Below are 57,671 nucleotides of genomic sequence, written 5' to 3'. Positions count from 1 at the left end.
CCCTGTCACCTTGGCGATAGGTGTTTTTGTTCTCGGTCTTGTTTGCGGCATCCCCGCCACAATTTTTGGCCTCGATTTTTTCATCGACAATGCAGTCACGCTGTTTGCAGTTCTCTTTGGCCTGTTGTTACTTGCCAGCATTCTCACAGGACTCATCGTCGCGTTCCGACGACCCATTTTGAAGAAAGTCGTTAAACGCGGCGAAGTTGAAATGGAACGACTAGCTGGCCCACTGGCCGACGTCGCAAAGTTTGCAGCCCAACAAAAAGTCGAGCAAGCCACCAGTGCCGCACGCGAAGTCGGCGAACTTATGCTCGCCCGTTATGCTTGGATGGCGACCCGGCGCTGGTTGATTGCCACCATCACCGCGTTCGTTGCCGCGATTGCGGCACTCGCTGGATCAGCACTCCTATTCCAACAGAATCAATTGTTGCGCGAACAGGGGAAATTGCTCGCAGGCCAGTCCGAACGACTCGCGGAGCAAAATAGTTTGCTTGCCCAACAAATTGAACTGGGCGAAGCACAGCGCTCGACGTCAATCGTGCCCGAAATTTTGGCCCTCGGGGCGCAAATTGGAGAAGAAACAAATGCTTTGCTTCAAGATGGACGCCCTGCCCCAGTCTATTTCGATCAAGAATTGTCCCATGCCTTACGCGGCCGCATTATCGCCGCCACGGCCGCCGCCCGTCCCTACCGCTATTTGGCGTTAAACCTGCCCAAAGCCAGCAATGAGATGCTGACCGCGATTTCACTCGCGCGGCGAGAAGATGTGCCCTCAGCCCAAAGCGCTGTACAGAAAGTATTGGACGCCGAACAACAACTCGGATCAGAAACAGCACAGGGCGAACTCATCCAACATCCCGTTAGCCCTGAGCGCGGCCAGATTCTTTCGCTGCTCTACAATGCACGGGTTATGAGCACGGAATGGCTCACATTGAACGGCGCGGATTTCTCATTCGCCGAAATTCGAAATCACACATTTGGTGTTATCTCGCTGCGGCACGCCCTTTTGCGCTTTGCAGATTTCTCTGGTGTGCAAATTCACCAAGGCGAATTCGGCGCTGCTTTTCTAGACAATGCGCGCTTCAACCGTTCATTCATCCACAAAACCCAGTTTTCCGGCATTCCAAACGACAATATTCAAGCACCGCAATCACCAGATCCAAACATTGATGTCTGGCGCACTCAGATGGCTGGCACCGATTTTCGCGGCGCAGTCATCAATGGAACAGGATTTTCGAACGTAAATGCGTTGGCTGCGAATTTCGACTTCACGATCATCGAAAATGCGGAATTCAGCAACGCCTCAATTGTTGGGGCAACATTTAGGAACGCGATATTGGGTGAGTTAGATTTTTCAGGCGCAAATCTAGCAAGCGTCGATTTTGACGGCGCATATGTGTTGCGCGAAGATTTCTTGAGCGAACTTCAATCCCAAGCAATGGCCAATACATTTGTTCAAGACCGGTTTGTGCTCGAACAGGCTGATCCAAGTGACTTGGATACGCATCCAAACGCCATCCAAGTCACTGAAATATTTAAGAACTTCACTGCTGACTCGCCAATTTGGCGTGTCAAACGGGTTGGCGAATTTCGCTAAGCGTTGCCAACCGGTGACACAGGCGCTTTCGCCAATTCATCAAATCGAGCAGAGGAATTCAAGGCAGCTTCCCGTGTCATTCCGACATAGTTCAACACTTCGTTCGTAAGGTACCCGAAACGTGACATTTGCAATGCATGAATTTCGACCAAAGCCCGCGCATAATTGCTGCTTAAGCCAGCTTTCCATGCGGATTTAGGAATGGATCGCCCTTTAATGCCATGCGCTTTTAACGCCGCATCCGCGGCCAATTTGATTTGCTTGTCTTCGACCGGCATTTTCAGATGTTTGGCCACCCGACCCAACTGACCCTCAGGATCCGCAATGACATCTTCAAATCGAATAACCAAGTCACCCTCAACATTTGCGGCCGTCCAGCTCGCAACATTTTGCGACCAAGATCCCCAAGGCTCAAGCGCATGCGTATCAGATGTTGGTTGTCTATATTCACTTGTCGCCAACAGATTGAGTGCCGATGTGATGTCTCTTTTTCCAGCCAGTGCAAATGCCGATGCCAATACAAGCGGGTTGCGGATCAAATAAACAGAACCGATCGAAACCTCAGGGTTGACGCTCGGCACCCCATAAAACTCAGCACGCGGTGCGTGGGTCTTTACAACAGGCAAACCAGGATAGTTTTTTGAAATATGCTCATGAATTTTTGGACGGGCTGCCGCAATCTCCTCTTCGGACATGTCACGAGGATGTTTGCCGACAACAGTTTCGTAGAAATGTGCGTGCACATCCCAAGGCAAATCCCGATCCAACAATTCAAGCGCTGCGCCATCTTGCGGGCGATATCCAAAATTTTTGGAAAGGTGCTGCAAAAACGAACGCACAAGCTGATCGCCGCTGTGGGGATAAGATGCAATCCAATAAAGGGGCGTGGCGGGATTTTGCGACATGATACTTCCTCAAAACTCAATAATGGACCCTATTTAAGGGTGATCCGCCATTCGAGCAACCCGCCAGCCACATTGAAACCTATTTCTTGCCCTCGTCCATTGATTTCATGAACTCACCACGTAGCTGCATCGCCCGCATCGCCGGCCAACCAATTGCTTTGGCACCCAAAGTCGTAATCAAAATCATTGTCGCGGCCGCCAATGCATCAAGCATCCAAGCAAGCGGTAGTCCAATCCACATCAGATTTTCTGACATAAACTCAAGCCGAGGCAAAAACCACATACCCGTTAGTCCGTGCAACACCAGTACAATCCAGAAGCCCGCACAATACGCGCATTTCCAGTCCGCATATAATGTTTGAAGTGGTTTCGGCATGACAGCGATAAATTTGTTAAACAGCGTGCCCCATTCCGGCAGTTTTTCCCAAAACAGAATGTGGATCGCCGCCCCCATCAAAATTATTTCCCAGTTCACATTCTTCTCCATTAGTTAGACTGACTGACCAATCAAATCAAATTCTATTTCAAATCTTCGTAGGCATTTAGTTCATGAAATTGCTCCTATTCACCGCCACATCGAGTGTTCATGGGACTTCCACTCACCCCCAACATTCGCTATCCGCATCAGCTAAATCTGCTGATAGATTCACGCAACTTATCAAAATCTTCTCGCTCAAGCCCCGCTTCCAATTGTTGCGCAATTTGCACGTAAATCTTCTCACCCTTCTCAACCAATTCACGTCCAACGCTTGTCAGCAGAATATGTTGTGCCCGCGCATCCATCAGACAAGGGACCCGATGTACCAACTCACGTTCTTCCAACTTAAGCACCATTGCGCTGGCAGACGCTTTGCTCACACCCATTTCCGCCACGACGTCTTGCAAGTGCTGCCCGTGATCATCTTTATCGGTCTTGTTTCGCTCTTGCCTTTGAACCGCACGCAAATACTCAAATTCACTATAGGTCACCCCAAGCAACGCAGCCTGACTAGCCCACAAGCGCGTCGCCTCTCGGTGCAAATACTCAATCAACGCATGAAGTTGCATCTATGGCCATCCCAGATTTATTGCGAAACGATAGCAAACAACAGATCCCTACCCGCCTCACCGAATATCAAATTGAATATTAAGTTAGTCTTCCTTACTACCTTTAATGACATCATGCAACATATTTGTGTATTTTCGGTCGGGCAAAGAATGGCGACGATGGCCGCCATTCATATTTGTGGCCCAAACGAATGGAGAAACTAGATACACAAATACCGCTGACGGACCTATTAGCCAACCATGCGCTCAAAAAACGCTTCTGGTGAAGGAATTTCGATCAGCAATTTACGTTTCTTGTCGATCTCGAAGTAACGCGTCCCAACTGATCGCACAAATTCTCTATCGTGCGAAACGATAATGGCGGTTGCCCCCTTTTCGACAATCTCGGCTTCCAAACGCTCGCGGCCCGGAATATCCACATGGTTTGTTGGTTCGTCTAACAAATAAAAATTAGGCTCGAGCAACCTTAGGCTCAGCAATGCCAAGCGAGAACGTTGCCCATAGGATAAATGCCCAATGGGCTTTGACTGCTTTTCGAACTCAAAGCCAATATTGGCCAACAACGAGCGACATCTCGCATTCCCAACGCCCGGGTGCTGCAGAATGAAATTCTCAGGCGTTTCATCAACAGGCAATTGCGAAATTTCCTGATCGGCATATCCAAGTACTGTTGAAGGCGTAACCCATAGTCCGGGAACAGCGCCTTCTTTCAGGAATGAACGATGAACACGCTTTATAAGTTGCGTCTTGCCTGCACCGTTCTCTGCCAAAACAACGATCCGATCACCGGCGTAAATCAGTTCTTTTTTGATCTCGAAGAGCTTCCTATCGTCCGGCGCGCTCACCACCACATTTTCAAATGACATCAGAACTTTGGCGTGTGTGCCACTATTGGCCAGGGTGATGTCACCATGCCGTTCTTGGTGAAGATCTCGCATACTGTCTTCAATATCAGTTGCCCGCTGCCGAAGTTGCTTGGCTTTGGTTTGCAAAAGATCAGAACCACTGTTCAGCCCGACATTGTAGAGCTTCGCCGCTTTCTGACGAAGCTGTTTAGCCTGTTTCTGCTCTTTCACCAAAACCTTCTCTGCAGCGACATCTTCCTCTTCAAGCGCTGCTTTGGCTTGTGTGTAAGGCAATGAAAAGTAACGCGAAACACTCGGTCGCAAAAACAAGCTGCGGTTCGTGCAATTGTCCAAAAAGGCCCGATCATGACTGGCGACAATCATCGGCACTTGGCTAGACGTGCGTTTGATCCATTCTTCCAACTGAACAATCTTCGCCAAATCAAGGTGGTTCGTCGGCTCATCTAGCAGCAATATATCTGGTTCGGTCAACCAAACCCGTGCGATCATCACCAACCGGCGCCACCCCCCGCTGAGTTGACGCATTGAGACGTGATATTGCTCTTCAGGTACTTCAAATTCGGCGAGTGCCACGTCGACACGCCAAACTTCATTTTCCAATTGCTCTTTGGTTAGTGCGGTTGAAACGAAATCATAAACTGTCTGCTCAAGTTGATCCGTTTCAACTTCCTGCTCGACATATCCAATTTTTGCCCCCCGAGAAAAGGCAATTTGCCCACTACTGGGCTCATTTTCGCCCGCGAGAAAACTCAGCAATGTGGTTTTTCCACGGCCATTTGCGGCGATCAAACCAACGCTTTCGCCATTGGACACATTGAGGTTGATGTTTTTGAAGAGTTCAGTCTGCGCGATTGCGCTGACGTCTTTTAGCTGAATTGAAGTCATTTTATTGCCCTTAACGACTTTAGAGTCGAAAAAATCTAACAACCGCATGGGGGTGCGGTAATAAACGGGCAAACCGTCAAAGAAACTGAAATTTAGACAGAAGCTTTATCGGCCGGCCCTACACATTTAAGAAATCTGTAGGGCGTCACGCGGGCCGAACCATAATAAGCAAATCTGATGCGCCATATTCATCTTGCTCTCCCCGCGTCTAGAGTTAAGTAAAATCGATTTTCGCCGAAAAAGCTAACCCAGCAACAATCCGCTTGCAAGCGCAAACATTATTGGAAATGAATTTGTGACTTAAACAAAGACAAACAAGCCGACAAATGCCCACAACATAAGTTGGCGAGAGATTGGTAAGTGGGCAAGTCGGTACGCAAAACTACCAAATCCGACTTGCTCCAACCAATGAAACATCGCTTCTGTCTGTTGGCCGAATACGCTGGCCTTCGATTTCACGATCATATACGGGAACTCCAAACTCATCTAACCGTATGGCGAGAGTTTTAGCACGACGTTGTTAAAAAAGTGCTGACAGTGAAGTTAGATTTTATCAATAATTTCCGTCGCTTAACGAGACACTTGATAAGGTTTTGTTTATATTTGAACGGTCGATTTTGCACCTAATTCAGCCCAAATTCATCTCCGGCAACAAGACATAACGCACCAGAAACTCTGGGAAAAACCACAATTTGAAAATTGAATTGATGCCCAACTGGTGATCCAATCGTGCTAAATCAAAACTTAGTAATGATTCGAACTCAAGTAAGGCGCAATATGAATAACGACGACGATCTTTTCGCAAGTTTTGGTGGTGAAGAACCAAAAAGGAAAAGCGAGTCTCAGCCTACGCCACAAAAGAGTTCTGCTACACCCAAATCAGCTCCAACTGCCTCTAAGCCGAAAGTAACGTCTTCTTCGGATGGCAGCACCTATACGGCTGATGACATTGAGGTACTTGAGGGTCTTGAGCCGGTTCGGCGTCGGCCAGGTATGTATATTGGTGGCACGGACATCAATGCGCTGCACCATCTATTTGCCGAAATTATCGATAACTCGATGGATGAAGCAATTGCCGGCCATGCCTCACGCATTGAAGTACATTTGGATGCAGACGGCTATCTGACCGTCATCGATAATGGTCGCGGCATTCCTGTCGAGAAACACCCAAAATTCAAAGACCGTTCAACGCTTGATGTCATTATGACGACATTGCATGCGGGTGGTAAGTTTGATTCAAAAGCCTATGAAACCTCTGGCGGTCTACACGGCGTTGGTGTGTCGGTGGTCAATGCGCTTTCTGACGACATGGTTGTCGAAGTGGCAAGAGATCAACGGCTTTATTCGCAAAGCTTTTCCCGCGGCCATGCAACCACGGATGTGATTGACCATGGGCCCGTGCGCAATCGACGCGGCACCAGCACCAAGTTTCGGCCTGATCCTGAAATATTTGGCGACAAGGCCAAGTTCGTTCCAAAACGCTTACATGATATGGCACAGGCCAAAGCCTATTTGTTCGCTGGCGTGGAAATTCGTTGGTCTTGCGACGAAGTGCTGGTAGAAGGCAAAGACATTCCAGCCAAAACCACTTTCCTTTTCCCTGATGGCCTTAAAGACTATGTGGAACGCCGGATTGAGGGAACGCCCCGCATCGTCGACGAAATCTTTGCTGGACGAAAAGGAAATGCGGGCAAGCACGGCTCTGTTGAATGGGCAATTGCCTTTACGTTGGGCGACAGCTTTATCAATTCCTATTGCAATACAGTGCCCACTCAAGATGGCGGCACCCACGAGTCGGGCCTGCGCAGCGCCCTACTCCGCGCAATCAAAGCCTATGCCGAACTAACCGGTAACAAACGCGCCGCTGTCATTACAGCCGAAGATATTTTGGCAAACTGTAGTGCCGTATTGTCCGTGTTCGTACGCGAACCAGAATTTGTTGGCCAAACAAAAGACAAGTTATCCAGTGGCGAAGCCACCAAGATCGTCGACAACGCCATTCGCGATGCGTTCGACCATTGGCTTGCCGCCTCACCCAATCAATCCGCAAAACTTCTGGATTGGGCCGTAGACCGCGCCGAAGAACGCATTCGTCGACGCAAAGAAAAAGAAATTGACCGAAAATCTGCCACGCGCAGATTGCGGTTGCCGGGCAAACTCGCAGATTGCTCGCAAGGCGCGGCACAAGGGGCCGAAATCTTCATCGTGGAAGGAGATTCCGCTGGCGGAAGCGCCAAACAGGCACGCAACCGTAAAAACCAAGCGATCTTGCCCCTTCGCGGTAAAATCCTCAACGTTGCGGGCGCAACGCGTGACAAGATCTTGGCGAACCAACAAATTGGTGACCTTATCCAGGCGCTGGGTTCGGGCACGCGAGACCGCTATAAGGGCGATGATCTAAGATATGACAAGATCATCATCATGACAGATGCCGACGTCGATGGTGCGCATATTGCTTCGCTATTGATGACTTTCTTTTTCCAGGAAATGCCTGAATTGATCAATGAAGGTCATTTATACCTGGCTATGCCGCCGCTTTATCGCATCACCCAAGGGGCAAAGACAATTTATGCAAATGATGACGAGCATAAAGACCAGCTGATGGAAGCCGAATTTACAGGACGCGGCAAAGTCGAAATCACCCGATTTAAGGGATTGGGCGAAATGCCGTTCCAACACCTTAAGGAAACCACGATGAAGCCGGGTTCTCGACGGTTGGTGCAAATTAGTGTGGCAGACGAACAAATCGAAACTAAGGACTCCATTGACCGCCTAATGGGCAATAAACCAGAGTTGCGTTTTCAGTTTATTCAGGAGAATGCCGAGTTCGCGAACGACCTCGATATTTGATAAAGACCAGCCCAAACTAAGTGATTTCATATAGAAGTTCGTGATTTTTTGTCACACTTCCCGGCAAGTCATTGGCTTTCATTAACAAAAAACGAATATGTGCATTGACTTAAGAGTTGCGCACGCTATTGTCCTGTTCGCGGGGCCACTAATTTTCATAAGTTAGACCGTAATCGGCAAAGTGGACGTATTTACTTGAGTGAAAATTTCGCAAATTTGGGGCTGAGCACAGCTGTTACCAACGCTGTTGTTGACGCAGGCTACACAACCCCAACAGACATTCAGCAAAAAGCTATTCCGCATATTCTCGAAAAACGAGATGTGGTTGGCATTGCACAAACTGGCACCGGCAAAACAGCATCGTTTGTTTTGCCCATGCTTACCTTGCTTGAAAAAGGTCGGGCGCGCGCACGAATGCCGCGAACGCTAATTTTGGAACCGACACGAGAGTTGGCAGCACAGGTTCACGAAAACTTCGAAAAATACGGCAAAAACCACAAGCTAACCGTTGCATTGCTTATCGGTGGCGTATCGTTTGAAGAACAGAATAAAAAGCTAGACCGTGGCGCAGATGTTCTTATCGCGACACCCGGTCGCCTAATCGATCACTTTGAACGCGGACGTCTTTTGATGACCGGCGTTGATATTTTTGTCATTGATGAAGCAGATCGCATGCTTGATATGGGATTCATCCCAGACATTGAGCGCATATCCTCTTTGCTGCCAAAACGCCGCCAAACGTTGTTCTTCTCTGCAACAATGCCTGACGAAGTGGCAAGGCTCACCCATAAGTTCTTGGACAACCCTGTTGCGCTGGAAAGTGCTCGTCAAAACTCCACGGCAGACACAATTACTCAAAGTGTTTTGAAAGTCGGCAGCAAGCCGTTTGAAAAACGTGCTGCCTTGCGCGATCAAATTGATCAAGCAAAAGACCTCAAAAACGCGATCATATTTTGCAATCGAAAACGTGACATTGCGACACTTGAGCGGTCTTTAGTTAAGCACGGATATGACGCGGGCGCGTTGCATGGAGACATGGATCAAAAAGCGCGAACGGATACGCTAGCCAGTTTCAAGGCCAACAAGCTTAAGCTTCTTGTTGCAAGTGATGTTGCTGCCCGCGGCCTAGATATCCCAGATGTCAGCCACGTCTTTAACTTTGATGTGCCAACACATGCTGAAGATTATGTGCATCGCATCGGGCGTACAGGTCGCGCTGGCCGAGATGGCACCGCAATTACGCTTGTTGCAAAAGCTGACGGCAAATATCTCGACGCAATTGAAAAACTTATTCAAAAGAAACTAGATTTGGCCCAAGGCGCGCAAACAGCCGCACCTGTAGAAACTAAAAAACCAAATCAAGAAAAATCAGAACGCAAGAAGTCTGAGCAAAATAGGTCAGCACGCGCAAAATCGAATTCGGATACGAAAACCGAAACAAAAAAACCTCAGAACAACACAAATGTTCAAAAATTTGCGTCATCTGACAACAAACAAGTCAACTCGCGCTCAAACCACAATCAGACACAAAAGAACAAACAGGATGCGGTCCCATTCGGTCAGTCAGATCAAGTACCTGCCTTCCTTCTTCGCCCAGTCAGGCAAGCTAGTTAAACAAAGTCTTAACCTAAAATTTATCGTTTTGGGTGGATAAATAGAGCGTAAATTCGAAAGAATCGACTCGCGTGCCTGAGTCGAATAGTGGGTGGAGCCTAGTCGCAAATGCTTGTATCTGAGCATGATTATCAGCGGACGTTAGAATATTCCTTCTCTGCATTGGGAATGTTAAAACGGGCCAAGATTCCCCCCTATCCTCATTTCTATGAGCTTTGCTACACATATGCGTCCGGAATCAATGAGCAATTGAACGAGCGCTTGAACATGCTGTTGGGTAACGACAGTGTGCTTTCAATGGAAGATGTGTTGCTGGTTTATCGCGAGTTTTTCGATAACCCATCCGATCTAGAATCGCATTTGACATCTGTTAGCCAAGAGATGTCTTCAAAAATTGACGCCGTTAATCGCGCGATGGATGAAGCCATTGGCACCGCCGAAGTATATTCGGGCTCTCTTGACCATGCCAGTGAGCGCCTTTCCGGCGACATGGATGCTGAAAGTCTAAAGCGACTTGCGACCAAGTTGCAGACTGAAACCAAAATCATGCAGGATGCCAATCAGAATCTAGAAGAGAAGCTAAAAGTTTCTCAGCAAGATATTTCTAGCCTGAAGCGCGATTTGGACACGGCACGTCGCGAGACAATGCTTGATCCGCTTACGAAAATCGCCAATCGAAAAAGCTTTGACCAACGCTTGAAGCAAGAGATGGAAACCTTTGAAAAAGAAGGCAAACCATTCAGCCTCCTGATGATGGACATCGACCATTTTAAAGCGTTCAACGACAATTATGGCCACCAGACTGGCGACCAAGTGCTTCGTCTCGTGGCGATGACACTCAAGTCAAACGTCAAGGGCCGCGATCATGCCTCGCGCTATGGCGGTGAAGAGTTTGCAGCGATCTTGCCGGACACAGATGTTCGTGGTGCTCGCCTGATTGCTGAAAAAGTGCGCAAGGCCGTGCACGCAAAAGAATTGCTGAAACGTTCGACGAACGAGAAGCTTGGCAGGATTACAATTTCAATCGGTGCTGCGCAGTCTCACAAAGACGAAAACCTGCATGAGCTCATTGAGCGTGCCGATGCATGCCTTTATACGGCAAAGCGCAACGGCCGAAATCGCGTCATCTGCGAAACAGACGAAGAATTCCGCGACTCAAAAGTTGCCTAAGCAACTTCCTCATTAAATCTGAATTGAATTTAGTCTGAGCGCTTAAGCGTCAGTTGCGGCACGCGCTTTTGCGAGCTCTTTCAAGTCAGCTGGTTCCAACATAACGCTTTCACCACAACCACACGCCCCGGTTTGATTGGGATTTTCGAATGTGAATTCTGACTTCAGGATGTCCTCTTTATAGTCCATCTCAGTGCCCAGAAGAAACAATGTTGCCTTTGGATCGATATAAACATCGACCCCGTGTTCGGCAACATGGTCGTCCCCGGAAACAGGTTCGCTAACATAATCAAGGGTATAAGCCATGCCCGCACAGCCAGCATTCTTCACACCGACCCGAACCGCTTTGACGTCATCATCACCCGATTGTCCAAGGATCTGCTTAACTTGATCTGCAGCTTTTTCCGTAATCGAGAGAATTTTCATCACATTACCACCAGTTTAGAGCAACTTTTGCTTCGTCTGACATGCGGTCTGGACCCCATGGTGGTTCAAACACCATGTTCACGGCCACATCTTGCACGCCTTCAACGGTTCTCACCGCATTTTCTACCCATATTGGCATTTCGCCAGCAACGGGGCACCCAGGTGCGGTCAATGTCATATCCACTGTGACATTGCGATTATCATCAAGGTCAACCTTATAGATAAGACCCAATTCATAAATATCAACCGGGATCTCAGGATCATAGATTGTCTTCAAGGCACCAACGATATTATCAGTAAATCGTGAAATTTCTGCTTCACCAAGCGTACTATCGATAGAGATATCCGCTGCGTTGACCGCAACTTCGCTATCGTCTTCTTGGTTCTGTGTCATATCTTCACTCATCATCGTGTTCCTTTAAGCGAAAAATTTTTGCGCTTTTTCAATTGCTTCAACCAATGTGTCCACATCATCTTTGCCATTATAAACGCCAAATGACGCCCGACAGGTTGAGGTAACACCAAACCGCTTCAACAATGGTTGCGCACAATGGGTACCAGCCCGAACAGCAACCCCGTAACGGTCCAGAATGGTGCTCAAATCATGTGCATGAACACCTTCAATCGCGAAGGAGAATATAGCACCTTTGCCCGGTGCATCGCCAATCAATCGCAAAGAATTGATTTTCATTAGCTGCTCGCGCGCGTAGGCACCGACATCTGCTTCATGGGTTTTGATGTTTTCGCGGCCAATTTCATTGATGTAATCAAGTGCTGCACCCAGACCAATGGCTTGGACAATTGGTGGCGTACCGGCTTCAAACCGATGCGGTGGCTCATTATATGTGACATCATCTAACATCACGTCACTGATCATTTCACCGCCACCCATAAAGGGCTGCATACCGCGCAACAGTTCAGCCTTACCGTACAAAACACCAATGCCGGTTGGCCCATATAGCTTGTGCCCGGTCATAATGTAGAAGTCGGCGTCCAAATCTTGCACATCAACAACTTGATGTACCGCAGCTTGGCTGCCATCAACAATCACAGGAATGCCCCACGCATGGGCAATTTTGCAGACCTCTTTGATCGGAACCACGGTGCCCATCACGTTGGACATATGGGTAATCGCCACAATCTTGGTTTTGTCGCTGAGTTCAGCTTCAAACAGATCCAGGTCAAAACTACCGTCGTCTAATACATCAACCCATTTCAGCACCGCACCTTTGCGTTCGCGATGGAAATGCCACGGCACGATATTTGAGTGATGCTCCATTTTGGTGATGACAATTTCATCGCCCTCACCAATTTGCGGACCGACAAAGCTTTGCGCCACCAAATTGAGCGCTTCTGTTGCAGAGCGCGTAAACACAATCTCATCGACTGATGGTGCGTTGATATAGGAACGACAGGTCTCGCGCGCTGCTTCAAACGCTTCTGTGGCACGGTTGGAGAGCGTATGTAACCCACGATGCACATTGGCATATTCGTGGGTGTAGGCATGCATAAGCCGGTCTAAAACCTGCTGCGGTTTTTGCGCCGATGCACCACTATCCAAATAAACCAGACGGTTGCCGTGAATCTCTTCCTTTAGAATCGGAAAATCGGCACGCACGCGTTCCAAATCAAACATAAGGCGTTAGGCCTCTTCCAGGTCCTGAAGCCACGCATCAATTCGCGTCTCAAGCTGGTCAACAACTGCTTCAACTTCAATGGGTTCAAACATTTCAGCAAGAAACGCGCGAATGAGCATCGCTTTTGCTTCTTTGCGCGGAATGCCCCGGCTCATCAGATAGAACAGCGAATTTTCATCCAACTCACCGCATGTTGCACCATGGGCACAGATCACGTCATCAGCAAAAATTTCAAGCTCTGGCTTCACCAAAACCTGACCGACTTCAGAAAGGATCAAGCCTTGGCTCATCATTTGCGCATCGGTCTTTTGCGCATCCTTGGCCACAACAATCTTGCCTTGGAATACAGCCTTGGCGCGGTCATGCACAACATGTTTGAACATCTCTGTGCTCGTGGTGTTGGGCACAACGTGATTGACGTTCAAGGTGATGTCAGCGTGCTGATTGCCAGCCAACAGGTTTAGGCCCGCAAAGTCCGCGTGTGCGCCGCCACCAGCAAAGTCTGCCGTCACAACTGTTCGGCTAAGCTGCGCTTCAGAATGCTGAACAAATGTGCGCAACAATGCATCCGTTTCCAAACGGTAGCGGTTTTGCGCGAAATGCCGCGTTTCAGCCGAATTGCCGTCCAACTGCAAGTGGGTAAATGTAGCGCCCTCGCCCAGTTCAACTTCGGTCGTTGCCAGGCGCATGTGCGCACCGTTTGAAGCATTAAAGCTTTCAACCAATGTCGCCTTCACACCGTCCGCTATGCGCACAACAACCTTATCTGCATTGATTGCGGCATCACCATCGATGATGCGGTCAATATGCAAGACCTGATCAATATCGCTATCAATTTGAACTACAACCACATCACCGGCCAGAGCTTCGCTCATCAAAACAACAGCATCATCACCCGACGCTTCATTGTCGCTGATGGCGACTTCAACCCCTTCGACATCGAAATCACCGGCCAAGCGGCCATTGACGATCTCAATGCGTGACGTGCCATCAAGTGAGGAACGATTTGCTTCTTCACCATCATTATCACCCGCAAGTGCACTCGGCACTTCGCGCAAAAGCGATTTCAGGTCTGTGTAATGATAGGCTTCGATACGGCGCGTTGGCAGGCCAAGCGCTTCGAAACTAGATGCAGCCTCTTCTTGCCCGCGGGCCAGAAGATGCGCCTTAAGCGTTTCTTCCGCACCACTTAGTGTTTTTGTTTGATCACTCATGAGATTAAACCCGCCTTATGCCGCTTCGCCGTCAAAACCAGCATAACCTTTGCTCTCAAGCTCAAGTGCCAATTCACGATCGCCACTTTCAACAATGCGGCCGTCAGAGAACACATGAACACGATCAGGTACAATGTGGTTCAGCAAACGTTGATAGTGCGTAATCACCAGCATTGAGCGGTTTTCAGAACGCAAATGATTGACGCCTTCTGAAACGATTTTCAGCGCATCGATATCAAGACCAGAGTCCGTTTCGTCCAAAACGCAAAGCGACGGCTGCATAAGCGCCATTTGCAAAATCTCAGCGCGTTTCTTTTCGCCACCAGAAAAGCCGACATTTAGCGGGCGTCGTAGCATGTCTTGTTTGATTTCAAGCTTGGCAGAGGCTTCTTTCACCATCTTCATGAAATCAGGGATTTTCATCTCTTCTTCGTCGCGTGATTTACGCTGGGCATTCAACGCCGCTTTCAAAAATGTCATTGTTGCAACGCCAGGAATTTCAATCGGATATTGAAACGCCAAAAACAGGCCAGCAGCGGCGCGTTCATCCGCGCCCATTTCAAGCAAGTCTTCGCCATGGAACAAGATTTGACCTTGCGTCACTTCGTAGCCGTCTTTGCCCGCAAGCACATAAGAAAGCGTCGATTTGCCTGAACCGTTGCGGCCCATGATCGCGTGCACTTCGCCCGCTGGCAAAGTCAGGTTCACGCCTTTGAGGATCTCTTTGTCTTCTTCCTCAACCTTTACGTGCAAATCTTTGATTTCAAGAATTGGCGTTGTCATTTCATCGTCCTTCAATTTAGGTCGCATCCCATCGACCAAACTCTGTTGCCCATCGGGCATTGTTCATCTCGCAGCATTTGCTGCACTAAATTTTTGTTTCACCAAACGAAATAAGCAACGGCCCAAACGAGACCTGTTGCAATTACGCCGGCGATTAAACCAATTTGCCTGTACATTTCGGGTTCGTCTTTTTTCACACGCCCAGCCACCAGCCAGCCCATGCCCACACCTACTGCCAATGCAAAAAGAAACTCTGCCATTTACCCAACGCTGCCTTCTAGGCTAATGCCGATCAGCTTTTGACTTTCCGCCATAAACTCCATTGGCAAGTGCTGCAGCACATCGCGCACAAAACCGTTCACGATCAAAGCAACTGCTTCTTCCTCGTTTAGGCCACGCTGCTGACAATAAAACATTTGATCGTCAGAAATTTTCGACGTTGTCGCTTCATGCTCAAACACAGCTGTTGGATTTTTGCTTTCAATATAGGGCACCGTGTGGGCTCCGCATTTATCGCCAATCAGCAAACTATCGCACTGGGTAAAGTTTCGCGCGCCAGTCGCTTTCGCATGCGCTGAAACTTGACCGCGATAGGTGTTCTGTGACACCCCAGCAGAAATACCTTTGGAAATGATCCGGCTAGATGTGTTCTTGCCCAAATGGATCATCTTTGTGCCACTATCCACTTGCTGATGACCGTTGGAAACAGCAATTGAGTAAAACTCACCAACTGAATTGTCACCGCGAAGGATGCAGCTTGGATATTTCCACGTTACAGCGGAACCGGTTTCAACCTGTGTCCAAGAAATTTTTGAGTTCTTCCCGCGGCAATCGCCGCGCTTTGTCACAAAGTTGTAAATACCGCCCTTGCCGTCCTTGTCGCCGGGGTACCAGTTTTGAACGGTGGAATATTTGATTTCCGCGTCATCCAACGCAACCAGCTCTACCACTGCAGCGTGCAATTGGTTTTCGTCACGCATTGGTGCGGTACAGCCCTCAAGATAGCTCACATAGGAGCCCTCTTCAGCGATGATCAATGTCCGCTCAAATTGGCCAGTATTCTCTTGGTTGATCCGAAAATAAGTCGACAATTCCATCGGGCAACGAACGCCTTTTGGAATATAAACAAATGATCCGTCAGAAAACACCGCCGCGTTAAGCGTGGCGTAGAAATTGTCGGTGGCTGGAACAACGGTACCAAGATATTTACGTACGAGTTCCGGATGTTCTTTTAGCGCTTCTGAGATAGAGCAGAAAATTACGCCGTGCTTTTCTAGTTCCTCACGGAATGTCGTTACAACAGAAACACTGTCAAAAACAGCGTCAACAGCAATCCGTGCACCTTCAACGCCAGCCAATGCTGCGTGTTCTTGCAGTGGAATGCCAAGTTTTTTATACGTTTCAAGCAATTCAGGATCGACTTCATCCAGGCTTTTCGGCCCTGGTGTCGATTTTGGAGCGGCGTAATAATATAGATCTTGGAAGTCGATCTCTGGGTAATTCACCCGTGCCCAATCAGGCTCTTCCATTTTCTGCCAACGACGAAACGCATCAAGACGCATTTCAAGCATCCATTCTGGCTCGTCCTTTTTGGCTGAAATAAAGCGTACAATATCTTCGTTCAGGCCCTTTGGCGCCATGTCCATTTCGATATCGGTTTTGAACCCATATTTATATTTATCGACGTCAATCTCTTTGACGTGATCGATTGTTTCTTGAACCGCTACCATTTTATGCTCCTAAACGCTTCCCAATCTCTTACGCAGCTGCGCCGCGATCCGATTGGTGGCGGGAAACTATTTTTTTAGTTACCGCCAAAAATCTCTCAATATCATCCCTTGTGGAGTTCCACCCCACGCTCAACCGCAACGCACAATCCGCAAGGGCATCATCAACTCCCATTGCGCTCAATACATGTGATCGAGAAACCTTACCTGACGAGCAAGCTGAACCTGCCGAAAGAGAAACATTTTCAAGATCATAATTGATCATGCTAATGTTGTTCTTTAATGTTGGCACAGCAAAACAAAGTGCAGTACCTGTCCTGTTTACGTCCGCACCAAAGATGGTTGCTTCCGGCGCTATTTTCAACAGTTCAGCCTGCGCCAAGTCGACTAATTTTAATTCGCGCAAATCGTCAAATCTCTTGTGTACATCGACACATGCGGCGCCAAACCCGGCAATAAGCGATGCGCTTTCTGTTCCGCCGCGACGGCCCTGCTCTTGCCCGCCACCGGGGATCAATTTCGCGCCATCCATCGCCGGCTTCACAATCAGTGCACCAACGCCGACCGGGCCGCCAATCTTATGGGCAGAAACCGCCATCGCGTCGACCCTTGATGGATCGAAGAAAAACTGAACTTTGCCAAATCCCTGCGCCGCATCCAAAATCAACAAGTGATTGGTATCCAGCACAAGCGACTCAATATCCGCAATTGGCTGTATGACTGCGGTTTCGTTATTCACTTGCTGAACAACGATCATCAAACGTTGATCCGCTTCGCCAGCCTCTGCCACTAAACGGGCCAACTCTTCCAAATCATATTGGCCATTGGGCAGCATTGAGATTGACTGGGTGTCAACGTCACAAGATTGCACCGCGCGTATCACCGCCATATGTTCTCCCGCACCGTAAAGGATGCGCGACACATCCCCAGACTTTACACCGCCAACAATCGCTTGCGTCAGTGCTTCTGTTGCAGAGCCGGTGAAAATCACCCGCCCGCGGGCCGTTCCTGCAGCTAATGCTACTTTATCGCGTGCATCTTCAATTGCAGCGCGTAGTTTGCGCCCGCTGGCATGAACAGACGATGGATTGCCAACAATATCCAACATATCAAGCATGGCTTCGCGCGCTGCGGGAAGCAGCGGTGCGGACGCATGATGGTCAAGATATGTGGTTTTATTGGTCATTTATCGAATTTCATTCACTCAGTTTGCCAATTTATCCAATCAGTTCTTGAAATTTGAGCACCTAAATAGGTAAAAGGATCGCTCAAGTTCGCAAGAATGGGACGAAAAACTAGTTTTGAATAATTCTAAACTGGTTTTTTGCCCTCACGTTTTAGGAAGCACGCAACCATTCGTCAACCTTTTTCGCCGCCACTCACATGTTCGTTTGATCGATCTGGCAGCAACAAGGCATTGAAGAGTTAAAAGCGCGAGAAAAGGTCAAGTTTATGCCTGAAGTCTTTTTCAATGGCCCATCCGGTCGTCTAGAAGGTCGTTACCAGCCGTCCAAGGAGCCCAACGCGCCCGTTGCCATTCTGTTGCACCCGCACCCAGAGTTCGGCGGCACAATGAACAACCAGATCATTTATCACATGTTCTATATGTTCGTGGAGCGCGGTTTTTCTGTACTTCGCTTTAACTCACGTGGTGTTGGTCGCTCACAAGGCGCATTCGACCATGGCTTGGGCGAATTGTCAGACGCAGCGGCGGCCTTGGATTGGCTACAAACACTGAACAAAGAAAGCCCGGGCGTTTGGATCGCTGGTTTCTCATTTGGTGCTTGGATTGGCATGCAGCTTTTGATGCGCCGTCCTGAGGTTGAAGGCTTCATTTCAGTTGCGCCACCAGAAAATCTATATGACTTCTCGTTCTTGGCCCCTTGCCCTTCATCTGGCTTGATCATCCATGGTGAGAACGACCGTGTTGCACCACCAGAATCAGTTCAAAAGCTGGTCGATAAGTTGCAAACACAAAAAGGCATCACCATCGAACAGCAGATCGTTGAAGGCGCGAACCACTTCTTTGAAGACAAAATCGAAGATCTCGTAGAACGCACCGCTGAATACCTAGATCGCCGACGCGCAGATATCGCATCCGGCGGCGGCCGTTAGTTAAATACACAAAGAAAAATAATTGGGGTAAATCCCAAAGGAAAAGCCTATGACTTACAAATCCGACTTCTTGAACACGCTCGAGAGCCGTGGTTTTTTGTATCAGCTTTCTGATGCACAAGGCCTGGACGCAAAATTGTGTGAAGGTCCGGTAACAGGTTATATTGGCTTTGACGCAACGGCGAAAAGTTTGCACGTGGGCAACCTCGTGCAGATCATGTGCCTATATTGGCTTCAAAAAACCGGCAACAAACCAATCGTCCTTATGGGCGGTGGCACATCCATGGTGGGCGACCCTTCTGGCAAAGAAGAAACCCGTCAAATCATGACGCCGCAAATTATTGAAGAAAATAAAGCCAGCATTCGCGGCATTTACGACAACATCCTAGAGTTTGGCGACGGCCCAACCGATGCGCAAATGCTCGACAATGCCGAATGGCTGATGAAACTCAACTATGTTGAATTTTTGCGCGAAGTCGGCAGCAAGATTTCTGTCAATCAAATGCTTGCCCGCGACTCAGTCAAGCAACGTTTGGAACGCGAACAATCACTTAGCTTCCTCGAATTCAACTATATGATTCTTCAGGGCTATGATTTCGCTGAAATCAATAAGCGCTACGGCTGCACCCTGCAAATGGGTGGCTCCGACCAGTGGGGCAACATTCTCTCTGGTGTTGAACTCACTCGTCGTCTTAACGGCAATGAGGCATTCGCTGTCACCACGCCACTGATCACCAAGTCGGATGGCTCGAAGATGGGTAAATCCGTTTCTGGCGCGGTTTGGCTGCGTGCAGACATGTACTCGGTCTATGACTATTGGCAGTTTTGGCGCAATACAGGCGACGCAGACGTCACGAAATTCGCGCGCATGTTCACCACCATGCCGCTTGATGAAATTGCCAAATGGGAAGGCCTAGAGGGCGGCGAAATGAACGAGGTCAAAAAAATCTTGGCCACCGCCGCCACAGCATTGGTTCACGGACAGGATGCCGCCAACGCTGCTGCTGAAACTGCCCGCCAAACCTTTGAAGAAGGCGCAATCGACCTTTCTTTGCCAAGTGTTGTGATTTCAAAATCTGATTTGAACGTGGGTATCGGCATTCTTAATGCAGCAGTCCTTTCAGGGCTGGCAGGCTCGAATGGCGAAGCACGTCGGATGATTAAATCTGGTGCCCTAAAGCTGAATGACAAAAAGGTTGAAGACGAGCGCTCAACCATTTCTGATGCTGATCTTCTACCCGAAGGCGTCATCAAAATATCTTCAGGTAAAAAACGTCACATTTTGCTGCAGCCTGAATAGAGCAAAAAGAACTCGGTAGCTGAACAATTTCTTACGGGGCCACAGGCCCCGTATTAGTTGCTGCCCTCGTCAACTGCCTCAAGTGCCTTCTTGGCCTGCAAGTCGCCGCCCTGGGCGCGGAACTCGAATATTTGGCGGAATACGCCGGGCGCCAGAATGGAAGCGGGGTTGATGGAGAATTTGGGATTATCCAATTCACCGCGCACTGCGAAAGTTACACCCAATAGACCCTCGCCATCTCGACCGCCCAAAATCCTGCCGAGTAATGGTAGTTTTTGGAAAATGTTATTGAGACCAAACAGTGGAATATAAGTTCCTACCAAGTCATAGCGCCTTTGATCAGTGTATATCGCGCCCCGCATAGTGCCGCCAATCGATCCACCATCTAGCGATGCTTCATTTACAGTGATGACTTCGCCGGAACGTTCAAATCGCACTTGACCCCGTTTAAAATTCACACGGTTTTCTCGCTGAATTAAACTACGACTATCTCGGTGATTGCCCATCACTTGCGCAACTTTGTCCTCATCAACCAAGGAAAAATCGTTCAGAACGAACTCGCCCGAATTCTCATATTTATCTGAAGCCACCCGAAGGACTAAACTGCCATCACCATTCAATAGACGCGAATACATGCCAATGAAGCGAAGCAAGGTGCCTAGATCATTTGAAGCGGCTGACATTAATCGCCCATCGGGTACTGGATTGGTGGCGATGGAAACAACTTTTGCGTTCCCTAACGACGCTTGCAGGTCGACGCGGATAAAATCAGCGCCTTTAAAGACCAAGTGCGCATCAACGCTATAGGCCGTGGTTTTATAGAACCCAAGTGCCCGGTCCAATTTAACTTCAATATCAATAATTTGCTGTTCGGCGTTCGATGTCGCTTGCGTGCTCGCATCTTCGCCCAAACCAAGAAAACGTTTCAGCATTGGCTTGAGATCTAGTTGCTCGCCCACAACCTTAACCGCGAAGCCACCCTTAATCGGCTCCATCGAAACACTGGCTTTATCGCCTTCGTTCAACACCAGATCAACAATGTTGGCCGATTGCAGGCCATCAACCATATCGTAGATGAGACTGCCCGCGACACGCACGTTGCCGAATCGCAAGTCAACAGTTTGCGCATCAATAAGCGTTTGATCCAACAGCAATGTCGCGTTCAACTGTCCTTTGACGCCTTTGTTCTTTTTCAACCCCAACTCAGCAAATTGCAATTGCGCGTCAGTAAGGTCTACAGCGACCTGAATGGTTTCGCCCGATGGTCTGCCAACAAACCGCAGCGGACCCTTTACGAACTGGCTTAAGTCGATGCCAAGTTCCTTGCGATCTTCCTCAGTTAAAGTCGCACTTGCCGTAATAGTCGGGTTGGCGCCATCGCTTGAAACCACCAATAGGTCTGCACCAATTCCATCAACTGTGGCACTGCCGGCAACACGATATCCGGCTTGTGATGCGGTAAATTTGACCTGCCCACCGCTGACTGTTCGCCCTTCAATTGGGAATTTGGATGCAAAGTCGCTGACCGAACCATTTAGCGTATAATCAAGGCCCTTAGGCTTGCCGCCTTCATCCTGCGAGATCGTCGCAATAACTTGCACATCTGCGGTACCTGTTAGATCTTGTGGGCGATATTCGACTTCAAAATCTTCCAACAGGTTGAGCGGCTCTTTATTGGCAATCGAAACAAGTGTGGAAATTGCGCCCTTCAGCTGTCCAGAAATTTCAAACAGCTGTTCTTTTGCTCCGCTATCGCGGTTGAGATATGCAGCGTTTTCTATAACGACTTCACCGCTTTCATTCCGAACCAATGCTTTGTCAAACCCCATCACCAAATGATGATCTTTGACCGAAATGTTTGTGGTGCCGTCAATTTCAATGGTCGGAAAACCGGGCAACGGCACTAACTTCACGCCTTTGGCCGTGCCTTCAATGGATACCCCGCCGTCAGGGATGCGGCGGTCTTCGCCAGGCTTACCAACGGTGCCCACCGGAAAATTGAACCGCATTTTGGCTTCTTCAATTCGCCCGCCGAAGACGTTCTCCACAAACCACTCTCTAGCTTCGGTCGCCAAAAAGTATGGCCAAATTCTTTTTAGGTCATCCGCCGTCGCGCCTTTGCCAAACAGCGAGATATCAAACCCAAGGCCTTTTTGAAGGACGTCAATGCGTCCCTGTCCAGCTAACTCGATCTGGTCGTCAGTGAACAAAAGACGATCAATGCCCGTGGCGCCATACAAGGGTGCCGACCAACCCGAAATTGTTATTTCGTCGATAACGTTTTCAGGCACATCTAAATCGTTGGGCTGTAAATATGTGTCACGAAACCGAAGGGCGTAACTAACGGTTGGGCCAAACTGATCATCCCGACCAAGCAAAAACTCACCGTCCAGTAATGTTGATGATTGACCAATTTTGATGGCATATGGCGCAAGTACATATTTGGCATCCTGCGGGAACCATTCCACGCTCGCCGCCTTGGCTTCAATATCAAAGAAGTCTTGTTCGATTGCCGCCTGCGCCTTGGAAATATCCATCTCAAAGGCCCCATGCACCACGCCGACCTCGGTGAATTGGAGATCAAATGTCATGTCAGTGCCGCCTTTGAGCGCGAACACCCCATCCTGATCATCCAAGAACGGTAGGATCAGTGCCAGATCCAAATTCTCATATTGGCCTTTGATGCTGCGTTTGTCGTCTTCACGGGCCGACCAAACCAATTCGCCAAATGTCCGCCGGCCACTTGTCGAAAAGGCGATATCCATTTGAACGTCCTGCCCGAACGGCTCCATTCGCATATCAACATCGTCAAGACGACGGTAAAGTTGGTAGATCCGATCAACCAGCTCAACATTCGCGCCCTCAATCTTGACGGCGCGAAAAGAAACCGATTGGGATTTGGAGGCAAATGCCGAAAATGCTTGCTCAAGCGACTCAATGCCTTCAATCGCCCACGCATTGTCAGACCTAATTTTGGCTTGCTTTTGTTGCCCATCAGCCGCCGAAATCACACCATCATTCGTTACGCGAATTTTTTGTGTATCTTCACCGTCCGTCTGCAGCCGGATCAGGGGTTGCTCAGATTGGGCATCATCATCCATTTCAATATGGGCGAGGCGAATTCCGTTATAGTCTTGCACCAACTGAATATTTGGCTTTTCGACTAAAACCTCCAAAGTTGGACTGCCCACAAACATTGCCGGCGTAAACCAGCTAAACTTGACTGAAGAACTGTTGAACTTAGCACCGCTGCCAATGTTAAGCACGGAAACGTCATTTAGCTGGAGCGTCGGCATCCAGCCATCCCTCAGACGTATGCCACTCTTCTTGTAGGAGAGCTGAAACTCCTTGGCAGGAAATTGCGCGGCAAACTGATCCTGAATGACACGATCAACAAATGGCATGCTCATTGGCGCGACAATCAACCGAACAATAAATGCGGCCAGCAGAAGCAACACAAGAGCAGGCCACATATATCGATGTCGACGCCAAAATGGCCTATATTTGCTGTTATCCGTTTGTGTCATTTAGCCCGCAATGAACGCGTTTCCCCAACCCATTGATAATCAATTGCCAACCTTGATCACAAGCGCCAACTCTAGCTTGAAAAAGAGACGGTTCTAAGGCACTGATAACAAACATTAATATTTCCACACTCTCACTGCGCAAAGGCCGCTTAATTATGGATGAACTACGCACAGGCAACCCTGCCCCGCAATTCGAACTACCTACCGATTCGCACGGCACGTTCTCACTCGCCGATTACCGCGGCAAAAATGTGGTTTTGTTCTTTTATCCCAAAGACGATACCAGCGGGTGCACGATCGAGAACATAGACTTCTCGGGTCTTCTTTCAGAATTTGAAGCCCTCAACACAGTGGTGATCGGCGTTTCAGCAGATAGCATCAAGCGGCATGAAAACTTCCGCAAGAAACATGAACTCAGCGTAATCTTGGGTTCGGATCCAGAAAAAACTGTCATTGAGCAATATGGCGTGTGGGTGGAGAAAAAGATGTATGGCAAAACCCATTTCGGTATTGAGCGGGCTACATTCCTGATTGACGAGAACGGAAATCTTTCAAACATTTGGCGAAAAGTCCGAGCAAAAGAACATGCCAATGCTGTGCTGGACTTCGTGAAGGCCGCGCAGAACTAATGCCTAATTTTAACTTGTTCGATGGTGCTGTGGCCGTTGTCGCAGAGCCTAACTTGGACAAAAAAACCGGGCTTGCCTTAAAGCTTGGAAAGGACTGGTTCCACCGGCGTATTTCGAAGGGGCGAATGAACGCCGCGGCTTTGCCGGATACGCCCGGAAGGCCCGAAAAGCCAATCCTTCTTTCGCCCCACAAAATGCCCAAACGCAATCTAAGCACGCCCGAAGGACGTCGCGCGCATATTCATGCGTTGGCGCATATTGAATTAAGTGCCATTGATTTAACTTGGGATTTGATCGCCCGATCATGTGGCACAAATCTACCGCTTTCCTATTTCGACAACTGGGTGCAGGTGGGCATGGAAGAAGCAAAGCACTTCCGTCTCCTTGACAACCGCCTAACTGAAATCGGTATTAACTATGGCGACTTGCCCGCCCATGATGGCCTTTGGCAATCTTGTGCTGAAACCGCCCATGATCTACTGGCCCGATTGGCAATAATCCCATTGGTGCTTGAAGCGCGTGGGTTAGACATCACCCCGCCAATGATTGAACGAACAATTGGCCATGGCGACATGGCAACCGCAAAAATCCTAGAGACAATCTACAATGACGAAAAGCGGCATGTGGCGTTCGGGTCAAAATGGTTCCGCTATATGTGTGACAAAGAACATAAGAAACCCGTTGAGACATTTCAAAATCTCGTTCGAAACCATTTCCGTGGCGCTTTGAAACCGCCATTCAACGACAAGGCACGCAGTGCTGCAGGCCTCACGCCTCAGTTCTATAAGCCTCTATCGTCCATAATCGGCTGACTTTTCTCCATTTGTTAACCATGCTCGTTCATGATCAGCAAAATCTAAGTTGATCGAAACAATGAGTAGTCTGTGCGTAGCTTTGGAACCCAGAATGGGGCAAAAACATCCACTTCTCTAACGAAGACCTTTTTGAACGGCAGGTTCAAAAATGCTTGGATTTACGGACTTGTTACGATCCTGTTCTCGTCCAATATCTTCCTTGGGATTGCGCTATATAAGTCGCCCAAAATTGCAGATGCCCTCTCCGCTAAATCGACCCTACAAATTGCGGCCTATGAAAATAGAATCGCTCATTTGCGCACCGAACTCGACCGATTGCATTCCCGCCAATTCGCGAAATCTGGCGACATCAATCTCCAATTGCAGGATTTGGCAGCACAGCAAGAACTACTTTTGGAACAGCATGACTACGTTAAGTCTTTGGCTGAAAAAGCAAAATCGATGGGCATTGACGTTGCATCCGCACCAAGCAGTGCCATTCGAACGTCAAAGCGAGGAGCAACGAACACAACTTCCGCTTCAGATATCGCCAGCGTTTCGCAGAACATTATTGATATGCAGAATGAGAGTTTGGCAGCCCTTAGCGCCATCGCAATATCTGCTGATGAACGCACGAACTTGATCACCAAAGAACTGAAGCGCGCGGGCCTCTCTATCGCGTCAAAAAGCGCGACAGGTGGCCCCTTCATCCCCGCTCGGCCCGGTTTTGAACCATCGGACCATATCCACGCGGCCAACTCCGCGATGTCAGCCCTGTCACGTCTTCAAAATGCAAAAGACGTAATCAAGTCTGCCCCAATATTCCGACCACTTCCCTATGCGAACAAATATAGTTCGCGTTTTGGGAATCGACGGGACCCGTTTACCGGCAAATCAGCATTTCATTCCGGACTAGATTTTCGTGCTTCAAGTGGCACAAAAATTCGCGCGATTGGTGTCGGCAATGTCACATTTGCCGGACGTAAGGGCGGATATGGCAATGTGGTAGAAGTTACCCATCCAAATGGTCTGGTGTCGCGATATGCGCATATGTCGAAGATCAAAGTGAGTGTGGGTAAGAAAGTTAGCGCCAACACAACATTGGGACTGGTCGGCTCTACTGGCCGCAGCACAGGCCCTCACCTCCATTTGGAGGTGCGACGCAACGACAAACCGATCAATCCAGAACGGTTCATCGTTGCAGGCAATAAATTATCCAAATTTTTGAACTAGGGCCTCGTCCAAAACTCTATTCGTCGTCCGACTTGCCAACACGCAGCGCCAACGCCGCTTCCATAAATTGGTCTAGATCGCCATCAAGCACATCGGAAGGCTGGGTGCTTTCAACATTCGTGCGCAAGTCTTTGACCATCTGGTAGGGCTGCAATACGTACGAACGAATTTGATGCCCCCAACCAATTTCAGACTTTTGTGCACTTTCAGCGTTGGCAGCTTCTTCGCGCTTTTGCAATTCGGCCTCATACAGGCGGGCACGCAACATCTGCCAGGCCGTTGCTTTGTTCTTGTGCTGCGAGCGGTCATTTTGACATTGCACCACAATCCCAGTTTCTAAGTGGGTGATGCGCACGGCACTATCCGTTGTGTTGACGTGCTGGCCACCTGCGCCCGATGCGCGATAGGTGTCGATCCGTACTTCACTCTCGGCGACTTCGATGTCGATCGTGTCGTCAATAACCGGATAGACCCAAATTGAGGAGAAACTCGTGTGGCGACGTGCTTGGGAATCATAGGGCGAAATACGCACTAACCTGTGCACACCGCTTTCTGTTTTCAGCCAACCATAGGAGTTGAGGCCCTTAACCAGCAAAGTTGCAGACTTAATGCCTGCTTCTTCACCGTCATGCATTTCCATGACTTCAACTTTACGACCACTGCGTTCAGACCATCTTGTGTACATGCGCAAAAGCATGTTGGCCCAGTCTTGGCTTTCTGTTCCGCCAGCGCCTGCGTGCACTTCGATATAGCAATCATTCGCATCCGCTTCGCCCGACAGCAATGTTTCAACCTGCATACGATCAGTTTGGACTTTCAATGAAATCAGCGCTTTCTCAGCCTCTGTGACGACCTCTTGATCGTCTTCCATTTCGCCCAATTCAATCAGATCGATATTGTCCGTCAGCGTCGCCTGTAGCTCAGCAATTGCATTAATCTGGCCTTCTAGGGCCGTCCGGTCGCGCATGACCGCCTGTGCCTTTTCAGTATTGTTCCAAAGATCAGGATCTTCTGCCTGTTGATTTAGTTCATCCAGGCGAGATTGGGCTGTATCCCAGTCAAAGATGCCTCCTTAGCAAGCCCATGGCCTGCTCGATCTCATCGACGACTGTTTGAATTTCTGCGCGCATACGTACTTCTAAACTCTTGCTAAAATTGGTAATTTAGGTTTAGCGGGTTCATGCGTTTGCCGCAAGGCTCACACCATCACCCCAAATTTGTTACAAACAGCTTAGATCAGAACAGTCCGCCGCGTCCCGCGTTGAAGTCTTGGCTGGTGCCGCCTTCAAGCTCTTCGAACACTTCAGAATCAATGCCGATAACCGACGTGATAAGGTTTGGCCCTGTGCCCGGCTTAAACGCTTCAACAATCGCGCCTTCGCCACCCGAGACTTTAACGCCTGTTTTCGGATCAATCCAAATTGGGGTCATTCCACCCGGAATATTGAAAGGTGTTGGTGGCTTGCCAGCAAGCGCTTCTTTCATAAAGGCCGTAAAGATTGGGGCAGCTAATTCGCCGCCTGTTGCTGCACGTCCCATGTTCTTGGGCGTGTCATAACCGACATAAACGCCAACAGCCATTTCTGGGGTAAAGCCAACAAACCACGCGTCTTTATAATCGTTTGAGGTGCCTGTTTTACCCGCAACAGGGCGACCAACTGCGCGCACCCGTGCGCCTGTGCCGCGCTTAATCACACCTTCCATCATCGACGTGATTTGATAGGCGGTCATCGGATCCAGCACTTGCTCACGCGTATCAATGACCAAAGGCTCTGCCTGATTTTGCCACTCGCCGGCCTCACAGCCATCACAAATCCGCTCATCATGCTTGAATACAGTCTTGCCATATCGGTCCTGCACGCGGTCAATCAGTGTTGGGTTGATCTTGCGGCCACCATTGGCGATTGTGGCATATGCAGCAGTCATCCGCAGCACACTCGTTTCCCCGGCACCAAGCGCCATGGCCAAATATGGTGGCAGATTATCGTGAATGCCGAACAGACGAGAATATTCAGAAACAAGGGGCATGCCGATATCTTGCGCCAAGCGAACAGTCATAACATTACGTGAACGTTCAATGCCGCGCCGCAACGTTTGCGGTCCGTAATACTGAACGGAGTAGTTTTCCGGACGATAAGTTGAACCGTCTGTATTCTTGATCTCTAACGGTGCGTCGAGCACCACAGATGCTGGCGTGTAACCATTGTCCAACGCGGCCGCATATACGAACGGTTTGAACGACGAACCCGGCTGACGTTGCGCCTGCGTTGCGCGGTTAAATTCAGAACTCGCAAATGAGAACCCACCAACAAGCGCCAACACGCGCCCGGTACGTGGATCCATTGCAACTAACCCGCCTTCGACCTCAGGCGGTTGGCGCATTTGGAATATGCCTTCTTCGCCTGGCACAGGCTCAACATAGATCACGTCGCCGATATTGAGAACTTGCGAAAGCGGCTTTGAAATCCATTTTTGTTGCTTACCCGGCAATTGACCAGTTTCGCGCTCTGGATTTGCACGATTTTGCAGATCTTTGCCTGGATGTAGACCAACAACCGCAGAATTTTGCCCCAGTTCAATCACAACACCTAGCCGCCATTCAGGTACGTCAGCTAATGGGCTTATTTTTGCAAGGTCATCACCCCAATCTTCGTCAATCTCGATGGAAGCAACGGGACCGCGATATCCTTTTTTCTGGTCGAAACTAACAAGACCGTCCATCAAGGCTTTACGCGCATATTTTTGCAATTGCGGTTCCATGGTCGTTCGAACAGAAAGACCGCCACCATAGAGTTGATCATCACCATAAATGCGCGACAAGCGACGGCGAACTTCTTCCGCGAAATATTCAGCGGAGAAAATTTGCGAGCCAGATGTGCGTGGGAAAACGTTCAACGGCTCTTTTTTCGCCGCCTCACCTTCAGCTGCCTTAATATATCCTTCTTCCACCATGCGATCAATCACATAGTTTCGACGTGCAATCGCAGCTTCTGGTTTGCGAATTGGATGATAGTTGGCAGGACCTTTGGGAAGCGCCGCAATGTATGCGGCCTCTGCAATGGTCAATTCATATAAGGCTTTATCGAAATAGTTCAGAGCCGCCGCCGAGATACCGTAGGAATTGAAGCCAAGGAAAATCTCATTGAGGTACAACTCCATAATCTTATCTTTGGAAAATGTCTGCTCAATGCGGATCGCGAGCAACATCTCCTTGATTTTACGGTCCCAAGTTTGATCAAGCGTCAGCAAAAAGTTTCGCGCAACCTGTTGCGTGATGGTCGATGCACCTACCAAAGGTCCAGATGTCCCATCAATCTTTTTCTGCACATTATCGCGCAATGCCCGCACGATACCGTCAAGCGCAAGGCCGCCGTGAGAATAGAAATTCTTATCTTCGACGGAGATAAACGCTTGCACTACAAGTGGTGGCACCGTCTCGATGGGTTGGAACAGACGCCGCTCACGGGCATACTCGCCCAGCAATGTACCGTCAGCCGCGTGTACCCGCGTGGTCACCGGAGGCTGATAGTCTTTTAGAACGGTATAATCTGGCAAATCTTGCGATAGGTTCCATAGAAAAATGCCGACGCCGCCAAGCACCACAAAGCCCATGAAAACGCCAAACCCAAATAGCCAACCTAAAAATCGTAGCATCTTGCTGTTATTTCCCGATCACAAACCCCAATCTGCAGTTCTAACCGGCTAACCCGATTTTTCGGGCATTCCCGACTGATCCACAAATGGCAATTTGTTTAGTGCAAATTTCAAACTCATCCGATAGTCGCTTCATGAGACCAGAATATGGCAAAAACGACATGTTTTATTCAAGTGGAGCGCTTTAATCACGGTTGGACGCTAACGTCAAAATATTTGGCAATGCCGCGCGCCAGCGTCACCGCAGCTTTTTGCTGCCATTCAGCTTGCGAAAGATTGGTCAAATCTTCCCGATTTGACAAAAATCCCAATTCAATCAAAACGGAAGGCACTTCTGGTGCCTGCAACACGAAAAAATCCGCTTGTCGCAAGGGGTGCGGACGCATTGGTATCGCGGCATTCATTTGTCCAACAAGTTGCTGTGCTGCAACATAAGATTGCCGCCGGGTCTCACGGCGCATGAGATCCACCAAAATATCAACAACGCGTTCATTGTCCGATGGGGGGTTGAAGCCGGCCACCAGATCAACTTGGTTTTCTGTATCCGCCAGCACCTTATCCAGCACGTCCGTTGCAGTTTCGTCTCTTGTATAGACACTCCCACCGCGAACGAATGGTTGATCAAATGAATCGGCATGGAGCGAAACAAATAGGTTCGCCTGATTGTCCCGTGCCAATTGCACGCGCTCATTAAGCGTCAGGAAAGTGTCGCCATCCCGGGTCAAAGCGACATCAAATCGATTGAGAGCCGACAGTTCTGACTGCAGGCGCTTGGCCACTTGCAAAACAATGTCTTTTTCGAACTGACCCGTTTCACCTTTTGCCCCCATATCGATGCCACCGTGCCCCGGATCGATTAGGATGAGCGGTCTAATTGCGGCGTCCAGTGCCTCAACCGGCGCAGCAGGTCCGTCCACTGGTGAAGCTGACGCTTCTTCTATGGCCTTTGCATTTGCTTGCGCCTGTGCCTCTTCTGCTTTTATGGCGGCAACAGCTTGATCAAAAATTTCGCGTGTACCCGGCGCCAATTCAACAACCAACCTTGCGGGCTGTCCACCATCGGCCGGTGTGAGCTTGATGTCGCCTACCTGAACTGGTTGATTTAGAAAGATCACCGCACGGGCAATGTTGTCGTCCAACATGCCCAAACTCATTTTTTGAACGAGACCTGTCGCATCCAGTGAGTTCGGCGCAGCGGTGGCAAGCCCTTGCACTTCAAACTCGATGATGAGGCGGTCTGGCTGATCGATTGGAAACGTCGAATAGGCGACCTCGCCTGTCAAATCGAAGACAATTCTGTTGCGTTCAGGCGCCGAAGCGATCCGCGCGTCCAGAATTTGGATGTCATTTGTTAGTGCTGCTGGCGTCTCTTCTTGCGCCAACCCAACAAAGCCAAACAAAATACTGAATATCAGCGTCAAAATTGCGCTGACATATCCCCAATGCCGCATAGGCACCTCGCTAACTGTTTCTCACTGTATAAATGATTCTCTATTTGGGGCGTATGGTTCCTCAAATTGAATGCGACGCGGATGTGTATAATTTTGAAAAGTGCCAAATTCCGGGCAAACGCCGATTTCTCGCGCTGGCTCACAAACATATTTGTTGCTTATTTTGCATTTCGAACGTACACCAAAATTGTGGACTGGCGTGTTTTGCCCAACCAATTGTCGCTTTTAAGCCCCAATTGTTGATGTAGGCGCCGATCAACCCAACATAGCAGCGACGAAATTAGGCGCTGACGGGAAGAAAGTTCACTTGAGAATGATGAATTCGGCCGAATGGCCCGCTCTTAATTTTGGACATTGTTTCAAAAACATAGGGCAAAGTGAAAGAAATTGTGATGAGGCATCTCAATCAAACAGGTGAACGCACGCTCAGCGCGCGATGGCCCATGTTTGCGTGCCACTCAATTTCCCCAAACAATCGCCCCGCCGCTAACTCCGGCCGTGGCTTCAAAATGGAATACATCCCGGTGCGCACTGGCAGTCAGACACTTTTTGGTGATTTGAGACGCAGAAGCGCGCGGCGATGTGGAGTAATAATACATGGCAACAAGAAAAATGCTGGTGGATGCAATCCACCCGGAAGAAACACGAGTAGTAGTAACTAGCGGATCTCGTCTAGACGAATTTGATTTTGAAAGCGCCGCAAGACGGCAATTACGAGGCAACATTTACCTCGCTAAAGTGACCAGAGTAGAGCCTTCACTACAGGCTGCCTTTGTCGATTATGGCGGAAATCGCCACGGTTTTCTTGCGTTCTCTGAAATTCACCCAGACTATTATCAAATCCCACAAGCTGATCGCGACGCGCTTTTGGCTGAAGAGGAAGCGGAAGAAGCCGAAAGTGCTCAGTCCGATGCAGAAGACCTTTCCGCTGCCGATCAACCAAGTATCTTGGATGTTGAAGAGCCAGCGCCAGAACCTGATACGCCAGCTGCAGATGATGAGGAAACCACTCAAGCAGCTGTTGTGGAAACAGAAACTGTTGCTAGTGAGCCGGTAGTAGAAGAGACACCTGCACAAGAAGCCGAACCTGCCGACGAAAAATCACAAGACGACGCTGAAAATAACGCCAGCGACAGTAATGAAGACGAAAGCAGTGCCTCAAGCGAAGATGACGGCGTTGACGAAGTTGGCGCTGAAGACGCAATGGAAGAAGTTCCCCAGCGTCGTCGCAAGAAAAAGGCCAAGGTCTACAAAATTCAAGAAGTCATCAAGCGCCGTCAGGTCTTGTTGGTTCAAGTTGTAAAAGAAGAGCGCGGCAATAAAGGCGCAGCACTAACGACATATCTATCGCTTGCAGGTCGCTATTCGGTTCTTATGCCGAACACAGCCCGCGGTGGCGGTATTTCGCGCAAAATCACCAACGCTGCTGACCGCAAGCGGCTTAAGCAGGTTGCCAGTGAATTGGACGTGCAAAAAGGCATGGGCGTTATTCTGCGCACAGCCGGTGCAAGCCGCACAAAGGCAGAAGTCAAACGCGACTTTGAATATCTTTTGCGCCTTTGGGAAAATGTACGCAGCCTGACTTTAGAGTCCACGGCCCCTTGCTTGGTCTATGAAGAAGGCAGCTTGATCAAGCGCTCCATTCGTGACCTCTACAATAAAGAGATTTCTGAAGTTCAAGTGTCGGGCGAAGACGCATATCGTGAAGCAAAAGACTTCATGCGTATGATTATGCCGTCCCACGCAAAGAACGTTCAGCCTTACCGCGAAGAACAGCCGATTTTCTCCCGTCACGGTGTAGAAGAGCAACTCGATTCGATGTTCTCCCCTCAAGTGACCCTGCCCTCAGGCGGTTACTTGGTGATCAACCCGACCGAAGCGCTTGTTTCAGTTGATGTTAACTCGGGCAAAGCAACCAAAGAACACAACATTGAAGACACAGCCCTTCAAACTAACCTTGAAGCGGCCGCAGAATTGGCCCGCCAATTGCGCTTGCGTGATATGGCTGGGCTAGTCGTTATCGATTTCATCGATATGGAAGAGAAACGCAACATTCGTGCGGTTGAACGCAAGCTTAAGGATAGTTTGAAATCTGATCGCGCCCGCATTCAAGTGGGTCGCATCTCGCATTTCGGTCTATTGGAAATGTCACGCCAACGCATCCGTTTTGGCGTGCTGGAAAGTTCAACCATCACCTGCCCCGTTTGCACAGGTACTGGTCTTGTGCGTTCAGTCGACAGCTTGGCCTTGATGGTTATGCGCGCGATTGAAAATCAGGTTATGCGCAAGCAAGGCCAATCGATCAACGTCAAAGTTCCAAGCGAAGTTGCACTATATCTGCTGAACGCAAAACGCAGCCAATTGCTGAACCTCGAGCACCGCTTCGGGTTGGCGATTGCAATCACCGCAGACAATCATTTGCTTGGCGATCAATTTACGATCGAAAAAGGCGACCCATACGATACGAGCGAAATCCGCCAGTCAAATCACGTCAAAGTAGATTCAGCACCGATTGCAGCGCCAATCGTTGAAGAAAACGATGCTGACGTTGAAAAAGACGAAGATGAGAACGAAGAGCGTCAAGAAGAGAAGTCCAGCCGACGTCGCGGTAAGCGCAGACGTCGTGGGGGCCGAGATCGCGACAACAATAATTCAGAAAACAAAACGGACGAAGCCAAGGCTGAGAATGCTGAAACCAAGTCTGAAGACAATAATGATGAAGATGGTGACGACGATCAGCCGAAGAAGCGCCGTCGTCGCGGTCGCCGTGGCGGCCGTCGCAATCGTCGCGTTCAAGACGGTGACGTTCAAGCAAACGAGAACGAAACTTCTGATCAAAGCAAATCTCAAGATGCGGCATCCGGCGATGCACCATCTGGTGACGCACCGTCTCAGGATGCGCCCATGGATGTGCAAGCCGCTGCTGCAATTGAAGCATCAAGCGTAGCTTCGGATGCAACGGGTTCAGAAACTGATGGCGAAACGCCATCAGAAGATAAGCCTAAAAAACGCGCTCGACGCCCACGTAAAAAGAAATCTGATGACGCGCAAAGCACAGAGGTAAGCGCAAGCGCTGAAGACGCCCAAACTGAAGCTGACAAACCAGCAGAAGAAAAACCGAAGCGTCGTCGTGGCCGCAAACCTAAATCAGAAAGCACTGCTCAGGATAAAGCAGCTACCGATACGCCTAGCGCTGAAAGCGCAGCGCCTAAAGTTGAAACAGCCAAGGCTGCTAAGACCGAACCAGCTCCTGCAGAAGCAGAAAGCAATCCACGTCCAGAACGCGCTGAAAAGAAACTGCCCGAAGAAGGCATAATTGTTACGTCTTCATCGCCAACCGCAGATGACAAAAAAGCAGAAGAACCTACCAAGAAAGTCAAAAAAGGCTGGTGGCAGCGTAATTTCTTAGGCTCTGATTGAGCGGAGTAGCGTTTAGAAATCTAATAGAGTTTATAGTGGTCGGCTCAAAAAGCCGGCCATTTTTTCTATGGCGCTTTCAATGGTCTCACGCGAACCTGCATAGGAAAAGCGCACAAAATTGTGCCCGTTCACGCGATCAAAATCGACACCCGGTGTCGCCGCCACATCACCGCGTTCGAGCAATTGCTGGCAAAAATGCACACTGTCATTCGAAAATTCGGAAATATCCGCGTAGGCGTAAAATGCGCCGTCTGACTGACAAACATCACGAAAGCCCATCTCGTTCAGGGCGCGGGTCAAAATCATCCCATTGGCGACATAATGCTGTTTTTGTGCGTCATAATATGGACGGCAATTTAGGGCCACCTCACCTGCCAGTTGGGACATGCTCGGCGCGGAAATGAACATGTTCTGCGCCATAATTTCGGTTCGTCGCACAAGGTCTTTTGGCAAAACCATCCAGCCCAAACGCCAGCCGGTCATACAATAGTATTTCGAAAAACTATTGATGATGATGGCATCGTCGCCAAATTCAAGCGCCGACGTCTCTTTCATACCGTGGCTTAGACCGTGGTAAATCTCGTCAGAAATAAATCGTACGTTTAACGAACGACACGTATTCATGATTTGCTCTAGCGCCTCAGGTTCAATCATCGCGCCTGTTGGATTGGCGGGAGACGCCAAAAGCAAACCATCAAAACCCTCGCGCTCGTGCGCCTCTTGTACCATTTCAGCATTCAGCCGCCAGTTCGAGCTGGCTTCCAATGCAATTTCGACAGGCTGAATCCCAAGACTTGTAAGAATGTTCAAATAGGCAGGGTATCCGGGTCGCGTGACTGCAATTTTAGAGCCCGGATGAAACCCCGCCAAAAAGGCTAAGATAAAGCCAGCCGACGACCCATTGGTCACCAGAATGTTTTCGACATCTACAATGGCTTTGTGCCGTTGCCTGTAATAGTGCACCAACCCCTCCCGAAGGGACAGGTTTCCTTTGGCATGTGTATAGCCCTGTCGTTCCTCTAAAATGGTTTGAGCGACAGCCTCACGAACTTCTGGCGCTGCCGGAACGCCGGGTTCGCCAACCTCCAGATGCGAAATCTCAATTCCCTGCGCTTCTTTTTCCTTTGCCATGGCCAAAATTTCCATCGCATAAAAAGGTCGCAACGCTTCAAACTCTTGTGATATCGCCATTAAAGTGCCCAACTTTCCTGCATTTGGTGCCATATATAGTTTCAGGGGTCGATCAGGTCCCCATCAAGGCCATAAATTTCTTGGGGCGCAAAGGTCAATTTAGCAATGGGTAGAATTCTCTCCACAATTCTTTTGAGTATTACGCTTTCACTAGCGCCCATTGGCGTCTCCCACGCCGCTATTTTGAAACTGATCACAGACGCTGAAACCGAAGCAATGCTGCGTGAGTTCACAACGCCGTTTCTACGAGCCGCCGGTATTCAAAAGAAAAACTTGCCCATCTATATCGTGAATGATCGCCGGTTCAATGCCTTCGTAATCGAAAGCGGCGCGATGTTTGTGAACTATGGCACCATATTAGACAGCCAAACACCAAATGCCCTAAAGGCCGTTATTGCACACGAAGTGGGCCATTTGGCTGGCGGGCACCTGCAACGGCTAAAAGAACAGGCCGAAGTGCAAGGTCAACTCACTGCGATCTCAACCGTTTTGGGCATCGGGGTCCTTGCTGCGGCTGCCGGACGCGACACCAATGGTGATGTTGGCCGACTTGTTTCCGCGTTCATTATCGGCACCGCGTCAGCGGGGCAAAACGCATTTCTTGCCTATCGACGATCCGAAGAAAGCGCCGCTGACGCTGCAGCGCTAAAACTCTTGGAGCGCACAAAACAGTCCCCTCAAGGTATGGTTGATGTGCTGGACACATTGCAGCGCAACCAAAGCATACGCGCAGCGGCAAGCGCATATTTGCGTACGCACCCGTTGGCCGAGGACCGTCTATCTCAAGTTCAGAACAAAGCTGCCACCAGCCCATTCCGCAATAAACGCGACAATCCAAGCGACGTTCGTAAATTGGAATTTGTCAAAGCCAAACTGATGGGCTTTTTGGAACGCTCCAATTCCGTGTTGAATAGATATCCAAACAGCGACAAATCGCTGGCCGCTCGATATGCCCGCACTATTGCCGGTTATCGTGCCGGGGCGGGAAATGCTGCAATCAAGCAGATGGCCGCATTGGTAAAAGCCGCGCCAAAAAACCAATATTTCCATGAAATGCTGGGGCAAATGTATTTTGAGACGGGCAACCCAGCCAAAGCCGTCAAATCACTAAAGCGGGCTGTTGCCCTTTCCCCAAATGAACCTGAGTTACGTTTGATTTATGCGGTGGCGCTCGCGGATACGGGCGTCCGTTCAAATATCGAAGAGGCTATTGGACAACTAAGACGCATTTCAGCAACTTCGCGCACTTCTCCGCGCCCATTCTCAATCTTGGCCCGAGCCTATGCAAAACTAGGAGATAAAGGCCAAGCAGACCTTGCGGCGGCGGAAGCAGCACTGTTAAATGGCGAAAAAAAGCTTGCAAGGGGACTTGCAAAGAAGGCTCAACAAAATTTAGTCAAGGGAACACCCGCCTGGTTACGCTCTGATGACATATTGTCACTAACTTGATCACCACCCATCCTTGATTCGAAAGTTCAACACCATGCAAGCTCGCACAATTTTCTTCTTCTCTGGTTTGTTCGCAGTTGTCATCATTGCAATCGCAATGTTGCAACAACAACCAAATGCGCTGACGAAAGCCGAAATCGAAAGCCTTATTGAGCAGACCGTTGAGCAAAAATTTGCGGCTTTGCAAGAAGCGACAATGAAAGAAAGTGCAGCCGCGGATGTTGCTTCTGGTTCCGTCATCGAAACTTCCGATCTTGGTCCGGTTATTGAAAACTATCTGATGAGCAATCCTTCCCTATTGCAACGCATGTCGGTCGCATTGCAGGCGGAAACCGAGCGCGAGCAAAATGCCCGAGCTCAAGCCGCACTAGTGGCAATGAAAGGCCCAATTTACGACGATCCGGACCATGTCGTATTGGGAAATCCTGACGGCGACGTAACGCTTGTTGAGTTCTTCGACTACAATTGTGGCTTCTGTCGCCAAGCTTTGGCCGACGTGTTGCAACTTCTGGACGAAGACAAAAATGTTCGCCTGATCCTAAAAGAATTTCCAATACTTAGTCAGGGCTCTGTAGATGCTGCACGGATCGCTGTTTTGGTAGCGCGCGACAAGAATGTGAACTATTTGGACTTCCACACCCAATTGTTCGCTTCGCGCGGACAAATTGATAAGGACGCCGCCCTTGCCGCTGCTGCAGCACTCGGCATGAACCCAATTGATCTTGAGCTACAGATGGGCGATGAGTCTGTATCAGATGCGATTAGCCGCACATATCAAGTGGCCGACGCGTTGGGTGTTTCTTCAACACCAAACTTCATCCTCGGCGACGAACTTTTGCGTGGCGCTGTTGGAATTGAAGAGATGCGCAAAAAGGTCAAAAACATGCGTGATTGCGGCAAAGCAACTTGCAACCTTTAATCTGAGGCTGAATTCACTACAAAACCGACACAAAAGGCAAGGGAATGAAATTCTCCCCTTTGCCTTTTGGTACAAATTCGTATAGTCACATCACACTTTTTTGATGAATGTCATAAATAGGCGGCAACTAATGGCCAAAAAAATCGCAATTCTAAACGGTCCCAACCTAAACTTACTTGGTAACCGTGAAGGCGAAATCTATGGAAATATTGGTTTGGCTGAAATCGAAGCCGCTTGTCTTGATGAGTGCGCACAGTTCGACTTTGAATTGTCGTTTTCACAAACCAATTCGGAAGGCGAACTTGTCACCCAAGTGCAAGAGGCCGGGGCAAATTGCGACGGATTGATCATCAACCCAGCTGCCTATAGCCACACTTCAATTGCCATTCACGACGCAATACGCGCCATCAATATACCGACAATTGAAGTCCATTTATCAAACATTTATGCGCGGGAAGAGTTCCGCCATCATTCATACATATCCCCAGTTGCCACCGGAACCATTTGCGGTTTGGGGCCAACTGGATATATCCTTGCAATCGGGGCACTGGCGACACAGATCCCAGAGTAATGAAAAAATCGGAGATTCTACCTAAATGACAAAAGATTCAAAAATTGACCGCGATCTTATCCGGACAATTGCAGAATTGTTGAATGAACAAGATCTTGCAGAAGTAGAAATCGAAAAAGATGATTTTCGGGTTCGCGTTACGCGTTCTTACCCGCAAGAAGCTGTTCAGGTATCTGCTCCGATGGCATATGCGCCCCAAGCAGCAGCACCCGCGCCGGCACCAAGTGCGGCACCTGCTGGGCCAACGTCAGTTGCAGCACCTGCAGCAGAAGATCTTTCTTCCAACCCAGGCACGTTGAATTCACCCATGGTAGGCACAGCCTATATGGCGCCAGAGCCAAGCGCTGCGAACTTTGTTGAAGTTGGCGCCAAGGTTACTGAAGGCCAAACGGTTCTGATCATCGAGGCGATGAAAACCATGAACCAAATTCCGGCCCACAAAGCTGGCACAGTCACACGTATTTTGGTTGATGATGCTCAGCCAGTCGAATTCGGCGAACCCCTTGTTGTGATCGAATAGGAGAAACAAACATGTTCTCCAAACTTCTCATTGCAAACCGCGGCGAAATCGCCCTGCGCATTTTGCGCGCGTGTAAAGAGCTTGGCATTCAAACTGTCGCTGTTCATTCAACAGCCGACGCTGACGCCATGCATGTGCGCTTGGCAGACGAAAGCGTGTGCATTGGCCCCGCCCCTGCAACAGACAGTTATCTCAACATTCCGTCCATTCTAGCGGCCTGCGAAATCACAGGCGCCGATGCTGTACATCCGGGTTATGGTTTCCTTTCGGAAAACGCCCGCTTCGCGCAGATTCTAGAAGAGCACAACATCACCTTTATCGGCCCGTCTTCGCACCACATCGATATTATGGGTGATAAGATTGAAGCCAAACGGACAGCCAAGAAACTCGGTATTCCGGTTGTGCCCGGTTCTGAAGGTGGCGTAACCGAAGACAAGGAAGCACTTCGGATCGCAGACGAAATTGGTTATCCCGTTATCATCAAAGCTGCCTCCGGCGGCGGCGGTCGCGGTATGAAAGTTGCCAAAACCAAAGAAGAAATCGGCGTTGCCCTTTCAACAGCGAGAACTGAAGCCAAAGCGGCCTTTGGGGATGATGCTGTTTACATCGAGAAATATCTGGGCAAACCACGTCACATCGAAGTGCAAGTTTTGGGCGACGGCAAAGGCCGCGCTGTCCATCTGGGCGAACGCGATTGCTCGTTGCAACGACGTCACCAAAAAGTCTGGGAAGAAGCAAACGGCCCAACCATTACCCCTGAGCAGCGTGAAGAAATTGGCATGATCTGCGCCAACGCTGTTGCGGAGATGAAATATTCCGGTGCTGGTACGGTTGAGTTTCTTTATGAAGATGGCGAGTTCTATTTTATTGAAATGAACACCCGTTTGCAGGTGGAACACCCGGTTACTGAGCGTATTACAATGGTCGACATTGTTTACGAGCAAATCCGAATTGCTGCTGGCTTAGAAATGACGGTTAAGCAAGAGGATGTGAAGTTTTGGGGCCACGCAATTGAAGTTCGGATCAATGCTGAAGACCCAGACACATTTGCGCCCTCACCCGGCACCATTTCGTTCTATCACCCAGCGGGTGGCGTTGGTGTGCGAGTTGATTCAGGTGTCTATCAGGGATATAAAATTCCCCCCTATTATGACAGCTTGATCGGCAAACTCATTGTGCATGGCCGCACCCGTGAGGAATGCTTGCAACGTCTCAATCGCGCACTCGATGAGTTTGTTATTGATGGTGTGAAAACCACATTGCCGCTGTTTAGAAGGTTGATAAAGGAGCCAGATGTCATTTCCGGTAATTATGACATTCACTGGCTGGAAAAATATCTAGGGATGTAAAAACTGCAGGGCACCATTTGGTGCCCTGTTTTTGATTATGGCTGTTCAAACCGACCCACACGCCCTCAAATTGACACCCGAGATGCTGCTGAGCGCCTATACCCACGGCATATTCCCAATGGCGGAAAGCGCTGATTCTAGCGACTTGTTTTGGGTGGATCCGGAGGAGCGCGGCATTATCCCGCTTGACGGGTTTTACATTTCAAAAAGCCTGAAAAAGTTGATGCGACGCGATCATTTTGAAATTCGCGTCAACACGAACTTCCTAGCCGTCATTTCCAATTGCGCCGCTAAACGCGCTGACAGTGACGAAACCTGGATCAACAACGAAATCATCGAGCTTTACCACAAGCTATTTCGCATGGGTCATTGCCATACGGTTGAAGTTTGGCGACAGGGCAATTTGGTCGGCGGCCTTTATGGTATTGCAGTTGGTGGCGCATTCTTTGGCGAAAGCATGTTCCACAAAGAGCGTGATGCGTCAAAAGTTGCCCTCGCGCACCTCGTCGATCGAATGAATGTGGGCGGGTTTCAACTGTTGGACACCCAATTTATCACCAACCATCTACGCTCGCTTGGCGGGATTGAAATACCACGCGAACAATATCACGAGAGGTTGCATAACGCGCTGAAGGTCAATGGTGATTTTTATCGACTTGATGGCGGCGGAACGTCAGAGGACTGTTTGCAGTCCACGAGCCAAATGTCATAAACGGCATGGTCGATGGCGTTTAGCGCAGGACTATCGGCAAACATCCATCCAGTAAAAATTCTCGAAACGCTTTGCTTAAGAGAAACCTGATCAACCTCAACAAAAACCGTCGTGCGCTGGGTTTCGTTTGCTGGTCTTGTGTAGCAAGCTCGCGGCGTTATCTGAAGCGCACCAAACTGCACCGTTTCATCGATATATACGTCAAAATTGATGATGCGCCCGGTTATCTTGTCCAACCCGGCAAACACAACAACCGGGTTTGCAATTGTCTCCGCCCGCGCTGCGGGCAACCACAGCAAAATCGTCGCCAAAAATAAGACGGCAACGACAATCTGGCGATTGAGACGTTTCAAAAGGGCAAACATAGATTTATCGATTATTCTGGTGACCACGCGTCATAATCGCTGGAAACCTCTGGACGTTTGCCATTGGCAAGCAAGCTGCCCTGTGGACGATACGCAGCGCTCGTACCTGTCAGGTTTTGGTGATGAGGCTTTTCCCAATCTTTGGGCTTGTAGTCTTGTTCAGTTGGTAACACGTCAGTGCGGCGATGCATCCAGCCATGCCAACCAGATTGAATTGCAGACGCTTCTGCTGGACCGTTGTAAATCACCCAACGGCGCTTGCTGTCTTTCTTGGAAATATAATATTTGTTGCCAGCATCATCTTCACCGACCAATTTGCCATTAAGCGCTGTGAATACGCGCGTACCCAAAGTTTGGCCATGCCACCAGATGAATAGTTCTGCTAATAGCTGTTTCATTTCAGCTCCAAAATACCAACAAGATCAAATCGAACGCCAACGGGCATCAAGTGCCCACATTCTCTACCCGAAGCGTTTATCATCTCTTAGTGTTAAGAGCTAGCAATTTCACCGATATTTCAGCCCAGAAACCAACGAATTCTGGCAAATTGAGAACCGTGAGCCGACTAATAGAAGGAAGATTTCAAAATTCGGTCGACATCTGATTGCAGCGATTCGACCTGCGCCATCTGCTCGCCTTGTGCGAAATGCTCGGCTTTAAGTGAGGAGTGTTTGTTTTTCATTTCACTTAGCCGCTCAACAAGTGGGCGAACAACATATTTGTCTTCCAACAATTGCATACGTTGCCTTTCCAGCAAGACCCACGAAATGTACTCGAACAACCTTGTTGTTGAAACTGGTTTCGCTAATACAGCACTGGCCCCTAGCCTCACCGCTTGCTCAAATGTGCGCTGCCGCACCTCAGACATCACCATGATGACGGGCAATAAACAAACGGGATAAAGTTGGCGAGATCGGAACTGTTTTAAGAATCGATTCCCGGGAAGCTTTTCCGTATCCCAATCAACAAGCAAAACGTCAGGTGGTTCGGCAATAATTGCGGCGATCGCATCTTGCGGGTCACTATAGACCCGCAATGCCCGCGTGCCTGTTCCAGAAAGCATTGATCGATAAAGGACTTGCATGTGCCGGGCGTGTTCAATCACGACGACCGAAGGTCCGTCATATCCGTCAGCATCGTGTGGAGTATGACCACCCATTTAAAACAACCTAAACGCAATACAAATATCCACTTAAATAATGCGCTTGACAGCAATTCAAATAAAGTTGGCATGGTCACCAATGGCAGTTTTCCGGACCCCGATTTGACTTCGAAAAAATTGATCGAATATTCAATTTTGGGACTAAATTACAGATCTTTCGGGGAAATTTAGACCGCTCACACCACTTTCGCGGGTAATTCAAACAGGGCACATTTTGCCGATTCTGGCGCAATTTGCATCCGAATCATCGCAATTGCGTTATCCCCATTGTTCACACCTCATATACCAGATATGGTCATTTCCGCCCTAAAACACACTAGGGATTGTAGAAAGTGCAAATCAAAGCAGTTGACGATAATTTTGAAACCAGTAATCTCGTTTCTTGCAAATTGAATATGAACATGCGCAAAACACAACGAGCAAACTTGCTGAACGATTGAATGTTCGGTTTCGTTATACTTTTGCACTTGAGTGAACGCCGAAATGGCTTTGTTACGTGAATATACGTACGGGCGAAACGGAGGTTTGGACCAAGATGTTGATATTTAACGCGCAAATGTCAGTGCGGGCAAAACCGAGCAAGAAATGCTGGGCCGCAAGGCAAATATTGGGGCTAATAGGCCATGTAGGAAAGGCTCATTTCCTACGCCTAACAGGCAGTGTTGAACAGAATTTCGGGAACCATATTGGTTCAACGGACATGATTTTTATGTCCAATCTAGACGGGGGTCACCATAAATGCGCATAGAGCGGCGTTACACGAAGCCAAATCAATCACCATATGCAGACATTAAGTTTCGCAAGGCGACAAGCGAGATTAAGAACCCCGATGGTTCGGTTGTATTTAGGCTTGAAAATATTGATGTGCCCGAAAGTTGGTCACAAGTTGCCGCTGATATTATCGCGCAAAAATACTTCCGCAAGGCAGGTGTTGCAGCACATCTAAAGAAACAAGAAGAGAACACTGTTCCATCTTGGCTTTGGCGTTCAGTCCCTGATGAAAAAGCGTTGGCGAAATTGCCTGAAGATGAGCGCTATGGCTCTGAAATTGACAGCCGTCAGGTTTTTGACCGGTTGGCCGGCACCTGGACCTATTGGGGCTGGAAAGGCGGCTACTTCAATAAAGAAGAAGACGCACGCGCTTTCTTTGACGAGCTTTGCTATATGCTCGCGACGCAAAAATGTGCGCCAAACTCCCCACAATGGTTCAATACTGGTCTTCACTGGGCTTATGGCATTGATGGACCTGGCCAAGGCCACCATTATGTAGACCCCTTCTCCCACGAACTCGTGCGCTCTAACTCAGCCTATGAGCACCCTCAGCCCCACGCTTGTTTCATCCAGTCCGTCGAAGATGATCTGGTTGGCGACAATGGCATTATGGACCTATGGGTGCGCGAAGCACGTCTGTTTAAATATGGTTCAGGCACCGGTTCAAATTTCTCGTCCCTTCGTGGCTCAGGCGAAAGCCTTTCAGGTGGCGGCAAATCATCTGGTTTGATGTCATTCCTAAAAATTGGTGACCGTGCTGCTGGCGCCATCAAGTCCGGCGGCACAACCCGTCGCGCCGCGAAAATGGTTGTGGTGGATATCGATCACCCAGATATCGAAGAATATATCAATTGGAAGGTGAAAGAGGAGCAAAAGGTTGCCGCTCTTGTCACCGGGTCCAAAACAGTTTCCAAACATATGAAAGCCATCATGAAGGCCTGCGTGAATTGCGAAGGCCAAGGCAATGATTGCTTTGATGTTCAAAAGAACCCTGCCCTTAAGCGCGAAGTTCGCGCGGCGAAAAAGGCACTAGTGCCTGAAAATTATATTCAGCGCGTGATCCAGTTCGCAGAGCAAGGTTATACAGATCTTGAATTCCCTGTTTACGACACGGATTGGGATAGCGAAGCTTACCTGACCGTTGCTGGCCAAAACTCAAACAACTCCATTCGTGTAACCGATGGTTTCCTTGAAGCTGTTGAGCAAGATGGTGATTGGGACCTTAAAGGCCGTATTACTGGCGAATCGACAAAAACCCTGAAGGCCCGCGAATTGTGGGACAGCGTTGGCTATGCCGCTTGGGCATGTGCTGATCCGGGCATACAATATCACACCACCATCAACGATTGGCACACATGCAAAGCCTCTGGCGATATCCGTGCGTCCAACCCCTGTTCAGAATATATGTTCTTGGACGATACAGCCTGTAACCTCGCCTCATTGAACTTGCTTCAATATCGCGACAAAAATGGCGAATTCCTGATTGAGGATTTCGAGCATTCTGTTCGTTTGTGGACGATGGTGCTGGAAGTTTCAGTGATGATGGCTCAATTCCCATCAAAAGCCATTGCGGAACGTTCATATAAGTACCGCACGCTTGGTCTTGGCTATGCCAATATTGGCGGCCTGTTGATGACATCTGGCATTGGCTATGATTCTGATGAAGGTCGGGCCATTGGTGGCGCAATCTCAGCGATCTTGACTGGTGTGTCTTACGCAACCTCTGCTGAAATGGCGAAAGAACTGGGTCCATTCCCAGGCTACAAGCCAAACGAAAAAGACATGTTGCGCGTAATCCGCAATCACCGCACAGCAGCCCACGGCAAGTCCGAAGGCTATGAGAAGCTGGCCATCAACCCAGTGCCACTCGATCATGCAAACTGCAATGACAAACGCTTGGTCAAACATGCTGAAAAAGCATGGGACAATGCGCTGAAATTGGGCGAAAAGCACGGCTTCCGTAATGCTCAGGTCTCTGTGATTGCACCAACCGGCACCATTGGTTTGGTGATGGATTGTGACACCACAGGCATTGAGCCAGATTTCGCGCTCGTAAAATTCAAAAAGCTTGCCGGTGGTGGATATTTCAAAATCATCAACCGCGCCGTACCTGAAGCACTTCGCACCCTCGGCTATGCTGAAGACCAAATCGCTGAGATCGAAGTTTACGCAGTTGGCCATGGCAATCTAAACCAAGCACCCGGCATCAACCCAACCACGTTGAAAGCCAAAGGCTTTACCGACGAGAAAGTTGTTGCGATCAATGCTGGGCTTGAAAGCGCGTTTGACATCAAATTCGCTTTCAACAAATGGAGCCTTGGCGAAGAGTTCTGTAAAAACGATCTCGGCCTGACCGACGAGCAGCTCGACGACATGAATTTTGACATGTTGGGCGCTCTTGGCTTCACCAAAGAGGAAATAGACGCGGCAAACATCCACATTTGTGGTGCGATGACGCTAGAAAAAGCCCCTCACCTTAAAGAAGAACATTATGTGGTGTTTGATTGCGCCAACCCTTGCGGTCGGATCGGCAAACGCTTCTTAAGCGTTGAAAGCCACATCCGCATGATGGCCGCGGCGCAGCCATTCATCTCTGGTGCGATTTCTAAAACCATCAACATGCCAAACAATGCAACGGTTGAAGAGTGTAAAGAAAGCTACATGCTGTCTTGGAAACTCGCACTTAAAGCCAACGCGCTTTATCGTGACGGCTCAAAACTCAGCCAGCCGCTAAATGCACAATTGTTGGCAGATGACGATGATGATGCAATCGATGCGGCAGAAGATTTGGTGGCAAAAGCGCCAGTGGATCGCACGGCCCAAGTTTCTGAACGCATTGTCGAGCGGATCGTTGAACGGGTTCGCGACCGCGAAAAAATGCCTGACCGCCGCAAAGGCTACACGCAAAAATCTCGTGTTGGTGGCCATACGATCTTCTTGCGCACAGGCGAATATGATGATGGCTCACTGGGCGAAATCTTCATCGATATGCATAAAGAAGGCGCCGCCTTCCGCGCCATGATGAACAACTTCGCCATCGCCATCTCCCTTGGTCTACAATATGGTGTGCCACTAGAAGAATATGTGGATGCGTTCACCTTCACCAAGTTCGAACCTGCGGGCATGGTGCAAGGCAATGAGGCAATCAAGTCAGCAACTTCGATCTTGGATTATGTGTTCCGCGAATTGGCGATCTCCTATCTTGATCGTGATGATTTGGCCCACGTGACGCCTGACAATATGAGCACAACCTCACTGTCGTCCAATGCCGGGCAAGACCAAACATCTGGCAATGGACCAAAACCAGTTGGTGCGGCCCAGTTTGTTTCTAAAGGCCTTACCCGCGGTCGGGTGAAAGACAAGAACCTAATGCTTGTTTCTTCTGAACCAACTGCCGCCGCTGGCAACGCTGTGCAGGCCATGCAGACCAGTGCCGCAACCATGTTGCACACTTCCGGCCAAACAGCCGTACAAGCCGAACCAACCTTGGCCCCTGCTACTGCACCACCAGTTGCCGACATAAACACCCAACGCGCCCAAGCGCAGATGAAAGGCTATGTCGGGGAAAGCTGCCCCGAATGCGCCAACTTCACACTGGTCCGCAACGGCACATGTTTGAAGTGTGATACATGTGGCTCAACGACGGGCTGTAGCTAAACACTTCGTGTTGTTATGTTTTAAAACGAATACCCACCCCGGTCGGCGCAAGCTGGTCGGGGTTTTGATTTTTTGAAGGGATACTGAAGGTGGATGAACGAATCGAGATTCTTGAGACATCAATCAATGAACTTTTGAAGTTTGATACCCAAGCCTTGAATAAGAGCGAAGTCTTTGGCGTGGAAGGGTACGAATTTCTAGAATCGCGTCACGCAGTCGAATTCTCTAAGGGGTTGATCAAAACGATCGACATGCAGAAGCTCAAGTACATGCAACCGCAAAACCTCAGTGTACTCCATCAAAAAGTTGAAACATTGCTTGGTCGTACCAAGGTAATTGTGGCTATGAATGTTGGCGAACGAGGAACTGAAAAAGTAGAACTTCCGGCAATTGAAAAAACAGTATTAGTCGCTACAACAGAACTTGCTGAACAGATCAACAAAGTTGCGTTCGCATTTTCAGTCTATACTCTGGACGGCCGAATGAAACCCAAACTGCTTGCCGAAATCGACGAGATCAAAAAATCCCATTTACGCTTCAACAAGTCCATCGACTCATCAACTGAAAAACTCAATTTGGCGATGTTTGGTGCCGTACAACGTGCGGACCAAAAAGAATCGGAATTCGGCAAATTAATTGCAAATGCCAACAAGGAACTCGCTGAGGCAAGCAAACGCATCAAAGCGTTTGAAACACAGACGTTGGAGCGCCTAAAACTTTCGTCGCTATCTGACTTATGGGCAAAAAAGGTAACATCGCATCGTGTCCAACACCGGTCGATGATTTTTGTCTTACTATTTGTGACAGGCACATTCTTGTGGTTGCTCAACCAAGCAGTCTCGACTGATTGGCTATCGCGTGCAGAGAATTTGCTCGTCGGCCAAACAAGTCTAGTCGGTTGGGAAAACTTAGTTGCATTTCTGGCACCAAAATTCATAGTTGTAGGATTGCCTATCGCGGGGTTGATCTGGTTTTTGCGAATATTCGTACGGCTATTCTTGTCAAACAAATTGTTGCTAGACGATGCTCTACAGAGAAAAGCGATATCTGATACCTATTTTAGCCTTCTAGAAGATGATCAAGATGTCGAAAAAGAACGGCACCTCATGCTCAATGCAATGTTCAGGCCCTTACCGGGCGAACCAAATGATATAGACCCACCAAACCTGGCTGAACTTATGAAACTCGGAAAATAACCACCTCGTCACCCTCGGGCTTGGCCCGAGGGTCCATGATGAATTCGCAAATACATAAAGCGAGAGCAACTAAAAAAGGTTACTTCTCTTTCACCTCGTCGTTGCTCAACTTCCGCTCCTGCTCTGCAGCAAGCAGTGATGAACAGTCCTCATCGACTATCCCCAACGCATCAAACTGGGAAACAATGTTGGTGAGATATTCCATGCTGGTGCCCAGAAATCCATTACCCTCGTGCTTGACCTGAGGTTCCATGATTTAGGGCTACAGGTACAATCAGCTGTGTAGTCCCCCACCCGTCATCCCCGCGAAGGCGGGGATCCAGGTCTGACTACCCGCAAATAGAAGCGTAAAGATCATTCCAGTTTGGATTGGTTCTTTCAATCAAATGAACCTTCCACGCACGGTTCCATTTCTTCAATTGCTTCTCCCGCGCAATTGCTAATCGAAAATCGTCGAATACCTGATAATGAACGAGCATCTTGACGGCGTGTTCTGAAGTGAAACCTTCAACGACACCTTGCTTGTGCTCCCAAACACGGCGCACAAGATCGTTGGTCACCCCGACATAAGTGGTGCCATTTTTCTGGTTGGCCATAATATAGACGAAACTCATCATAATTTGATTTGTTCAGCCCTGGATCCCCGGGTCAAGCCCGAGGATGACGAAGAAAAATTAGAGAACCTATCCACCAAAACGCCTCCCCAATATACGTAGAATCAACTACATTAGCGCATGTTTCGGCAGTGTGTGGGATAAAGGCAAATGGAGCATTTGTGTAATGCACCAATCAGCGGGGGTGCCGGGGTAGCGAACATAGTTCGCGACGGCGGCGAGCAAAAAACTTCGGAGGGGGCGGAGTAATGAGCGCAGCGAATGACGGCGGCTCAAAAAAATGCCAGAGAAGCGCGCAGCACTACAGCGGCACACAAAAAAAAGCCCCGATGAAAACCGGGGCAATTTAAGGAGGTTAGAAAACTCTACTCAAACAATCTTAACGAATTACGACTTGGACTTTTTCTTCTTTTTTTTCTTCTGGCTGGGCTCTTCCCCATCAGAAGATGCGGCATCGACATCGCGGACGACTTCGATTTTCACTTTGGCCAAAACACCGGCCAAACCGCCAAGAATGGCAAGCCAAGGTGCGGCAAGCATTACGACGCCGCCGACCACAACACTGCCGGTTAGAGGCACTTCGATGACCATATCGTCATTCGCAGAACGTATCCGCAATTTGCGTACATTGCCTTCAGAAACCAACTTTGTGATTTCTTCAACCAATTTGCTGCCAGCGACTTCAATTTCTTCGGTGAAGCTTTCCCAGCCGCCTTTGGGTTCTTCCGATTTCTTGCGCTTTTCATCAACCATGATTTGGTCTCCTTTGCTGCATTGTTACCCGAAATGTGGGCGTTAATGGGCAAAGAACAAGTCAAAAACATCAAATTAATGGCAAAAAACCGCCTTGAAACAAGACGGTTCAATACCTAGCGGATACAAAATTCGTTGAATTTGCTTACTTTTCGTCGCCAGGACGAACATCTGTATAGTCTTTTGTTGCCGGTTTTCCCCGGAACGTCACCCAGAAGAAGTTCAAAACATAAACCCCAGCTGTCTGGAAAACGCCCTCTTCCGTCAAGCGACGGCCCGACGTGCGCATAGGCAGCTTGAATGTCCATTTCACCGGACCAACTTTTGAAAGCCGAACCGCAATGTCAGTATCTTCGCCATAAAAGGAAATCGAGGTGTCGTAACCACCTGCCTTGTTCCAAGCGGAACGGCGGATCACAAAGTTTCCGCCTTGGATCATCGAACCAACTTTGAGAACAAAGCGATTGAGCAAATAAACCAAGAAGGACAAATAATAGAACATGCGCACGAGGATTTGGTTCCACAGCGACAGGTCGTAATAAATGTAGGGACCACTTAGGCCAACAAGTTCAGGCCGTTTTTCAAAAGTGGTGAGAACGGTTTCAATCCAACCATCCGGCAATTCGGTGTCCGCATCAATATTGGCCACAAGTTCAGCCGTTGACGCGTTAAATCCTGCGCGACGAGCATAAACCAAACCCTTGTCGAACTCGTCAACTACGGTCACGCCTTCAAAACTCTGGGCAATTTCCTTGGTGCGATCAGTTGAGGCATTGTTCACCACAATGATCTCACATTCAGCGCCAGACTCTTTAACCCGCTTCACCACAGATTCAAGACAACGACCGATAAGACCCTCTTCATTAAAGGCCGGAATGACAAATGCCAGTTGCATGTGAGCTCCTTGTGTTCAGCACTTCCACATCAAGAAGCGCCCGTGCCGCCGCGCTCAAACTTGTCCCCGCAAACCGATTACAACATATAACCATAGGACAAAGCGATGCTGCGCGCGGGTTATGCTCACAAATTGGCAGATTATTCAACCCCGAAATGTCTGAAAACCCTTAGGGCGAACAGCGTAACCCAACGGCTAGGTTGCCCCGCACGTTCCATATGGAAGTGAGTTTGTCCCGGATGTTTCGCGTTCAAATTCCATCGACCGTCCGCGCGTCGCTTCTTATGTAGCACATCCATACTCGCATTTAGCCGATCGTCCCATTGCTGATTGGCTGCTTGAAGATAATCCAAAGCGCGCAAAATACTGTATCGCCAACGATAGGGATGAGAGAGTTTGACAAAGTTTTTGTCGATTACGTGCCCTGTCCGGTCAGAAAGAAAAAGTTGATGAACCAGCATAAATTCTTTCGCGGCCGCCATCGCTGCCCGAACTTCTGAGATACGATAGGAATATCCGTTTTTGCAGTAGCTCAAAAAACCCTCCAACACAGAACAAGTGCTATGAAGGGATGAATGGTGTGGTTTTCCGCGATTGGAACGGCAATTAAAGCCACCATCTTCCATGTGCTCGCTGAGCAGAAAGTCAATAATGGACGTCAAAACGGATTGATCGGCCCCGAAATAACAAGCAAAGTTGAGGACCATGCCATTCACACAAACGTCGCTCTTGCCCTCATTGCCAATCGGCAAAATCCCGCCATCTGTATTGGACTTAACAGATGTTGCGTAATGCGCGATATCTGCACAAATCTCGGGTTGGTCGGGGGCAATTTCGATATTGCGTAAATCAAGCAATGTATAGTGACTGGAGCGCCATTTTGGCTGATAATATTTCTCGCCCCAGCCCCCACCAGGATTGCGCGCATCAAGGAAAGACTTCCCCCAACCTTCAGTGGAAATCCTCTCTTGCAGATCAGGCCTCAATTCACCCAACAGATCGCGGCGTGTTTGAAACTGAACAGCAACGTCACCTTCGAGCAACCAGTCTATGATTTCAGATTTTTCCAACAAGGGATTCTCCTAACCACTCCCAACATAGCGCGAGCAGCAACACCGGCATTGAGGGAAATCAAAGTCGATAGATCAGCAACAATCCGGCCAATTGCAGAAATTGCCAGGGCAATATGTTCGTCTGTCACGCGCTAGGACGAAACAGCATCAAGGAACTTCTTGACCAAAAATCAAACATTGGCATGATTGCAATTATGAGTGACCAAACAACACCTGAAGATTTCTTGTCTTCCATAGAAGACGAGACCCGCCAAGCTGACTGTCGCAAAATCCACCAGATGATGACCTCCATTTCTGGGTGGGAAGGCAAGATGTGGGGACCGTGTGTCGTTGGCTACTCGAGCTACAAATACAAATATCCGAGCGGCAGAACTGGGGAAACATTCCGCATTGCATTTGCCAACCGCAAAGCCCAAATTACACTCTATGTTCTTTGGTATCCAGATAAGGACGACAAGCTTCTCGCGCAACTGGGAAAGCACAAGATCGGCAAAGGTTGCCTTTATGTCAAACGTTTAAGCGATGTAGATGAATCAGTTCTTGAAGCGATTATCAGCCGTGCGGTAACGGACCCGGGCAATCGATATGAGATCGAGGACTAGCCCCTAGCCAAGCACATATCAGATGTGATTTCATATAGTTGGAGGGGAAACATGGCAAAAAATCAAAATAAAACACAAGAGACTGAGGCCAGCGTCGACGAATTTTTGATGCAAATTGAAGATGACGTTAAACGGGCAGATTGCATCAAAATCAAAGAGATGATGGAGCGAGTTGTTGGCCATCCTGCTAAATTGTGGGGAACGTCGATCGTTGGGTTTGGCAACTACCACTATAAGTATGATAGCGGCCGCGAAGGCGACTTCATGCGGTCCGGCTTTGCGGCGCGTAAAGCAAACATCGTCCTATATATCATGAGTGGATTTTCAGAATATGAAACACTGCTTGAAAAGATGGGCAAACACAAACACGGCAAAGGTTGTTTATATATCAAACGCTTAAGCGATATTGATGAATCAATATTGGAAGAAATCGTAACAAGATCGGTCAACTTCATGGCCGAAAAATACCCCGAATAGGATGACCAAGTGCCCAGCATAAATGTATCGCAACAGTTCAATTCAGATCAGCAAACTGCATATGAAGTGATTTCCGATTTCCCCAATGCAGCCGAATTCATTGACGGCATTATCAAAGTCGAAATGTTGACACAAGGCCCCGTTTCAGTGGGATCAAAAGTGCGGGAAACGCGCATCATGATGGGCCGCGAAGCAACCGAAGAGATGGAAGTGACGCAAATGGATGCGCCGGACATTTTCGTGGTCGAGGCGTTTAGCCGCGGAACAGAATATGTGACCAAATACACGTTAGAACCGAGTGCAGAAGGGACAAACGTCACCTTACATTTCAAAGCGACGCCCAAGACCTTTATGTCGAAAATTATGGCAGCCGTTTTTTCCAAAATGCTGCCAACCGTCGCCGACCTAATGCAAAAAGATCTTGTTCAAGCCAGTGAAGAGGCTCAACGCAGGGCGTCCGCTTAACGAACAAAGTGCAGCCATAAAGACGCAAAAAAGGCCAGTGCGTATCGTTGCACCGGCCATTGCTGGGAGGTCAATATTTGGGTCGCCACTGGACATGGTTGAGGGCTGCAAAGGGGGACATATCCAGCGGCGACCATCATGATCTGCAAAGGGCGTTGCCGATCACTTGAATTAAATATGGGTCGCCAAAATCATCTTTAAAGAGGCGTCACATTCTTGTGATCAAAAAACTAATGGCCAGGAATAAAGACAAGTTAGCATTCTATCGCTATGATTTTTAAAAGCGGATATCGCACCGTTCAGATGCAGGAAAGAATTAGAGCAATAATGGAGATCAAATGGACATAGTTCGCCCCACCCCCTTAGACAAGAAATCATTCACCGATCCCGTCAAGGCGCGAGACTATGTGGCAAAGATTTACGACCGAAATACGCAGTTTATTCGCGACGCGGTGCGCGAACTATCCAACGGCAACCCGCCAATCGGTCGAATTCGCGCCACATACCCGCAAGTGAGCGTTCGTTCAAACAGCTTTCAGAAAATTGATTCCCATTTGCCATACGGCTTTTTGCATTCGCCCGGCATTTACCAAACCACAATCACAGAGCCGGAACTTTTCAAATATTATTTGACCGAGCAGTTCGCCCAATTGCTCAAAAATCACGATTGCGAAATACAAGTCAGCGAATCGGACACGCCAATTCCTGTTCACTTCGCACTTGATCCAACAACAACATTGGACGGCGATGCCATCCACGCATTGGGCATTCCGTTACGTGATATATTCGATGTACCGGATTTGGCGTTCACAGATGATGAAATTGCCAATGGCACCTTTATCCCACCAAAGGGTGGCCCCTACCCTCTGGCAGCGTTTACGGCGCCGCGTGTGGACTATTCTTTGCATCGGCTTGCCCATTATACGGCGACCAAGCCCGAGCACTTCCAGAATTTCGTGCTGTTCACCAACTATGGCTTCTATATCGACGAGTTTTGCCGCCTCGCCCACAAGTGGATGGAAGATGGTCACCCCGATTATCATGCATTTGTCGAACCTGGGAACGTGATCACCCACAACAAGAATTCTGATGGAACATTGACGGGAGAAAGCCCGCCGCGCGAGCCTCAAATGCCCGCCTATCACCTTAAAGCCAAACATGGCTCCGGCATTACGATGGTCAATATTGGCGTTGGGCCATCTAACGCGAAAACCATCACCGACCATATTGCCGTGCTACGCCCTCATGCGTGGATGATGTTGGGACATTGTGCCGGGCTTAGAAACTCGCAAAATCTTGGCGACTATGTGCTTGCCCATGCCTATGTGCGCGAAGATCATGTGCTAGACGATGATTTGCCAATTTCGGTGCCAATCCCAGCCCTTGCAGAGGTTCAGGTTGCGCTAGAACAAGCTGTAGGTGAAGTCACCGAGCTCACTGGCGTCAACAAAAAGCGCATCATGCGAACGGGCACTGTGGCGACATTTGACAACCGAAATTGGGAATTGCGTGACCAAGCGGAAATTGCTCAGCGCCTTTCTCAATCACGCGCCGTCGCGCTCGACATGGAAAGCGCAACCATTGCCGCCAACGGGTTTCGGTTCCGGGTGCCATATGGCACCCTGCTCTGCGTCTCCGACAAGCCACTGCATGGCGAACTGAAATTACCGGGCATGGCCAGCGATTTCTACCGCACTCAAGTCAGTAAGCACCTTGAGATTGGCATTCGCGCAATGGAGATTTTGCGCCAGCAACCGGTACACTCAATCCATTCCCGCAAACTTAGATCGTTTGCGGAAACGGCGTTTCAATAAATTTGGAAAAGGCGGGCGTTATTCAGCGTCCGCCGCTACAGCTTCTGAAACTGCAACAGCTGTCATATTGACGATGCCACGGCTTGTAACAGATGGGGATAGAATGTGCGCTGGCTTTGCGGTTCCCATCAAAATTGGGCCAACTGACAATGCGTCATTTAGCTCTTTGATAAGGGTCATCGAAAGGTTAGCAGCGTCCAAATTCGGGAACAACAACAGATTGGCTTCGCCCTGCAATTCGCTATTGCCAATATAACGTTCACGCAGCATTTGATTTAGGGCCAAATCCCCCTGCATCTCGCCTTCAACAATCATTTCTGGCGCTGCATTTTTAAGCTTCTGGTATGTCTCGCGCATTTTATGCGACGAATCCCCATCACGTGAACCAAAGTTCGAATAGCTCAACAACGCCGCCTTCGCTTCGATATTGAAACGCTTCAAGTGATCTTGCGCCTGCAACGCAATCTCGACCAGTTCTTCAGGGCTTGGGTCCATCGTTACATATGTATCGGCGAAGAAGAACACGCCACGTCGCATAATAAGCATTGAGAGGGCCGACACATCGGTGGTGCCTTCAACCATGCCAATAATCGACTTAATGTCCCGTACGTGCTTGATGTAACGACCCTGTAAGCCACACACCAACGCGTCAGCGTCGCCGCGTTTCACTGCTAGCGCACCAATCACCGTGGTGTTGGTCCGCACGATTGTACGTGCAGTATCTGGCGTTACACCTGACCGACCAACAAGCGAGTGGAAAAGATCAACATAGTCGCGATAACGCGGATCATCTTCCGGGTTGATGACCTCAAAATCTTTGCCGATCTCTAGGTTCAATCCAAATTTCTCGATCCGGCTTTCAATAACACTAGGACGACCAATTAGGATTGGTTTGGCAATGCCGTCTTCCAACGTAACTTGCGCCGCACGCAGCACCCGCTCATCTTCGCCATCTGCATATACAACCCGTTTTGGATTTGAACGTGCCAAGTCGATAATGGGCTTCATCACCATGCCGGAACGGAACACGAAGCGGTTTAGAACGTCGTGATATTGATCGAAATCCTTGATTGGTCGTGTTGCAACGCCGCTTTCCATCGCCGCTTTTGCAACAGCAGGTGCAATGCGCAAAATCAAACGCTGATCAAATGGATTTGGAATGAGATATTCCGGCCCAAAAGTTGATCCGGCATCCGCTGTTGATGCCTCAAGAGCTGGCTCATGTGCCAGCTTAGCAATCGCGTGCACCGCAGCCATTTTCATTTCTTCATTGATCGCTGTTGCACCAACATCAAGCGCACCGCGGAACATGAACGGGAAGCAAAGAACGTTGTTCACCTGATTTGGATAATCAGATCGTCCGGTGCAAACCATGGCATCAGGACGGGCCTCTTTGGCCAATTCAGGCATAATTTCAGGCGTTGGGTTGGCCAACGCCATCACAAGTGGGTTCGGCGCCATTTTGTTCAACAGTTCAGGCTTCAACACGCCCGCCGCGCTTAATCCGACAAACACATCCGCATCATCCATAACCTCGGCCATGGTGGTTTTGTCAGTGTCTTGCGCAAAGGCCGCACGCCAGCGATCCATTGAATTCAAACGCCGCTTGGTGACCAGACCATCCCGGTCCGCAACCCAAATATTCTCGCGCTTAGCGCCAAGGCTGATCAACAAGTTGAGGCAAGCAATCGCTGCAGCGCCTGCGCCCGAGGTGACAATTTTGACGTCCTCGATGCTCTTCTTGGCCAAACGCAAGCCGTTGATCACCGCTGCGGCAACAATAATGGCTGTGCCATGCTGATCATCGTGGAACACGGGAATTTGCATACGCTCGCGCAACGCTTCTTCGACCTCAAAACATTCTGGCGCTTTGATGTCTTCAAGATTGATCCCGCCAAAAGTTGGCTCTAGCGGCGCAATCACCTCCACAAGTTTTTGCGGATCATTTTCGTCAATCTCGATATCGAACACGTCAATGCCAGCGAACTTTTTGAAAAGAACTGCCTTGCCTTCCATCACCGGTTTAGATGCCAACGCGCCGATCGCGCCCAGACCAAGTACGGCTGTGCCGTTCGAAATCACACCTACCAAGTTGCCGCGAGACGTATAATCAGAAGCTAGATTTGGATTTTCAGCAATTTCCTCACAAGGTGCAGCAACACCTGGAGAATAGGCGAGCGCCAAATCACGTTGGTTACCCAGCGGTTTTGTTGGCCTAATTTCAAGTTTGCCGGGCTTTGGGTATTTGTGAAAATGTAGCGCCGCTTCG

The 57,671-nt window shown here is 49.1% G+C and carries 48 protein-coding genes (2 of these 48 only partly in view); 22 read left to right on the top strand and 26 right to left on the bottom strand.

Annotated elements, in window-relative coordinates; all coding sequences use genetic code 11:
* A protein-coding gene (locus AC2D8L_RS04230; RefSeq protein ID WP_484684198.1) for a pentapeptide repeat-containing protein crosses the window boundary here: on the top strand, positions 1-1,600 show its 3' portion. Its footprint begins 59 nt before the window's first position; only the last 1,600 of its 1,659 coding nucleotides appear in the window; its start codon lies off the left edge, out of view; it ends in the stop codon at positions 1,598-1,600.
* Here the strand turns inward: AC2D8L_RS04230 and AC2D8L_RS04225 are convergent.
* From AC2D8L_RS04225 to AC2D8L_RS04210, 4 genes are all read right to left on the bottom strand, one after another.
* Complete coding sequence (locus AC2D8L_RS04225) at positions 1,597-2,505, bottom strand: sulfotransferase domain-containing protein (RefSeq protein ID WP_484684197.1); 909 nt, start codon at positions 2,503-2,505, stop codon at positions 1,597-1,599. The genes AC2D8L_RS04230 and AC2D8L_RS04225 overlap by 4 nt on opposite strands.
* Before the next feature lie 79 nt (positions 2,506-2,584).
* Positions 2,585-2,980 carry a hypothetical protein gene (locus AC2D8L_RS04220; protein WP_484684196.1) on the bottom strand — a complete coding sequence of 132 codons (396 nt, stop codon included), beginning with the start codon at positions 2,978-2,980 and terminating at the stop codon, positions 2,585-2,587.
* 149 nt (positions 2,981-3,129) lie between these two features.
* The gene (locus AC2D8L_RS04215) at positions 3,130-3,552 is read right to left on the bottom strand and encodes a MarR family winged helix-turn-helix transcriptional regulator (protein WP_484684195.1); all 423 of its coding nucleotides are present in this window, start codon (positions 3,550-3,552) and stop codon (positions 3,130-3,132) included.
* 230 nt (positions 3,553-3,782) lie between these two features.
* Positions 3,783-5,303: an ATP-binding cassette domain-containing protein gene (locus tag AC2D8L_RS04210; protein ID WP_484684194.1), complete on the bottom strand. Its 1,521-nt coding sequence runs from the start codon at positions 5,301-5,303 to the stop codon at positions 3,783-3,785.
* Between the two features lie 777 nt (positions 5,304-6,080).
* Between AC2D8L_RS04210 and parE the strand changes: the two genes are divergently transcribed.
* The 3 genes from parE to AC2D8L_RS04195 all read left to right on the top strand — a co-directional run bounded on the left by parE (position 6,081) and on the right by AC2D8L_RS04195 (position 10,937).
* Positions 6,081-8,153, top strand: a complete 2,073-nt coding sequence (parE, locus tag AC2D8L_RS04205) for a DNA topoisomerase IV subunit B (protein WP_484684193.1) — start codon at positions 6,081-6,083, stop codon at positions 8,151-8,153.
* A gap of 195 nt (positions 8,154-8,348) precedes the next feature.
* A complete protein-coding gene (locus tag AC2D8L_RS04200) occupies positions 8,349-9,767 on the top strand; it encodes a DEAD/DEAH box helicase (protein ID WP_484684192.1) in 1,419 nt (472 codons plus the stop codon).
* Between the two features lie 108 nt (positions 9,768-9,875).
* Positions 9,876-10,937, top strand: coding sequence for a GGDEF domain-containing protein (locus AC2D8L_RS04195; protein WP_484684191.1), 1,062 nt, complete (start codon positions 9,876-9,878; stop codon positions 10,935-10,937).
* 42 nt (positions 10,938-10,979) lie between these two features.
* Here AC2D8L_RS04195 and AC2D8L_RS04190 read toward each other — a convergent pair whose 3' ends face one another.
* The 8 genes from AC2D8L_RS04190 to AC2D8L_RS04155 all read right to left on the bottom strand — a co-directional run bounded on the left by AC2D8L_RS04190 (position 10,980) and on the right by AC2D8L_RS04155 (position 17,910).
* Positions 10,980-11,363, bottom strand: coding sequence for a HesB/IscA family protein (locus AC2D8L_RS04190; RefSeq protein ID WP_484684190.1), 384 nt, complete (start codon positions 11,361-11,363; stop codon positions 10,980-10,982).
* 4 nt (positions 11,364-11,367) lie between these two features.
* On the bottom strand, positions 11,368-11,757 hold the full coding sequence (locus AC2D8L_RS04185) for an SUF system Fe-S cluster assembly protein (protein WP_484685149.1): 390 nt from the start codon (positions 11,755-11,757) through the stop codon (positions 11,368-11,370).
* Positions 11,758-11,781: 24 nt separating this feature from the next.
* Entirely contained in the window at positions 11,782-12,999 is a 1,218-nt protein-coding gene (locus AC2D8L_RS04180) for a cysteine desulfurase (RefSeq protein WP_484684189.1), read from the bottom strand.
* Between the two features lie 6 nt (positions 13,000-13,005).
* The gene (gene sufD, locus AC2D8L_RS04175; protein WP_484684188.1) at positions 13,006-14,214 is read right to left on the bottom strand and encodes a Fe-S cluster assembly protein SufD; all 1,209 of its coding nucleotides are present in this window, start codon (positions 14,212-14,214) and stop codon (positions 13,006-13,008) included.
* Between the two features lie 15 nt (positions 14,215-14,229).
* Positions 14,230-14,985 (bottom strand): Fe-S cluster assembly ATPase SufC, encoded by a 756-nt coding sequence (gene sufC, locus AC2D8L_RS04170; protein ID WP_484685148.1) that lies wholly within the window; start codon positions 14,983-14,985, stop codon positions 14,230-14,232.
* A gap of 110 nt (positions 14,986-15,095) precedes the next feature.
* Positions 15,096-15,257 carry a hypothetical protein gene (locus AC2D8L_RS04165; RefSeq protein WP_484684187.1) on the bottom strand — a complete coding sequence of 54 codons (162 nt, stop codon included), beginning with the start codon at positions 15,255-15,257 and terminating at the stop codon, positions 15,096-15,098.
* On the bottom strand, positions 15,258-16,727 hold the full coding sequence (sufB, locus tag AC2D8L_RS04160; protein ID WP_484684186.1) for a Fe-S cluster assembly protein SufB: 1,470 nt from the start codon (positions 16,725-16,727) through the stop codon (positions 15,258-15,260).
* A 28-nt stretch (positions 16,728-16,755) separates the two neighbouring features.
* A complete protein-coding gene (locus tag AC2D8L_RS04155) occupies positions 16,756-17,910 on the bottom strand; it encodes a cysteine desulfurase family protein (protein WP_484684185.1) in 1,155 nt (384 codons plus the stop codon).
* A gap of 266 nt (positions 17,911-18,176) precedes the next feature.
* On the opposite strand from AC2D8L_RS04155, the gene AC2D8L_RS04150 reads away from it, so the two are divergent.
* On the top strand, positions 18,177-18,839 hold the full coding sequence (locus AC2D8L_RS04150; RefSeq protein ID WP_484684184.1) for an alpha/beta hydrolase: 663 nt from the start codon (positions 18,177-18,179) through the stop codon (positions 18,837-18,839).
* Between the two features lie 49 nt (positions 18,840-18,888).
* Positions 18,889-20,139: a tyrosine--tRNA ligase gene (gene tyrS / locus AC2D8L_RS04145; RefSeq protein ID WP_484684183.1), complete on the top strand. Its 1,251-nt coding sequence runs from the start codon at positions 18,889-18,891 to the stop codon at positions 20,137-20,139.
* Between the two features lie 53 nt (positions 20,140-20,192).
* Here the strand turns inward: tyrS and AC2D8L_RS04140 are convergent, their stop codons facing one another.
* Positions 20,193-23,666 (bottom strand): hypothetical protein, encoded by a 3,474-nt coding sequence (locus tag AC2D8L_RS04140; RefSeq protein ID WP_484684182.1) that lies wholly within the window; start codon positions 23,664-23,666, stop codon positions 20,193-20,195.
* A gap of 155 nt (positions 23,667-23,821) precedes the next feature.
* Between AC2D8L_RS04140 and bcp the strand changes: the two genes are divergently transcribed.
* The 3 genes from bcp (at position 23,822) to AC2D8L_RS04125 (ending at position 26,322) form a co-directional block, all read left to right on the top strand.
* Positions 23,822-24,295, top strand: coding sequence for a thioredoxin-dependent thiol peroxidase (gene bcp / locus AC2D8L_RS04135; protein ID WP_484684181.1), 474 nt, complete (start codon positions 23,822-23,824; stop codon positions 24,293-24,295).
* Positions 24,295-25,107 carry a ferritin-like domain-containing protein gene (locus AC2D8L_RS04130; RefSeq protein ID WP_484684180.1) on the top strand — a complete coding sequence of 271 codons (813 nt, stop codon included), beginning with the start codon at positions 24,295-24,297 and terminating at the stop codon, positions 25,105-25,107. The genes bcp and AC2D8L_RS04130 overlap by 1 nt, the downstream gene beginning before the upstream one ends.
* A gap of 72 nt (positions 25,108-25,179) precedes the next feature.
* A complete protein-coding gene (locus tag AC2D8L_RS04125; protein ID WP_484684179.1) occupies positions 25,180-26,322 on the top strand; it encodes a M23 family metallopeptidase in 1,143 nt (380 codons plus the stop codon).
* 16 nt (positions 26,323-26,338) lie between these two features.
* Here the strand turns inward: AC2D8L_RS04125 and prfB are convergent.
* From prfB to AC2D8L_RS04110, 3 genes are all read right to left on the bottom strand, one after another.
* A protein-coding gene (gene prfB / locus AC2D8L_RS04120) for a peptide chain release factor 2 (protein WP_484684178.1) occupies positions 26,339-27,452 on the bottom strand; the annotation gives its coding sequence in 2 pieces (ribosomal slippage) (positions 26,339-27,382 and positions 27,384-27,452; 1,113 coding nt in all).
* A 106-nt stretch (positions 27,453-27,558) separates the two neighbouring features.
* Complete coding sequence (locus AC2D8L_RS04115) at positions 27,559-29,976, bottom strand: penicillin-binding protein 1A (protein WP_484684177.1); 2,418 nt, start codon at positions 29,974-29,976, stop codon at positions 27,559-27,561.
* A 188-nt stretch (positions 29,977-30,164) separates the two neighbouring features.
* The gene (locus AC2D8L_RS04110) at positions 30,165-31,427 is read right to left on the bottom strand and encodes an N-acetylmuramoyl-L-alanine amidase (RefSeq protein WP_484684176.1); all 1,263 of its coding nucleotides are present in this window, start codon (positions 31,425-31,427) and stop codon (positions 30,165-30,167) included.
* A 597-nt stretch (positions 31,428-32,024) separates the two neighbouring features.
* On the opposite strand from AC2D8L_RS04110, the gene AC2D8L_RS04105 reads away from it, so the two are divergent.
* The gene (locus tag AC2D8L_RS04105) at positions 32,025-34,847 is read left to right on the top strand and encodes an Rne/Rng family ribonuclease (protein ID WP_484684175.1); all 2,823 of its coding nucleotides are present in this window, start codon (positions 32,025-32,027) and stop codon (positions 34,845-34,847) included.
* A 30-nt stretch (positions 34,848-34,877) separates the two neighbouring features.
* Here the strand turns inward: AC2D8L_RS04105 and AC2D8L_RS04100 are convergent, their stop codons facing one another.
* Positions 34,878-36,038, bottom strand: a complete 1,161-nt coding sequence (locus AC2D8L_RS04100; protein WP_484684174.1) for a pyridoxal phosphate-dependent aminotransferase — start codon at positions 36,036-36,038, stop codon at positions 34,878-34,880.
* A 105-nt stretch (positions 36,039-36,143) separates the two neighbouring features.
* Between AC2D8L_RS04100 and AC2D8L_RS04095 the strand changes: the two genes are divergently transcribed.
* The 6 genes from AC2D8L_RS04095 (at position 36,144) to aat (ending at position 41,558) form a co-directional block, all read left to right on the top strand.
* Positions 36,144-37,487, top strand: coding sequence for a M48 family metalloprotease (locus AC2D8L_RS04095; protein WP_484684173.1), 1,344 nt, complete (start codon positions 36,144-36,146; stop codon positions 37,485-37,487).
* A 34-nt stretch (positions 37,488-37,521) separates the two neighbouring features.
* Positions 37,522-38,406: a DsbA family protein gene (locus AC2D8L_RS04090; protein ID WP_484684172.1), complete on the top strand. Its 885-nt coding sequence runs from the start codon at positions 37,522-37,524 to the stop codon at positions 38,404-38,406.
* A 130-nt stretch (positions 38,407-38,536) separates the two neighbouring features.
* The gene (aroQ, locus tag AC2D8L_RS04085; protein ID WP_484684171.1) at positions 38,537-38,977 is read left to right on the top strand and encodes a type II 3-dehydroquinate dehydratase; all 441 of its coding nucleotides are present in this window, start codon (positions 38,537-38,539) and stop codon (positions 38,975-38,977) included.
* Between the two features lie 25 nt (positions 38,978-39,002).
* Positions 39,003-39,497, top strand: coding sequence for an acetyl-CoA carboxylase biotin carboxyl carrier protein (gene accB, locus AC2D8L_RS04080; protein WP_484684170.1), 495 nt, complete (start codon positions 39,003-39,005; stop codon positions 39,495-39,497).
* A gap of 11 nt (positions 39,498-39,508) precedes the next feature.
* The gene (gene accC / locus AC2D8L_RS04075) at positions 39,509-40,846 is read left to right on the top strand and encodes an acetyl-CoA carboxylase biotin carboxylase subunit (RefSeq protein ID WP_484684169.1); all 1,338 of its coding nucleotides are present in this window, start codon (positions 39,509-39,511) and stop codon (positions 40,844-40,846) included.
* Positions 40,847-40,883: 37 nt separating this feature from the next.
* The gene (gene aat, locus AC2D8L_RS04070; protein ID WP_484684168.1) at positions 40,884-41,558 is read left to right on the top strand and encodes a leucyl/phenylalanyl-tRNA--protein transferase; all 675 of its coding nucleotides are present in this window, start codon (positions 40,884-40,886) and stop codon (positions 41,556-41,558) included.
* On the opposite strand, the gene AC2D8L_RS04065 is transcribed toward aat, so the two are convergent.
* The 3 genes from AC2D8L_RS04065 to AC2D8L_RS04055 form a co-directional block, all read right to left on the bottom strand.
* The gene (locus tag AC2D8L_RS04065) at positions 41,495-41,923 is read right to left on the bottom strand and encodes a DUF2155 domain-containing protein (protein WP_484684167.1); all 429 of its coding nucleotides are present in this window, start codon (positions 41,921-41,923) and stop codon (positions 41,495-41,497) included. The two genes, aat and AC2D8L_RS04065, sit on opposite strands and share 64 nt — an antisense overlap.
* Positions 41,924-41,934: 11 nt before the next feature.
* Positions 41,935-42,321 (bottom strand): NADH:ubiquinone oxidoreductase subunit NDUFA12, encoded by a 387-nt coding sequence (locus AC2D8L_RS04060; RefSeq protein WP_484684166.1) that lies wholly within the window; start codon positions 42,319-42,321, stop codon positions 41,935-41,937.
* Between the two features lie 167 nt (positions 42,322-42,488).
* On the bottom strand, positions 42,489-43,082 hold the full coding sequence (locus AC2D8L_RS04055; protein ID WP_484684165.1) for a response regulator: 594 nt from the start codon (positions 43,080-43,082) through the stop codon (positions 42,489-42,491).
* Between the two features lie 741 nt (positions 43,083-43,823).
* On the opposite strand from AC2D8L_RS04055, the gene AC2D8L_RS04050 reads away from it, so the two are divergent.
* A complete protein-coding gene (locus AC2D8L_RS04050) occupies positions 43,824-47,513 on the top strand; it encodes a vitamin B12-dependent ribonucleotide reductase (protein WP_484684164.1) in 3,690 nt (1,229 codons plus the stop codon).
* Positions 47,514-47,602: 89 nt separating this feature from the next.
* Positions 47,603-48,709 carry a DUF6161 domain-containing protein gene (locus AC2D8L_RS04045; protein ID WP_484684163.1) on the top strand — a complete coding sequence of 369 codons (1,107 nt, stop codon included), beginning with the start codon at positions 47,603-47,605 and terminating at the stop codon, positions 48,707-48,709.
* A 79-nt stretch (positions 48,710-48,788) separates the two neighbouring features.
* Here AC2D8L_RS04045 and AC2D8L_RS04040 read toward each other — a convergent pair whose 3' ends face one another.
* The 5 genes from AC2D8L_RS04040 to AC2D8L_RS04020 all read right to left on the bottom strand — a co-directional run bounded on the left by AC2D8L_RS04040 (position 48,789) and on the right by AC2D8L_RS04020 (position 52,044).
* The gene (locus AC2D8L_RS04040; RefSeq protein WP_484684162.1) at positions 48,789-48,962 is read right to left on the bottom strand and encodes a hypothetical protein; all 174 of its coding nucleotides are present in this window, start codon (positions 48,960-48,962) and stop codon (positions 48,789-48,791) included.
* 76 nt (positions 48,963-49,038) lie between these two features.
* Entirely contained in the window at positions 49,039-49,323 is a 285-nt protein-coding gene (locus tag AC2D8L_RS04035) for a GIY-YIG nuclease family protein (RefSeq protein ID WP_484684161.1), read from the bottom strand.
* A gap of 387 nt (positions 49,324-49,710) precedes the next feature.
* On the bottom strand, positions 49,711-50,076 hold the full coding sequence (locus AC2D8L_RS04030; protein WP_484684160.1) for a DUF4342 domain-containing protein: 366 nt from the start codon (positions 50,074-50,076) through the stop codon (positions 49,711-49,713).
* 145 nt (positions 50,077-50,221) lie between these two features.
* On the bottom strand, positions 50,222-50,971 hold the full coding sequence (locus AC2D8L_RS04025) for a glycosyltransferase family 2 protein (protein WP_484684159.1): 750 nt from the start codon (positions 50,969-50,971) through the stop codon (positions 50,222-50,224).
* A 140-nt stretch (positions 50,972-51,111) separates the two neighbouring features.
* On the bottom strand, positions 51,112-52,044 hold the full coding sequence (locus AC2D8L_RS04020; RefSeq protein WP_484684158.1) for a hypothetical protein: 933 nt from the start codon (positions 52,042-52,044) through the stop codon (positions 51,112-51,114).
* 194 nt (positions 52,045-52,238) lie between these two features.
* On the opposite strand from AC2D8L_RS04020, the gene AC2D8L_RS04015 reads away from it, so the two are divergent.
* From AC2D8L_RS04015 to AC2D8L_RS04000, 4 genes are all read left to right on the top strand, one after another.
* Positions 52,239-52,646 carry a DUF1801 domain-containing protein gene (locus tag AC2D8L_RS04015; RefSeq protein ID WP_484684157.1) on the top strand — a complete coding sequence of 136 codons (408 nt, stop codon included), beginning with the start codon at positions 52,239-52,241 and terminating at the stop codon, positions 52,644-52,646.
* Positions 52,647-52,697: 51 nt separating this feature from the next.
* Positions 52,698-53,123 carry a DUF1801 domain-containing protein gene (locus AC2D8L_RS04010; protein WP_484684156.1) on the top strand — a complete coding sequence of 142 codons (426 nt, stop codon included), beginning with the start codon at positions 52,698-52,700 and terminating at the stop codon, positions 53,121-53,123.
* Between the two features lie 9 nt (positions 53,124-53,132).
* Complete coding sequence (locus AC2D8L_RS04005; protein ID WP_484684155.1) at positions 53,133-53,588, top strand: SRPBCC family protein; 456 nt, start codon at positions 53,133-53,135, stop codon at positions 53,586-53,588.
* A 338-nt stretch (positions 53,589-53,926) separates the two neighbouring features.
* Positions 53,927-55,402: an AMP nucleosidase gene (locus AC2D8L_RS04000; protein ID WP_484684154.1), complete on the top strand. Its 1,476-nt coding sequence runs from the start codon at positions 53,927-53,929 to the stop codon at positions 55,400-55,402.
* A gap of 18 nt (positions 55,403-55,420) precedes the next feature.
* Here AC2D8L_RS04000 and AC2D8L_RS03995 read toward each other — a convergent pair whose 3' ends face one another.
* On the bottom strand, positions 55,421-57,671 hold the 3' portion of the coding sequence (locus tag AC2D8L_RS03995; RefSeq protein WP_484684153.1) for an NADP-dependent malic enzyme. It continues 38 nt past the right edge of the window; 2,251 of the gene's 2,289 nt are visible here — the last part of the coding sequence; its start codon lies off the right edge, out of view — the gene reads right to left on this strand; its stop codon occupies positions 55,421-55,423.

It is taken from the genome of Maritalea sp. YIW29, assembly GCF_057219265.1.
Note: the sequence above shows the minus strand (reverse complement) of the source record. Positions and strands in the feature narration are given on the sequence as shown.

Bases quoted from the DNA above. Each gene is read 5' to 3' on its own strand.
- AC2D8L_RS04000 (WP_484684154.1), top strand. From the start codon at position 53,927: ATGGACATAGTTCGCCCCACCCCCTTAGACAAGAAATCATTCACCGAT.
- parE (WP_484684193.1), top strand. From the start codon at position 6,081: ATGAATAACGACGACGATCTTTTCGCAAGTTTTGGTGGTGAAGAACCA.
- AC2D8L_RS04030 (WP_484684160.1), bottom strand. From the start codon at position 50,076: ATGGTTGATGAAAAGCGCAAGAAATCGGAAGAACCCAAAGGCGGCTGG.
- AC2D8L_RS04040 (WP_484684162.1), bottom strand. From the start codon at position 48,962: ATGGAACCTCAGGTCAAGCACGAGGGTAATGGATTTCTGGGCACCAGC.
- aat (WP_484684168.1), top strand. From the start codon at position 40,884: ATGGCTGTTCAAACCGACCCACACGCCCTCAAATTGACACCCGAGATG.
- AC2D8L_RS04180 (WP_484684189.1), bottom strand. From the start codon at position 12,999: ATGTTTGATTTGGAACGCGTGCGTGCCGATTTTCCGATTCTAAAGGAA.
- AC2D8L_RS04210 (WP_484684194.1), bottom strand. From the start codon at position 5,303: ATGACTTCAATTCAGCTAAAAGACGTCAGCGCAATCGCGCAGACTGAA.
- AC2D8L_RS04105 (WP_484684175.1), top strand. From the start codon at position 32,025: ATGGCAACAAGAAAAATGCTGGTGGATGCAATCCACCCGGAAGAAACA.
- AC2D8L_RS04095 (WP_484684173.1), top strand. From the start codon at position 36,144: ATGGGTAGAATTCTCTCCACAATTCTTTTGAGTATTACGCTTTCACTA.
- tyrS (WP_484684183.1), top strand. From the start codon at position 18,889: ATGACTTACAAATCCGACTTCTTGAACACGCTCGAGAGCCGTGGTTTT.
- AC2D8L_RS04100 (WP_484684174.1), bottom strand. From the start codon at position 36,038: ATGGCGATATCACAAGAGTTTGAAGCGTTGCGACCTTTTTATGCGATG.
- AC2D8L_RS04035 (WP_484684161.1), bottom strand. From the start codon at position 49,323: ATGAGTTTCGTCTATATTATGGCCAACCAGAAAAATGGCACCACTTAT.
- bcp (WP_484684181.1), top strand. From the start codon at position 23,822: ATGGATGAACTACGCACAGGCAACCCTGCCCCGCAATTCGAACTACCT.
- AC2D8L_RS04060 (WP_484684166.1), bottom strand. From the start codon at position 42,321: ATGAAACAGCTATTAGCAGAACTATTCATCTGGTGGCATGGCCAAACT.
- AC2D8L_RS04015 (WP_484684157.1), top strand. From the start codon at position 52,239: ATGAGTGACCAAACAACACCTGAAGATTTCTTGTCTTCCATAGAAGAC.
- AC2D8L_RS04150 (WP_484684184.1), top strand. From the start codon at position 18,177: ATGCCTGAAGTCTTTTTCAATGGCCCATCCGGTCGTCTAGAAGGTCGT.
- AC2D8L_RS04025 (WP_484684159.1), bottom strand. From the start codon at position 50,971: ATGCAACTGGCATTTGTCATTCCGGCCTTTAATGAAGAGGGTCTTATC.
- AC2D8L_RS04225 (WP_484684197.1), bottom strand. From the start codon at position 2,505: ATGTCGCAAAATCCCGCCACGCCCCTTTATTGGATTGCATCTTATCCC.
- AC2D8L_RS04190 (WP_484684190.1), bottom strand. From the start codon at position 11,363: ATGAAAATTCTCTCGATTACGGAAAAAGCTGCAGATCAAGTTAAGCAG.
- AC2D8L_RS04140 (WP_484684182.1), bottom strand. From the start codon at position 23,666: ATGACACAAACGGATAACAGCAAATATAGGCCATTTTGGCGTCGACAT.
- AC2D8L_RS04090 (WP_484684172.1), top strand. From the start codon at position 37,522: ATGCAAGCTCGCACAATTTTCTTCTTCTCTGGTTTGTTCGCAGTTGTC.
- AC2D8L_RS04115 (WP_484684177.1), bottom strand. From the start codon at position 29,976: ATGCTACGATTTTTAGGTTGGCTATTTGGGTTTGGCGTTTTCATGGGC.
- AC2D8L_RS04050 (WP_484684164.1), top strand. From the start codon at position 43,824: ATGCGCATAGAGCGGCGTTACACGAAGCCAAATCAATCACCATATGCA.
- AC2D8L_RS04130 (WP_484684180.1), top strand. From the start codon at position 24,295: ATGCCTAATTTTAACTTGTTCGATGGTGCTGTGGCCGTTGTCGCAGAG.
- accB (WP_484684170.1), top strand. From the start codon at position 39,003: ATGACAAAAGATTCAAAAATTGACCGCGATCTTATCCGGACAATTGCA.
- AC2D8L_RS04195 (WP_484684191.1), top strand. From the start codon at position 9,876: ATGCTTGTATCTGAGCATGATTATCAGCGGACGTTAGAATATTCCTTC.
- accC (WP_484684169.1), top strand. From the start codon at position 39,509: ATGTTCTCCAAACTTCTCATTGCAAACCGCGGCGAAATCGCCCTGCGC.
- AC2D8L_RS04065 (WP_484684167.1), bottom strand. From the start codon at position 41,923: ATGTTTGCCCTTTTGAAACGTCTCAATCGCCAGATTGTCGTTGCCGTC.
- AC2D8L_RS04185 (WP_484685149.1), bottom strand. From the start codon at position 11,757: ATGACACAGAACCAAGAAGACGATAGCGAAGTTGCGGTCAACGCAGCG.
- AC2D8L_RS04055 (WP_484684165.1), bottom strand. From the start codon at position 43,082: ATGGGTGGTCATACTCCACACGATGCTGACGGATATGACGGACCTTCG.
- AC2D8L_RS04155 (WP_484684185.1), bottom strand. From the start codon at position 17,910: ATGACCAATAAAACCACATATCTTGACCATCATGCGTCCGCACCGCTG.
- AC2D8L_RS04110 (WP_484684176.1), bottom strand. From the start codon at position 31,427: ATGCGGCATTGGGGATATGTCAGCGCAATTTTGACGCTGATATTCAGT.
- sufD (WP_484684188.1), bottom strand. From the start codon at position 14,214: ATGAGTGATCAAACAAAAACACTAAGTGGTGCGGAAGAAACGCTTAAG.
- AC2D8L_RS04215 (WP_484684195.1), bottom strand. From the start codon at position 3,552: ATGCAACTTCATGCGTTGATTGAGTATTTGCACCGAGAGGCGACGCGC.
- aroQ (WP_484684171.1), top strand. From the start codon at position 38,537: ATGGCCAAAAAAATCGCAATTCTAAACGGTCCCAACCTAAACTTACTT.
- AC2D8L_RS04165 (WP_484684187.1), bottom strand. From the start codon at position 15,257: ATGGCAGAGTTTCTTTTTGCATTGGCAGTAGGTGTGGGCATGGGCTGG.
- AC2D8L_RS04010 (WP_484684156.1), top strand. From the start codon at position 52,698: ATGGCAAAAAATCAAAATAAAACACAAGAGACTGAGGCCAGCGTCGAC.
- sufB (WP_484684186.1), bottom strand. From the start codon at position 16,727: ATGGTAGCGGTTCAAGAAACAATCGATCACGTCAAAGAGATTGACGTC.